This is a genomic window from Microbacterium sp. FG3 (assembly GCF_057809335.1).
The window spans coordinates 1-40,459 of record NZ_JBMDJT010000024.1 but is presented as its reverse complement, the minus strand read 5'-3'; the positions used below and the strand labels follow the sequence as shown (position 1 = coordinate 40,459).

Sequence of the window (40,459 nt, the reverse complement as noted above, 5' to 3'; positions counted from 1 at the left end):
GCTCGCGCCGCGTCCGGCGGTCGGTGGCGCGGCCCGGCGCGACGGCGACCTGCTCGCCCTCATCGTCGCCCGGCGGCTCGAGCAGGCGCCCGAGCGGCCGCGGCGCGCAGGCCTCGAACAGCCGCTCCTCGAGCGCCTCAGCGGCATCCCCCGCCGCGTCGGGATCGTCGAGCCACCCGCACGCCTCGTCCAGCAGCCTGCGCACGATGCGGTCCTGGACGCCCGCGGCCGCCTCCTCCACGATCCGCGCCGCCGCGGCGCCGCAGTCCTCGCCGTCCGCCGCGTCGCGCAGCGCCGGGACGAAAGCCGGCCGTCCCTCGGCTGTGAGCCACCACGCGCCGCGCGACCCTTCGCCGCCGCGGGCGCGCCGCACCTCCCCCGCGCCGCGCAGCACGCTGACGGCGAGGGTCACGGCCTCGCCGCCCGACAGCGGCGGGGCCGCGCGCAGGGCGGCGTCGAGCCGGAGCACGCACCGCGACAGCACGGCATCGTGGCCGCGCGTGCGCCGAACGACATCGGTCACGCCGCACACGTGCTGCGAGCGGCCATGCGCCCACCCCGCCCACCCGGCGAGCTCCCCGACATCGACGAGCACGACGGTGTCGTCCCCCACGGCCGCGAGCTCGCCGGGGATGGGCGCCTCACCGGGCGCGAGGCGCCGGATCGGGCGGTAGGCGCCGCCGACGAGCTCGCCGTGCTCCTCGCCGCCGTCGATGGTCCGCTCCCACGTCATGCCTCCAGCGTGCGGCGCAGGCCGCCGGTTCGGGGCGCGGCGGCGGCATCCGTGGACCGATCGGTCCTTCCGGCACGCTGTGAGCGAGCCGAGCGGCACGTGGACGGCGCGGGCACTCGGTAGGCTGGAGGGTATGGCAGCACGCGGTACCGAGGCGGAGAAGCGCCCGGGATTCTTCTCTCAGCTCAGGCAGCTCTTCACGTTCACGCGCGAGGTGTTCGCGTGGCTGCCCTGGGCGCTGGCGGGCATCGTCCTCGCGGGCATCGGCCTGGGCGTGCTGCTCGCGTTCCTCCTGCAGCCGAACGTGTGGGGCTTCATCCTGTGGCCGATCTTCGGCCTCATGCTGGGCGTGCTCGCGTCGATGATCCTCATGACGCGGCTGTCGACCGTCGTCATGTACCGCCGCATCGACGGCATGCCCGGCGCCGCGGGCCACGTGCTCTCGACCATGCTCGGCCGGCGCTGGCGTGCCGACGAGATGCCGGTGGGCGTGAACCCCAAGACGCAGGAGGCCGTGTACCGCGCCGTGGGTCGCGGCGGCATCGTGCTCGTCGGAGAGGGTTCGCGCGGCCGCCTCAAGAAGCTGTTCCGCGACGAGCGGATGAAGGCCACCCGTGCCGCGCACGGCGTGCCCGTGCACGAGTTCTACGTGGGCCACGGCGAGGGCGAGATCCCGATCAAGGATCTCGCCAAGACCGTCAAGGCGCTCCCCAAGGCCATCGACCGCGCCACGATGGGCGCCGTCGTGCAGCGCCTCGAGTCGCTCGGCGGCACGATGTCGTCGCTTCCGATCCCCAAGGGCATCGATCCGATGCGCGCCCGCGCCCCGCGCCCGCGCTGAGCCTCGCCGCACGCCGAAGGGCCGCCCCACCGCCGATCGCGGTTCGGGCGGCCCTTTCGTCGTGCCGCGCGGCGCGATCCGGGTCAGGCGCGGACGAGCGCCGTTCCCGCCACGCCGTCGTGCAGGCCACGACCGTCCTGCCAGATGACGGCGGGGATGACCAGGCCCAGCAGCACCGTGCGCACGAGCGGGCGCCACAGCCCCGCCCACCCGCCGGTGGCCCGCTGCACCCGCAGGCCGAAGATGCGGTGGCCGGGGCTGCCGCCGATCGTCGGGATGAAGACGATGTGGATCGCCATGAACGTGAGGTGGATCGCCAGCGCCTCCGAGGCGAAGAACGTCGCGGCGATCACGTAGGCGGCCGCCCAGTCGATCGCGAGCCCGCCGATCCGCCTGCCGAGCGATCCGAGGCTCCCCGGTCCCGTGCGCGGCAGTCCCAGATCCCTGCCCGGATAGTCGGTGTCGGCATGCGCGTCGGTCACCCCTCCAGCCTACGGCGGGCCATCTGAGCGACCGCCGGACCCGGCCTGCCGCCGCCGCGTAACACCCCGGAAACATTCGGGACACCCTCGAGCAATGCCGCGCGGATACGGTCGGGGGGTCACCCGTGGAGGGTGTCCGACCCGAAGATCCCCAACCTGGAGCCTCAATGTTCAAAGATTCCTCCGAGGTGCTCAAGTTCATCAAGGACGAGGACGTCAAGTTCCTCGACATCCGTTTCACGGACCTCCCCGGTGTCCAGCAGCACTTCAACATCCCGGCTTCGACCGTCGACGAAGAGTTCTTCACGGTCGGACAGCTCTTCGACGGCTCCTCGATCCGCGGCTTCGCGAACATCAACGAGTCGGACATGCAGCTCATCCCCGACGTCACCACCGGCTACGTCGACCCGTTCCGCGAGGCCAAGACGCTCGTGATGGTGTTCGACATCTACAACCCGCGCAACGGCGAGATCTACTCGAAGGACCCGCGCCAGGTCGCCAAGAAGGCGGAGAAGTACCTCGCCGCCACCGGCATCGCCGACACCGCGTTCTTCGCCCCCGAGGCCGAGTTCTTCATCTTCGACGACGTGCGCTACGAGGTCACCTCGGGCAAGAGCTTCTACTCGGTCGACTCCGAGGAGGCGGCATGGAACTCGGGCCGCGAGGAGGAGGGCGGCAACCTCGGCAACAAGACGCCCCACAAGGGCGGCTACTTCCCCGTCTCGCCCGTCGACAAGCAGGCCGACATCCGCGACGACATCGTGCTGAAGCTCATCGAGGTCGGGCTCGAGGTCGAGCGCTCGCACCACGAGGTGGGCACGGCCGGCCAGGCGGAGATCAACTACAAGTTCGACACGATGGTCCACGCCGCGGACGACATCCTGAAGTTCAAGTACATCGTGAAGAACACGGCCGAGGAGTGGGGCAAGACCGCCACCTTCATGCCGAAGCCGCTCTTCGGCGACAACGGATCGGGCATGCACACCCACCAGTCGCTGTGGGCCGACGGCAAGCCGCTGTTCTACGACGAGAAGGGCTACGCCCAGCTCTCGGACGTCGCGCGCTGGTACATCGGCGGTCTGCTCAAGCACGCCCACGCGGTGCTCGCGTTCACGAACCCCACGCTGAACAGCTACCACCGCCTGGTCAAGGGCTTCGAGGCGCCGGTCAACCTCGTCTACTCGGCGGGCAACCGCTCGGCGGCGATCCGCATCCCGATCACGGGCTCGAACCCCAAGGCCAAGCGCATCGAGTTCCGCGCGCCGGACTCGTCGGGCAACCCCTACCTCGCGTTCGCGGCGCAGCTGATGGCCGGCATCGACGGCATCAAGAACCGCATCGAGCCGCACGAGCCGATCGACAAGGACCTCTACGAGCTGCCGGCCGAGGAGGCCAAGGGCATCCCGCAGGTGCCGAACTCGCTGCTCGACTCGCTCGAGGCCCTCGACAAGGACCGCGAGTTCCTCACGGCCGGCGGCGTCTTCACCGACGAGCTGATCGACACGTGGATCGAGTACAAGTACGAGAACGAGATCCTGCCGATGCAGCAGCGTCCGCACCCGTTCGAGTTCGAGCTGTACTACGGCGTCTGACGCCGTTCCACGCCGAGAAGGCCCGGTCCCGCCGTCCGCGGGGCCGGGCCTTCTCGCACGCGACGGGCCTTCCCCCACACGATTGCGCCAGGATCGTGTGGGGAACGGCGAGATCTGTGCGCCGAGGCGCGGCGGGTCGGCGTCGTGTTCCGCGCGATCAGCCGTAGAAGAGGTTCTCGAAGGCGCGGCGGGCGCGGCGCGACGTGCGCAGCCAGTCCTCCTCCAGCGCCGTGGCCGAGCCGGCCGGGTACTCCAGGATGCGGGCGATGCCGTCGAGGTCGCGCCGGTCGCTCGGCAGGACGTCGCTCGTGCGGCCCGTGAGCAGCGTGTTGGCCGAGCGCAGCCGCGACGCGAGCCGCCACGCCTCCTCGAGGCGTCGCGCGGGCTCGGCCGGCACGAGCTCCGCGTCCACGGCCGCCGCGAGGGCGCCGAGCGTCGAGGTCGTGCGCAGCCCCGGCACCTCGTGCGCGTGCTGCAGCTGCAGCACCTGCACGAGCCATTCCACGTCGCTGAGCCCGCCGGGGCCGAGCTTGAGGTGACGGCGCGGATCGGCGCCCTGCGGCAGTCGCTCGTTCTCGACGCGCGCCTTGATGCGCCGGATCTCCCGCACCTCCTGCGGATCCAGCTCCCCCGGGTATCGCACCTCGTCCGCCATCTCGAGGAAGGCCTCGATCAGGCTCGCCGATCCCGCGATCCCCCGCGCCCGCAGCAGCGCCTGCGCCTCCCACGACAGCGACCACCGGCGGTAGTACTCCCGGTACGCGTCGAGGGAGCGGACGATGGGCCCGTTGCGCCCCTCGGGTCGCAGGCCGGCGTCGAGCTCGAGCGGCACGCGGTGATCCTCGGACTGCTGGCGCAGCTCGGCGACGATGCGCTCGGCGTAGCGCTGCGCGCGCTGCGGATCCACACCCTGCGGCCGGTACACGTACAGCACGTCGGCGTCCGATCCGAAGCCGATCTCGGCGCCGCCGAAGCGCCCCATGCCGATCACCGCGATGTCGAGCGCGTCGTCCTCGGGCGGCACGACCTCGCGGCGCACGGCCCGCAGTGCCGCCTGGATCGTGACCTCCGTGATCGTCGTCAGCGCCGCCGAGAGCTCGCTGATCGTCACGGCGCCCAGGATCGACGCCATCGCCGCGCGCAGCAGCTCGCGACGACGCAGCGCGCGCACCGCCCGCATCGCGTCCTGCATCGTGGCGTGCCGGGACTGGATCGCGCGCGCCTCCTCGGCGAGCTGGGAACCGGCGCGCGGCCGCAGCTGCGCGCCGCCGTCCAGCCACGCGACCGACTCCGGGATCCACTCCATGAGCTCTCCGACGTACTTCGACCCCGACAGCAGCTTGGCCAGCGCGTCGGCGGCTCCCGCCGAGTCGCGCAGCATGCGCAGGAACCACGGCGAGGCCCCCAGCCGCTCGCTGATCCGGCGGAAGGCGATGAGGCCGTAGTCGGGATCGACCCCCTCGGCGAAGCGGCGCAGCATGACGGGCATGAGATGCCGCGTGATGGTGGCCTTGCGGCTGATGCCGCTCGTGAGCGCCTCGATGTGCCGCAGGGCGCCGCCCGGATCGTGGAAGCCGATCGCGGCGAGGCGGTCGTGCGCCTGCTGCGGCGTGAGCTGGCCCTCGTCGCTCGGCAGCGCGGCGACGGCCGACAGCAGCGGGCGGTAGAAGATGCGCAGGTGGATGTCGCGCACCTCGCGCTTGATGCGCTCCCACGCCTCGCGCAGACCGGAGCCGGTGGTCGCGAGGCCCGTGGCGCGCGCGAGCACGCGCACGCCGTCGTCGTCGCGCGGCATGAGGTGCGTGCGGCTGAGGCCCTGCAGCTGCAGCCGGTGCTCCATGAGCCGCAGCCGGCGGTAGTGGTCGTCGAACGCCGCGGCGTCGGCGCGGCCGATGTACCCACCGTCGGCCAGCGCCTCGAGCGCCTCGAGCGTGCCGCGCTGGCGCACCGCCTCGTCGGTGCGGCCGTGCACGAGCTGCAGCAGCTGCACGGCGAACTCGATGTCGCGCAGCCCGCCGGGGCCGAGCTTGAGCTGGTACGGCACGTCGTCGGGCGGGATGTGCTCCGTCACGCGCTCGCGCATGCGCTGCACGCCGTCGACGAAGCTCTCGCGCGCCGCGCTCTGCCACACCGCCGGCCGCAGCGCCGCGACGTACGCCTCGCCGAGCGCGGCGTCGCCCGCGAGCGGGCGCGCCTTCAGCAGCGCCTGGAACTCCCAGCTCTGCGCCCATCGCTCGTAGTACGCCACGTGCGACTCGAGCGTGCGCACGAGCGCGCCCTGCTTGCCCTCGGGCCGCAGGTTCGCGTCGACCTCCCACAGCGGCGGCTCGGCCTCGAAGCCCGAGATGCCCCGCATCGTCTGCACGGCCAGGCGCGTGGCGATGTCGACCGCGCGGCTCTCGTCCAGGCCGGATCCCTCGCGCGGGCCGGCGACGAAGATCACGTCGACGTCGCTGACGTAGTTCAGCTCGCGCGCGCCGGCCTTGCCCATGCCGATCACGGCCAGGCACGTGTCGGCCACCTCCTCGCGCGGGAACAGGCCCGCCCCGCCCGTGCCGGTGGCCACGCGCGTGCGGGCGACGGCAAGCGAGGCCTCGAGCGCCGCGCCGGCGAGGTCCGCGAGCGCGGCGGACACGGCCGGGAGCACCTCGACGGGCGCGGGCGCACGCAGATCGAAGGCCGCGATCCGCGCCAGCTGGGCGCGATACGCCACCCGCAGAGCGACCCACGCCGATTCGTCGCACGTCTCGGCGAACCCCTCCGCCGAGCCGACGGCGTCCCGCAGCGCGCGCCCCATCTCGTCGGCCGTCGGCAGCCGCTCCCCCGCCGTCGCCAGCTCGGCGAGGTGCTCGGGCCGCCGCAGGTAGAACTCGCCGAAGCCCCGCGACGCGCCCAGCAGCCGCCACGCCGTGCGCCGCGCGCGCTCGGGGCGCAGCGCGCCGGCCACCGCCTCGGCGTGGCGCCGCGCGATGAGCACGAGGCACGCCAATGCCTCGTCCGGGTCGGCCGCCTCGCCCGCGCCGTCGAGCAGCACGGCGCGCTCCAGGCCGGTGGCCTCGGCGAGCTCGGCGATGCGGTCCTCGGCCTCGTCGACGCGCGCGAACCCGAGGCGCACGAGCCCGGTGCGCGCGGCGGCCCGGCTGCCCGAACTCATGCGCGCGACCCGGCGTTCCTCGGCATCGTGCCGATCAGACGATGTCGAGGTGGTGACGCAGCTCGAAGGGCGTGATCTGCGAGCGGTACTGCTCGAACTCGCGCCGCTTGTTCGCGAGCACGTAGCTGAAGACCTGCTCGCCGAGCGTCTCGGCGACGAGTTCGCTGTCCTCCATGGCGGCGACGGCCTCGTCGAGCGTCTGCGGCAGCGCGCGGTAGCCCAGCGCGCGGCGCTCGGCGTCGCTGAGGGCCCAGACGTTCTCCTCCGCCTCGGCGGGCAGCTCGTACTCGTCCTCGATGCCCTTCAGGCCGGCGGCGAGCATGAGCGCGTACGACAGGTAGGGGTTCGCGGCCGAGTCGATGCCGCGGTGCTCCACGCGCGCCGAACTGCTCTTGCCCGGCTTGTAGCGCGGCACGCGCACGAGCGCCGAGCGGTTGTTGTGACCCCACGTGACGTAGCTGGGCGCCTCGTCGCCGCCCCACAGGCGCTTGTACGAGTTCACGAACTGGTTGGTGACCGCCGAGATCTCGCGGGCGTGCGCCAGCAGCCCCGCGACGAAGTGCCGGCCCACCTTCGACAGCTGGTACTCGGCGCCCTCCTCGTAGAAGGCGTTCACATCGCCCTCGAAGAGCGACATGTGCGTGTGCATGCCCGATCCGGGATGCGCGGCGAACGGCTTCGGCATGAACGTGGCGTGCACGCCCTGCTCGATCGCGACCTCCTTCACGACCGTGCGGAAGGTCATGATGTTGTCGGCCATCGCGAGCGCGTCGGCGTAGCGCAGGTCGATCTCGTTCTGACCGGGCCCGCCCTCGTGGTGGCTGTACTCCACCGAGATGCCGAGGTCCTCGAGCATGCGCACCGAGCTGCGGCGGAAGTCGTGGGCCGTGCCGCCCGGCACGTTGTCGAAGTACCCGGCGTGGTCCACGGGCTCCGGCCCGTCGGTGCCGAACGTGCGCGACTTCAGCAGGTAGAACTCGATCTCCGGGTGCGTGTAGAAGCTGAACCCGGCCTCGGCGGCCTTCGCGAGCGTGCGCTTGAGCACGTTGCGCGGATCGGCGACGGCGGGCTGGCCGTCAGGCATCGTGAGGTCGCAGAACATGGCGGCCGTCGGATCGACGGTGCCGCGCCACGGCAGGATCTGGAATGTCGAGGCGTCGGGGTGGGCCAGCAGGTCGGACTCGTGCGAGCGCGTGAGGCCCTCGATCACCGAGCCGTCGAACCCGATGCCCTCGGTGAAGGCGCCCTCCACCTCGGCGGGCGCGATCGCGAGCGACTTGAGCGTGCCGATCACATCGGTGAACCACAGTCGCACGAACTTGACGCCGCGCTCCTCGATCGTGCGCAGGACGAAGTCCATCTGCTTGTCCATCGAATCCTCTCCGAAGGGATGACGCCGGAGATCCCAGCCTAGTGGTCGGCGGGCGGATTCACGGTGCGGCGGACCCCGCGCCCCAGTCGTCCTCGCGGGCCTCCTCCTCGGCCCATTCGCGCGAGCGCGCGGCGAGGATCTCGTAGGCCCTCGCGGCCTCGTCGGCCGTGGCGAACGGGCCGATGCGGTCGGGGGCCGGCGACACGAGCCCCTGCTCCACCTCGCCTGTCTTGGAGTTGTACCAGAACTGCGCGTCCTGATCCTGATCGGCCATCTCGGCTCCTCTCGCTCGGCGTCAGTCGCTCGGGACGACGACCCACAGCGCGATGTAGACCGGGATCGTCCATCCGAAGAAGAGCACCCCGATCACGGCGAGCACGCGCACGAGCGTCGACGACAGACCGAACCGGCGCGCGATCAGCCCGCACACGCCCGCGAGCACTCGATCGCCACGGGGCCGCACCACGCTCATCGACATGGGGCCAGCGTAGCCGCCCGCGCCCCGGGCGTCACGGGGTCTCGTCCCCGGCACCCGCGTCGGCGCGCCGCCGCCGGCGCAGGACGCCGAGCACGAGCAGTGCGAGGAACGACCCGGCGGTGAGCAGGCCCGTGACCCACGGGCCCAGCACCACGCCCGCCGTCAGCCCGTCGCGCAGCTCGACGTCGGCGACGATGACGCCGGCCACGTCGACGCCCACCTGCGCGAGCGTGGCGCCGTCGGGCGCGATGAGCTGGCTCGTGCCGACGGTCGAGAGGTTCACGACGCTGCGCCCCGTCTCGATCGCGCGCATGCGCGCAAAGGCGAGCTGCTGCAGGTTCTCGTCGGTGCCGCGGAAGTCGGCGTTGTTCGTCTGGAACAGGAAAACCTGGGCCCCGTCGCGGATCCCCTCGCGGATGAAGGAGTCGTCGATCACGTCGAAGCAGATGGCCAGGCCGGCCGCCGTCCCGGCGAGGTCGAACACGGGCGAATCCGTGCCGGGGGTGTACTCGCGCCCGATCATGCCGATGAGGGACGGGGCGATCGCCTCGTAGAACGCACGGTCGGGCACATATTCCCCGAACGGCACGGGGTTGCGCTTGGAGTGCGTCTGATCGAGCCCGTCGGCCGTCCACAGCATCGACATGTTGTACACGTCGTCGCCCTCGGCGCTGGCCGCGTTCATGAGCAGCGGCGCGCCGTGGTCGTCGGCGACGTCCTCGAGGATGCGCGCGACCGACCGCTCTGCGCGGGGATCGGCGTCGACGCCGCCCTCCGGCCAGAGGATGACGTCGAGGTCCTCGCCCTCGAGCTCGCGTGTGGCCGCGAGCTGCGCGCGCAGCACGTCGAGGTAGTCGCGCTCGTCCACGTACGCCGCGGGGCCGTTGCCCTGCACGGCGCCGACGCGGATCGTGCCGGCGGGGCTCGTTGGGAACTGCGGCACGAGCGCCAGGATCGCGAGCACGACCCCCGCCGGGGCGGCGGTTCCGGCGATGCGGGCGCGGGTCGCGCGATCCTGCGCGCCGCTCCTCGCCCGCGCAGACGCACGCACGACCTCGATGAGCATCGCCGCGAAGAGCACGACGAGGAAGGTCAGGCCCGTCACGCCGATCCACGACGCCACCTGCGCGAGCGGCGAGCTCGACATGCTCATGCCGATCCGGCCCCACGCGAAGCCGCCGTACGGCCACGAGCCCATCACGACCTCGCGCGCGGTCCACAGGCCGGCCACGAGGGCGGGTACGCCGATCAGCCGCGCCCAGCCGCCCCAGGCGTCGGTCCAGCGGTACGCGAGCGCGAGCAGGATCGCACCGAGCGCCATGAAGACGCTCTCGACGCCGGCCAGCGCGACCCACGGCACCCACGCGAGCTCGTTGTCGCCGAGGAATCCGGCCGCCCAGTCGACGTGCGGGTAGTAGAACGCGGTGGCGAAGGCGAGGCCGACGAGGAACGCCGCGCCGGCGCGGCGGCCGATGAGCGTGACGAGCGAGATGCCCACGGCGACGAAGGCGAGCGGCCAGATGCCGACGCTCGGGAAGCTCGCATCGAGCGCGAGCCCGCCGGCCGCCGCGACGGGGACGGCCGCCCACAGCGGCAGCGGCGGGCGGCGTTCGGGCATGAGGAGAAGCCTATTCCGCCCGAGCCGAGCGACGGCTGCGACCCTGGGCTTCGGCACGGGCGGCGGGTTGCTCTGGTCGCTTCATCTGCGCGGCTGCGCCGCTCCGTTCAGCAACCGACGGGTGTGACCACCATCGGTTGCTGAACGGAGGCGCGAAGCGCCGGAGATGAAGCGACCACCGCAAGCTACACGGCGGAGTAGGCGACGATGCCGCGGCGCACCTGATCCAGGGCCCGCCGGGCCGTGCGCGCGAGGTCGCCCGAGGCGGTGCCGGAGAGCTGGTCGAGCAGGTCGATCGTCTGCTTCGCCCAGCGCACGAAGTCGCCGGCCGCCATGTCGGCCTCGCCGAGCACGCGGTCGAGCATCTGGCCGCGCGCCCACATGTGCATCGCCTGCGCCAGGCCCGTCGCGACCTCCTGCGTGCCGGGCAGCCGGTGATCCTGCTCCAGGTCGTCGAGCCGCGCCCACAGCTCCTGCGTGCGGCTGAGCGCCTCGCGGAAGGGACCGCGCGGCAGCGGATGCCCGCCCAGCTCCTCGCGCCCGCGCGGCTCGTAGACGAGACAGCAGGCCAACGACGCGAGCGCCGGGGCGTCGAGCCCCTCCCAGATGCCGGCGCGCAGCGATTCGGCCACGAGCAGGTCGCGGTCGCCGTAGATCCGCTTCATGCGCGCACCGGCCTCGGTGAGCGTGGCCTCGTTGCCGTCGAGCACGACGTAGTCCAGCTCGACGAGCACGTCGATGATCCGGTCGAACCGCCGCGCGACCGTGCCGGTGCGCGAGGCGATCTGCTTGCGGATGCGATCCGTCTCGCGCTTGAGCTTCTGGTACCGCTCCCCCCAGCGCGCGTGTTGCTCGCGGTCGGGGCACTTGTGGCACGCGTGCCGCGTCATCCGCTTGCGCAGCGCGGTGATCTGGTGCGTGCGCTGCTCGCGCTGGGCGCGCGAGGCGCCCGTGTCGCGCCGCTGCGCCTTCTCGAGGTCGCCCAGCTCGCGGCGCATGCCCGAGTACTCGAGGAAGTCGCCGCGGTCGCACGCCATGGCGTCGGCGTAGCCCTCGAGCGAGCCCTCCGCGTCCTTCACCTGCTGCGCGAGGCCGACGACCGAGCGGTCGGCCTGGAACTGCGCGAACGACGACTCGAGGATCGCGCGGGCCCGGCGCCGCCCGAACTGGTCGATGAGGTTCACGGCCATGTTGTAGGTGGGCCGGAACGAGGAGTTGAGCGGGTACGTGCGGCGCGAGGCGAGGGACGCGACGGCCTCCGGATCGAGCTGGTCCGTCCACTGCACGACCGCGTGGCCCTCGACGTCGATGCCGCGGCGTCCGGCCCGGCCCGTCAGCTGCGTGTACTCCCCCGGCGTGATGGGCACGCGGGATTCGCCGTTGAACTTTTCGAGCTTCTCGAGCACCACCGTGCGGGCGGGCATGTTGATGCCGAGCGCGAGCGTCTCGGTGGCGAAGACGGCCTTCAGCAGCTTGCGCTGGAACAGCTCCTCCACGACCTCCTTGAACGCCGGCAGCAGTCCGGCGTGGTGCGCCGCGACGCCGCGCTCGAGGCTGTCGCGCCACTCCCACCAGCCCAGCACGCCGAGGTCCTCCTCGGCGAGCGTGCCCGTGCGCTCGTCCACGATCCGGCGGATCTCGGCCCGCTCGTCCGCGGTCGTCAGGCGCAGGCCGCTGCGGCGCACCTGCTGCACGGCCCCGTCGCACCCGGCGCGGCTGAAGATGAAGAAGATCGCGGGCAGCAGGTTGGACCGCTCCAGCAGCCGGATGACGTCGGGCCGGTCGATCCGCGGCATCCGCGGTCCCGGTCCCGCCCCGCCCCGCCCGCCGCGGCGGCCGCCGCGCCGGCGCCCGTCGAACGTGCGATCGTACGCGCCCGATCCGCCCCCGCCGATCCGCAGCAGCTGGCGGTTCACTCGGCCTGCGGCGGCATCGGCGCGTTCGTCGAACAGCGGCAGCAGGTCGCCGCGCACGAGCACGTGCTGCTCGAGGGGCACGGGGCGGGTCTCCGACACGATGATCTCGGTGTCGCCGCGCACCGTGCCGAGCCAGTCGCCGAACTCCTCGGCGTTCGAGACCGTGGCCGACAGCGACACGAGCCGCACGCTCTCGGGGAGGTGGATGATGACCTCCTCCCACACGGCGCCGCGGAACCGGTCGGCGAGGTAGTGCACCTCGTCCATCACGACGTACCGCAGGCCCGTGAGCGACGACGAGCCGGCGTAGATCATGTTCCGCAGCACCTCGGTCGTCATCACGACGACGCGCGCGTCGCCGTTGATGTTGACGTCGCCGGTGAGCAGGCCGACGTTCTCCTCGCCGTACACGTCCTGCAGCTCGCGGAACTTCTGGTTGGACAGCGCCTTGATCGGCGTCGTGTAGAACGCCTTGTCGCCCGGGGTCTGCATCGCCAGGTGCACGGCGAACTCGCCCACGATCGTCTTGCCGGCGCCCGTCGGCGCGGCCACGAGCACGCTGCGCCCCTCCTCGAGCGCCTCGCAGCCGGCGACCTGGAACGGATCCAGCTCGAAGCGCTGCTTCGCCGCGAACGCGGCCGTGACGGGATGCCTCATGCGGCTAGACCTCGACGTACAGGTCGGGGTTCTGCTTCCGCTTGCGGCGGTCGAACAGCAGCGAGATGATGCCGGCGGCCAGGTAGAGCACGAACAGGATCGCGGCGAGCACGAGCATCGTGACGATGTCGGCGGGCGGCGACGCCATCATCCCGAAGATGAGGGCGATGATGAGCGCGATGCGCCAGCCCTTCACGATGGTCTTGCCGCTCACGACGCCCGCGAGGTTCAGCGCCACGAGGAACACCGGCAGCACGAAGGAGACGCCGACGATCGTGATGAGCTTGAAGACGAAGTCGTAGTAGGCGGACGACTCGTAGAACTGTGACGCGAAGGCCTCGTTCGGCACGAACTCGCTCATCACGAGGATGATGTTCGGCAGCAGCATGATCGCGACGAAGCAGCCCCCGAAGAAGAGCGGGATGGCGGCGCCGAGGAAGCCGACGGTGTACCAGATCTCCTTCTTCTTGAGCCCGGGCATGATGAACGCCCAGATCTGCCACAGCCACACCGGCGCGGAGATGATGAGGCCGATCGCGAACGAGATTCGCAGCCGCATGTCGAACGCGCTCGTGATGCCCGTGTAGGCCAGGCGCGTGAAGTCGTCGCCGAGCTTCTCGCTCACGACGGAGATCGGGTACAGCAGCCCCTGGATGACGAGATCCGTCAGGAAGAACGCCGCGATCATGCCCGCGAGCAACGCGATCGCGGCGATCATCAGCCGCCGCCGCAGCTCGAGCAGGTGGCCCGCCAGGGTCATCCGCCGTTCGTGGGGCGGCTCGTCCTCCTCGATGGTCACGTCTGCGTCAGCCGTGGCCACCGCGCGCTACTGCTTGTGCTCTTCGCCGGGCAGCTTCTGCGCCGGCTCGCCGTTCACCGTGTAGCCGGGCTGCGGCTCGGCGGCCTTGGACTGCACGGTCGACGCGGACGGCTCGGCCGGCGTGCCGTCGTCCTTCATCTGCTTGATCTCTCCCCGGAAGACGCGGGCCGACTGGCCGAGGCTCTTCGCGAGCGCGGGGAGCCTCGCGGCACCGAAGATCAGCAGGATGACGGCCAGGATCAGCAGGATCTGCCAGGGGCCCATGTTGCCCATGTTCACTCCGAACGTCGGGGGATGCGTGTACGCAGGGCCAGTGTAACTCGCGCGCCTCCGGGGACGTCCTCGAATGACCCGTGCGTCGTCAGTCCTCGCCGTACAGCGCGAGGGCGGCTTCGGCCCACTCCGCCGCGGCCCGCCGGGCGGCGGCCGGCTCGAGGATCTCGACCGCGCCGCCGCGCCGCGCCGCCAGCCGCTTCAGGCTGCGCGCGTCGGCCACGCGCAGGCGCGCGGTCGTGACGCCGCCCCCGTCCTCGCGCTCCGCGCGGTCGAGGTACTCTCCCACGAGCGGGGCCAGCTCGGTGCGGAAGCGGATCACCGCGACCTCGTCGTCCGCGCCGGGCTCGAACAGCTCCGGTACGGGCTCGTGCGCGTGCTCGGCGGGGATGTCGGTCAGGCGCGGGGCGCTCACCCGCTCGAGGTGGAAGGTGCGCATGGCGCGGCGCAGGTGGCACCAGCCCTGCAGGTACCACTGGCCGTTGGAGATGAGCACCTTGACCGGATCGACCGTGCGCGTCGTCTCGGGCGCGTCGGGGGCGCGGTACGTGAACGACACCGCCACGCGGTCCCGCAGCGCGCGCGCCACGACATCCCTGACCTCGTCGACCCGCGGCGGCACGATCACGACGTCGGCCGGCGCCGCCGAGGCGCCGGCGGCGAGCTTGGCGATCAGCCCCGTGACGACGTCGGACCCCGCAACGCCCGGCATCGCGCTGGCGAGCCGGAGCCCGGCGAGCAGCGCGGCGGCCTCGCGCGAGGTCAGGCGCGGCGCGCGATCCAGCGCCGGGGCGTACGTGATGGCGATCCGATCCCGCTCGTCGAGCAGATCCCAGTCGATGTCGAACATTTCGCCCGGCATCTGCCAGTACTCGTCCGATCCGGGCAGGCCGATGACGGTGAGCTTCTCGACCATCGCCCGCATCTGCGCGGGCGTCACGCCGAACTCCCCCGCCGCCTCGGCCAGCGAGACCTCGCCCCGCTCGAGCAGGTACGGCACGAGCGTGAGCAGCAGCTGCACGCGGTCGCTCGAGACGAGCGCGGGACGCCGGCCGCTCATGCCGCCCCCTCCCCGCTCGCGGCGTGCAGATCGCGGGCGGCGCGGAGCCGCTCGATCACGGCCGCGCGCAGATCGGCGGGCTCGACCACCCGCACCTCCGGCCCGTACGAGGCGAGCTCGTCGGCCAGGATGTGCCGGTCGACATAGGGCACGCGGATGCCCTGCGCCTGCTGCTCGCCGCGCCGGCCCAGCCGCAGCGCCGCCTCGGTGCCCGGCGTGACCTCGAGCAGCGCCGACTGACGCGCCGCGACCTCCTCGAGCCCGCGCTGCGCGCGCTCGCCCGCGCCCTCGCGCAGGGCGGGATCGAAGCGCTCGCGCGTCGCGACGACGTCGCCCACGATGCGGCTCAGCAGGAACGTGCGGTCGCCGCCGGCGCCGAGGTCGTGGCAGTACACGTGCCAGCGCGCCTCCCAGTCCACGAGCGCGAGCGGACGCACCCGGCGCCGGCGCGGGTGCTCCTCCCCCGGCTTCAGGTAGTCGAACTCGACGACGACGCACTCGTCGATCGCCTCCTGCAGCGGGCCGAACGCCGCCTCGCGCGCCGTCATGCGCGGCGCGAAGCCGAGGATCGGCTCGTCCACGTCGATCCCGAGGGCGCGGATCTTGCGCAGCCCGCGCTGGGCGTCCTGCGAGAGCGATCCCTCGCTCCACACGCTGCCCGCCAGGCTCAGCACCGCCAGCTCGGCCGGGGTGAACGCGAGGTCCTCCGGCAGGTCGTACTCGGCCTTGGGGATGCGGTACCGGGCCTCGCGGAGGTCGTTCGGATCGCTCGCGTCGCCGATCGTCTCGACCGGCACGCCCACGCGTCGCAGCTCCTCCTTGTCGCGCTCGAACATCTTCTCGAGCGCCTCGGACGAGGCGGCGCCCTGACGCTGGCGGTATCCCGACACGTTGTCGAGGATCTGCTGCTTGGTCAGGCCGATCTCCGTCGCCATGAGCGCGACGACGAGGTTGAGCTGTCGCTCTTCAGGGGGGATCGCGGCGGCCACCCGCCCATCCTATGGGCGGAGCGCGCCACGCCGCCGCGTCGGCGCGAGCCCCGCACCGGAGCCGACTCGCGACGGATCAGGAAGCCGGCTCGACTCCGACGATGTCGATGACGAACACGAGCGTCGCGTTCGGCGGGATCGTGGCGCCGCTGCCCTGCTCGCCGTAGCCGAGCTCGGGCGGGATGACGGCGAGCACCTGCGAGCCGACCTTCTGCCCCTCGAGCGCCTGCCAGAAGCCGGGGATGATGCCGTCGGCCGACGCGCGCAGCAGCGCGCCGCTGTCCCACGACGAGTCGAACACGCTCTTGTCGTCCCACGTCACGCCCGTGTACTGCACGATCGCGGTGTCGTCCGCGCCGATCTCGGCGCCGTCGCCCTGCAGCAGCGTCTGGACGACGAGCTCCTGCGGCGCGGGCGCGTCGGGCACGGTGATGCCGGGACGCCCCTCGGGGGTGCGGACCACCGATGGTACACCCGCCTCGGCGTTGTAGACCGGGCTGCCCCATGCGGCGGTCGGGTACACGTCGCGTACGTCGACGACGGCGATGACGCCGCCCTGGGCCGGGAAGCCCTGCATGGCGTACTGGGCGCGCGTGGCGTCCTCGACGTCGTCCTCGCTGAGCGCGACCACCGTGCGCGTGCCGGCCGGCGCGCACGTGAGCGCGTCCTCGAGGCCGGGGAACTGCGTCAGCCACGTGCCCACGCGAGTGGGCGCGGCGTCGGCCTCGTACGAGGTGCCGATGATGGGGTCGCCGGTCTCGGCCGAGAACAGCGACATGTCGACGACGCCCGGCTGATCCAGGTCCTCGATCGCGGGGCCGTCGCCCTCGGTCACGTCGGCGAAGATCGATCGATCGGTGTCGAACGGCTGGTTCAGCGAGATCTCGGGGATGTCGCCCTCGCGGCCCGTCACCTCGATGGCGTGCGCGACCGCCTCGTTCTGGTCGGGGCGGGTGCAGTCGGCGTCCGCGTTCGGGCCGGCGGCCGGGGCGCAGGCCACCAGGCTCAGGCCCGCCAGGGCGGTCACGATGAGGGCAGCGGGAGTCTTACGCACGCATCGCAGTCTAAGCGCGCCGGGCCGATCGCCCGAATCCGTCGCGGGCGGGAACGCCGGGCGCGCGTTCAGTCCTCGGCGTCGTCGGCCGCGCGCGCCGCCGCGGCGATGCGGGCGCCGTCGCGCGCCTTCTCCGCCTCGCGGATGCGCTTGCGCAGGTTCTTGTCGGTGATCTCGCGATCCCCGACGCCGCCGGGCGTCCAGATCTCGAGATCCTCGTCCGAGTAGCTGCGCTTGGACGCGCGTCGCTTCACCTCGGGCGGCACGGCGCCGGGGGCGAGCCGCCGGGCGGAGATGAGGAACCCCGTGTGGGCGACCATCCGGTGGTCGGGGCGCACCGCGAGCCCGTCCACGTGCCAGCCGCGCACCATCGTCTCGTTCGCATCCGGCTCGGTGAACGCGCCGAGCCCGCGGAGGAACTCGGCGGTGCGCGAGAGCTGCGTGGCGGTGGCGACATAGCAGATCACCACGCCGCCCGGCGTGAGCGCATCGGCCACGGCCGGCAGCACCTCCCACGGCGCGAGCATGTCGAGCACGACGCGGTCGACGCTGCCCGGCTCGACGGCGCGCGGCAGCTCCTCGGCCAGGTCGCCCTCGCGCACCTCCCAGTGCGGCGGCAGCTCGCCGAAGAACGTCTCGACGTTCGCCGTGGCGACCTCGGCGAACTCGGCGCGCCGCTCGAAGGAGATCAGGCGCCCCTCGGGACCGATCGCGCGCAGCAGCGACAGCGACAGCGCGCCCGATCCGACGCCGGCCTCCACGACGACGGCGCCGGGGAACACGTCGGCCTGCACGACGATCTGCGCGGCGTCCTTCGGGTAGACGATGGCGGCGCCGCGCGGCATCGACATGACGAAGTCGCGCAGCAGCGGGCGCAGCGCGAGGTACTCGTGACCCGCGCTGTTCTCGACCACCGAGCCGTCGGGCTGGCCGACGAGCTGGGCGTGCTTCAGCACGCCGTGGTGGGTGTGCAGCTCGCCGCCCTCGCGCAGGGTGATGGTGTGCATGCGGGCCTTGGGGCCCGTCAGCTGCACGCGGTCGCCGTAGCGGAACGGGCCGCGGGGCTTGTCGATCATCGGGCGGACTCCTCGGAGGCGCGGTGGCGGGCGTGCAGGGCCGCGAGGTCGTCGACGCCGCGCCCGTCCAGCCCCTTCCAGACCTCGGCGGCGCCGAGCCCCTCGAGCGAGAGCAGGTTCTCGACGCCGAGGGCCGTGGCGCCGGAGGCGATGGCCGAGCGCAGCCCGTTGGGCGAGTCCTCGAGGGCGACGCAGTCGCGGATGTCGACGCCCAGGGCGCGCGCCGCCTGCAGATACGGATCGGGGAACGGCTTGGGGCGCTCCACGTCGTCGCCGGCGACGATGAGGTCGAACGCGGGGAAGTCGATGAGATCGACGACCGCGCGCGCCATGCGGTGCAGCGACATCGTGACGAGCGCGGTCTTGACGCCCGCGTCGCGCAGGCCGAGCAGCAGCTCGCGCGCGCCGGGGCGGAACGGCACGCCCGAGGTCTGCGTGCGGCGGATGACCTCGGCCGTGAGGTGATCGACGATCGCCTGCGGCTCCATGTCGACGCCGCGGCTGCGGATGATGCCGGCCGAGTCGAGCAGCCCGAGGCCCACCACCTGCAGGGCGTCCTCGTGGGTCCAGGTGCCCCCGTACGAGGCGATCAACTCCGTCTCGGCGGCGATCCAGTACGGCTCGGAGTCGACGAGGGTGCCGTCCATGTCCCACAGCACGGCCTGAGGCGTAGTCATCGACTCAGCCTATCCGGCGCATCCTGCGCGCTCCGCCCGCGCGGAGAGCCCGCGGGCGCGCATCCGGTCGTAGGGTGAAGAGAACGGCGGAAGGGAGACCGGTGACGGCACGCGAGCAGAACACGCTTGGCGGCAGGATCCTCGTGGCGGCGTTCGACGGATGGAACGACGCCGGCGAGGCCGCGACCAATGCGATCGAGCAGCTGCGACGCACCGGCGCCTACGAGCCGGTGTTCTCCGTCGATCCGGAGCTGTACTTCGACTACCAGTACACGCGCCCGATCATGCAGGCGGACGGCGAGGGCGGCCGCTCGCTGAAGTGGCCGGAAGCGACGCTGCACCGCCCGACGCGCCCGTCGCCGGTGGAGCTGTGGCTGCTCACGGGCGTCGAGCCCGCGCGCGCCTGGCGCGCCTTCACGAGCGAGCTGCTCGACGTGGCGCTGCGCGAGGACATCACGGGCCTGGTCACCCTCGGCTCGATGATGTCGGACGTGCCGCACACGCGCCCCATCGCCGTGACGGTCACGAGCGAGAACGAGCCGCTGCGCACGGCCCTCGAGCTGGAGCGCAGCGCGTACGAGGGCCCGACCGGCATCATCGGCGTGATCGCCGACGCGGCCGAGCGGGTGGGCATCCCCGCCGTGTCGCTGTGGGCGAGCGTGCCGCACTACGTGGCGAGCCACGCGCCCTCCCCCAAGGCCACGCTCGCGCTGCTCGAGCGCCTGGCAGAGCTGAGCGGGGCCGACGTGCCCCGCGGCACGCTCGAGACGGAGGCCGCCGCGTGGGAGGCGTCCATCGACGCCGGCGCCGCGGACGACGAGGAGATGAGCGAGTACATCCGCCACCTCGAGGAGAACCGCGACACGGTCGAGTCCCCCGAGGCGTCGGGCGACGCGATCGCCAAGGCCTTCGAGCGCTACCTGCGCCGCGACGGCGACGACCCCCGCGGCCGCCGCTGATCAGAAGAAGCCCGTCTCGATCCGTCTCCCTGACGATGCGCTCGAACTGATGGACTGGGCCAAGCAGGACGCGGCCAGCCGCGGTGGTGGCCAGCGGCCCCCGGTACAGCTCGGCCGCCGTGGTGGCGTTGTCGATCGCCGCTCTCACGGCCTGCTGCGTCAGGTCGAGTACGCGTAGGACCTGTCGGTCTTGCAGTCCTTGTACGCGATCGAGAGCGCGCCATCGCAGCGGGGCGGGTTTCGGTACCAGGCGTCCCGCAGCAGCTCGCGATCGAGCACCTCCACTTCCCGAGAACCGAGGGAGCCGATCGGGAAGTTGGCATCGGCGTCCGACATCAGGTGTCGAGGTCGGCCCGCGACGGCGTTGCCCGCGGTGTCGACAGATGACTCGGTGCGCACCTTGGGGCGGAGGAGCGAGGTCGTCTGTGGCTTGCCGGCCATCGCCACCAGCTTGGCGTACTGCGCGCGACGTTGATCGGGCTGCGACATGATCAGCGCCAGCAGGGGCGTTCGAAGAGATGGTCTGCCATCCGGGGCTCACGCCCCAGTGTTTGTTGATCCTGATGCGGCCGATGATTTCACCGGTCCGCGTCTGGTAGATACCGATGAAGTAGCTGGCGTAGATGAACGTCCTATCGACGAACCCGATGTTGGTGACCTGGCCGACCGAGACGTCGGTGAGGAGCACCCTCACTGGGCCGCCCGGGAACGTACGCTGGGTGAAGCGCACACCTGCTGCGCTGTGTGGCCGTAGCGCTCGGTGAGTGCCTGGGTGGCAGTCGTGCTGAAATCCAGAACCATGTGCACTTTCCTTCCGGCTGACCGACGGAGTGTCCGTTTGGTCTTGGCGGCACTCTATGCGCCGAACGAGACCGCCGTCGAGCGAGCCGAGCAAGTCGCCGGCGACGCGATGCAGTGCATCTGCGATCACGTGGCTCAGAGGGGCTAAGATTCTCCCGCGGCGAAAACAGGGTCGCAGTCTCCGAATCTGGGAGCGTTATGTCACGCAAAGCCAAGCTCTGCACAGCTCTCGCTGCGCTCGCTCTAACGACTGTCGCGCTTGCCGGGTGCAGCGCCACAGCACCAGCGGCAGCCCAGACGCCCAAGGCATCCGCTCCAACGCCTGTTGAGCCGGTCAGTGAGGCTACGCCGACGCCGGAATCGACCGAACCGGGAACCTGCTCCGACGCATCGGAGATCTACAGCGACGCGGGGGGTCTGTATTGGGAGCGGCAGGGGACTCTCCGGGATCTAGGCGCACGTGAGTTCGCGCGGGGCGAGGTGACAGTAGATGAGAACGGCACCCCCGTGACCTATACCGTTGAGCCCGGCGACGTCGAGGCCGTGGTCGCTGAACGGCTTTGCGCGTACCCAACCCTTGCCTCGATGAACCACAGGCGGGACATCCACCCCGGCCAGGTGCTCTGGCTCACTCCCAACCCAGAGACCCCCTGGGTGCCGTACTACAACCCAGATGACGTGGTTGCTGGTTTCCAGCAGATGCCGTACCAACAGGCAATCGAGTCTGCCGGCGCGGCGGTTGACGCCGGTGACGTGGACACCGTGCGGGCGATCTGGAACGACACACTCAAGGGCATGTTTGTGAATCAGGACACCATTGCCGCGGTCCAGAAGGTGGTCGACTCCGGCGACCTCGACGCGCTTCGCCAGCTCTTCTCATAGCAAGTAGAACGAGCTTTCCGCTCGGGCTCGTTCCAGGATGTCTGTCACGCCTTCCAAGCGGGAATAACCGTGCGTTCTAGCTCGACAGTGCTTCCAGGAAAGCGGCACCTTTTCCCAGCGAGTCTAGCTAGCGCCTCGTCCCGCGCCACGATCGTCTCGTCCCGCTTCGCGAGATCAGCCTCCAGCAGGGTGACCTGCTGTCCCAGCTCCGCGACACGCACCCCGCTCCGCAGAGTGAGGGCGGCCCTTGTGCGCGGGGCTCCAGCGTGCCCTCGGCGATCTTCGCCCGCTACTCCAGCACGTGAGAGTCGAACAGGCCCTCCCGGTGCACGATGTTGCACTTCTCGCCAATCGGGCCCGGTCGTACTCCGTCCGAATTCCCTTCAGCTCATCAGAGGAAACTGTGCACATGGCAGTGACGATAGAACCGCGCCCACCGGTGACGCACAACGGTTCATCGACCCCGCGGCGCTGGAGCACCCGACGAGTCGTCGTCGTGATCGCAGCCCTCATTGTCGCCTCTGTCATGCTCGTTGGCGCCACCTGGCCTCAGTCGTTCGGGCTGCACAGAGCCTTCGGCGTCGCTCAGCTCATTGCCTTTCGCCCGGTCCTCGTTATCGGCTTCGCTGTCGTCGCCGTGATCACGGGAGGAATCGCCCTCCTGGCGAATCGGCGATCTCGCCGGATCATCGCGGTCGTCGTCGCCGGCGTCCTCCTGATCGCTGCCCTCGCGCAGGCCGCCGTCCTCGGAGCACGGGGCTGGGGAAACGCCTTCGCGCCCCCTGACAGCACCTCCATGCTCGTCGACGGCGACCTCATCGTCCTGTCGTGGAACGCCCAGGGCGGTGCGACGTCGACTCAGAAGATCGCCGATCTCGCCCTGACGGTTCGACCTGATGTGATTGCCCTGCCTGAGACGGACGCCGTGGCTGCGGGCGAGATACGCACGATCCTCGCAGAACACGGGCTGACAATGTCGTCGTCGACGGTGGGAGAGCGGATTCCGACCTCCGTGCTGATCTCGACGGAGCTCGGAAGCTATCGGCTCGATGCTTCTCGTGGTTCCACACCGGGTCTGCCGAGCGGAGTCTGGCTCCCCGACGACGAGGCTTCTCCGCCGATCGTCGTTGCGCATCCGATGCCGCCGCTACCGGCGAACATGGACGACTGGCGGGATGGGCTGAAATGGGTCGCGGAGCAGTGCCGGACCTTGGGCGCTGGCGTCGTCGTCGCAGGCGATCTCAACGCGACCATCGACCATCTCGGCGCTCTGCCAGGCTGCAGCGATGCCGCCCAGGCCTCGTCCATGGCCGCATCGGGCACGTGGCCCTCGACCGCACCTCAGCCACTATCCTCGCCGATCGATCATGTTCTCGTCGGCGCACTCTGGGAGGTGCTCGATGTGCGAATCATCGATACTCCGAGCCCTGGCAGCGATCATCGGCCGATCGTCGCGGTACTCGGCTCCTGAGAGCGAATCAGTGCGCGGTGCGATACGACGCGGGTAGGTCTAGGCCGAGTTCCGTCACGACCTCATCGACTTGGGGAAAAGCTCCTAGGCGCAGGGCGAGCTCGCGCTGAACGACGAGAGGCAGACCGCCCGCTACGCGGTCGCACTCGGTGACAGCCCCATCGCGATCGGTGACCGCCTACGTCAACGTGCTGCAGTTGAACAAACGCGGTCTGGAATCGACCCCGGTGAGAGGCTGGCCCTGCGCCCAGCCCGACTGCCGAGGCGGTCGACGAGCCCTCATCAGCTCTCGGAGCGCAGCTGAGACCTCTAATAATCGTAGACGTGCTCGTCAGAGCGGCTGAACACTGGCCCTGTCAAAGAAGTACCGAGGCGGCGGTGACAATCACCACGAGGCCGACTGCCGGCATCGCGACCGCGAGTGTGAGAAGCGCACGTCGGTCACGGCCCTGCGCTCGACGGGCACCCATCATCGCGATGATCACCGAGGTGACCATCAACAGAGCGCAGGCCCCGTAGAAGAAGACCCCCACCGCCGTGCCAAAGCCTTCTCGGTGGGAGCCCGCCGACATCCCGAGCACCCAGATGGCGACGCCCGCGGAGAGGACCGCGCCGAGACCCGTGAGAACGGATCCGATGAAACGGGTGTCGGCAGGGTCGCCCATCGTCGAACTTGCTCCCGTCCTCACTGTCATTAGGCCATTCTCACAGGTGCCCACGCCGGGCGAAAGCTGTCTCCCGGCGCGGTCACCTGGATTGAATCGGGACTGCTGCACGAATAGGTGACATCTGATCTGGCTTGCCCTCGAGGGTGGCCTGGAAGGATGTTGCTGTGCCCAAGCCCTACCCGACCGAGTTCCGTGATGACGTCGTGCGCGTCGCGCGGAACCGTGAGCCCGGAGTGACGATCGAGCAGATCGCGAAAGACTTCGGCGTCCACCCGATGACGTTGCAGAAGTGGTTGCGTCGCGCCGACGTCGACGAGGGTGCCAAGCCCGGCCAATCCCGTGTCGAAGGGGCTGAGCTGCGGGAGGCGCGGAAACGGATCTGGCTGCTGGAGCAGGAGAACGAGGTGTTGCGTCGAGCGGCGGCGTATCTGTCGCAGGCGAACCTCCCGGGAAAAGGTTCTACCCGCTCGTGAGGGAGCTCGCCGCCGCAGGGATTCCTGTGACGGTGACGTGTCGGGTGCTCAAGCTCTCTCGCCAGCCCTATTACCGGTGGCTGGCGGATCCCATCACCTCCAGCAAGGTGGTGGAGGCGTATCGCGCGAACGCGCTCTTCGACGCGCACCGCGACGACCCCGAGTTCGGGCACCGGCTCCTCGCCGACGAGGCCCGTGATGCGGGCGAATCCATGTCGGATCGGACGGCGTGGCGGATCGCGTCCACGAATGGGTGGTGGAGCGCGTTCGGGAAGAAGCGCGGCAAGGGCCGGCGCCCCGGCCCACCCGTCCACGACGACCTCTGCGCCGTCATCGACGAGGACGGCAGAACGCGTCACGTGTTCGCCGCCGACGCGCCGAACGAGCTCTGGCTCGTGGACATCACGGAGCACAAAACGAGTGAAGGCAAGCTCTACCTCTGCGCGATCAAGGACGTGTATTCGGGCCGGATCGTCGGGTACTCGATCGACTCGAGAATGAAGTCCCGCTTGGCCGTCCAGGCGCTCGAGAACGCCGCCCAGATGCGCGGTGATGTCGCCGGCTGCATCGTCCACTCGGACCGAGGATCTCAATTTCGGAGCAGGAAGTTCCTGCGCGCCCTGGCCTGCCACCGCATGGTCGGATCGATGGGCAGAGTCGGCTCCAGCGGCGACAACGCCGCCATGGAATCGTTCTTCGCCCTGCTGCAGAAGAACGTCCTCGACCGCCGCTCGTGGACCACCCGGGAGCAGCTGCGGATTGCGATCGTCACCTGGATCGAGCGGACCTACCACCGCCGGAGGCGCCAACTCCGCCTGGGCCGTTTGACGCCCATCGAGTTCGAGACCATCATGAACACGACCGCCGCACTGGCGGCGTGACTACAACCTGTCACCTATTCGTGCAGCAGTCCCATCCGCCAAGTGATAGGCGCGATGCAGCCGTAGGTGACACTCGGTTGTAGGCCGCGAGGACTCGCGGTCGGGGGTCAGTCTGTCGTCGTATTCGATCGGCGTCAATCCACCGCAGCGATCCTGCTCGCGTTGCCGGTGATTCTTGCGTTCGATCGACACCGCGATCGCCAACCGGAGTTCTTGCGTGGTGGTCCGGCGGCGCATGTTGAGCGAACTGGTCTGCAGCAACGAAGCCGCGTACACCGGGCGCTCATGGCCGTGACAGGTCGAACCCGTCGACGACCCACCGCACGGCGGGCCGTGAGATCCCCATCGCACTCCAGAGCTCGGCGTACCGCGGCGAGCGCTGTGCCGAGATCGCGAGGGCGCTGATCTTGGCAGCGCGGTTCTTGGTCGCGGCGAACTCGTCGGGCGCGAGGGTCCATGTGGTCGGCTCGCGCTCGGTGTCGATGGCCTCGGGCTCAGTGCTCACCGTCGGGCTCCAGGATGACGTCGTCAGAGGCGCACCATCCGGCCATGTGCGGGCCGGCGCGAATCAATATGCCGCCAGGACGCCGGTGGCGAGCAGGATCATGAGCACGGCGCCGAGTGCCACGCGGTAGATCACGAACGGCAGGAAGCTGCCCGTCTTGAGGTAGCGCATCAGGTACGCGATGACGACCCAGCCGACCACGCCCGCCACGACGGTGGCGAGGATCGTGCCGCCCCAGCCGTAGGGACCCGGATCGCCCGTCTCCAGCCCCTCGCGCAGCTCCCACAGGCCCGACGCGAACACGGCCGGCACCGCGAGCAGGAAGGCGAACTCCGCCGCCGAGGTGCGGTCGTAGCCGAGGGCACGCGCGGCCGTCGTCGTCGCGCCGGAGCGCGAGACGCCCGGCACCAGCGCGAGCGCCTGCGCCACGCCGATCGTGAGGCCGTGCGGGTAGGTGACCTGATCCATCGTCCGGTCGCGCCGCGCATAGCGGTCGACGAGGCCCAGGATGATGCCGAAGCCGATGAGCACGGCCGCGACGAGCCACAGGTTGCGGAAGGTGTCGCGGATGTACTCCTGCAGCGTGAACCCGAGGATGCCGATCGGGATCGTGCCGATGATGACGAGCCAGCCCATCCGCACGTCCGGGTCGTCCTTCGCGATCTTGCCGGCCAGCGACAGCGCCCACTTGCGGATGATCGTGACGATCCTGCCCCAGAAGTACACGAGCACGGCCAGCTCGGTGCCGATCTGCGTGATCGCGGTGAAGGTCGCGCCGGGGTCCGCCGCGGAGGGCAGGAACTCGCCGACGACGCGGATGTGCGCGCTGGACGAGATCGGCAGGAACTCCGTCAGACCCTGCACGAGCCCCAGGATGAGCGCCTCGATGTAATGCACGAGAGTCGACTCTAGGTCACCGGCGCCGAACGTCTCGTCAGACTTCCGGAGGATCCGTCAGTACGAGCGGATGAGGTCCGCGAGCACGCGCTGGCCGAACGCGAGCGCGTCGACCGGCACGCGCTCGTCCACGCCGTGGAACATGCCCGTGAAGTCCAGGTCGGCCGGCAGGCGCAGCGGCGCGAAGCCGTAGCCGTCGATGCCGAGCTGCGAGAGGGCCTTGTTGTCGGTGCCGGCGCCCAGCAGGTACGGCAGCACCGGGACGCCCGGGTCGTGGCGGCCGAGGGCGCCGACCATCGCGTCGACGAGCGGGCCGGCGAACGGGATCTCCAGGCCGATGTCGCGCACGACCATCTCGATCTCGATGTCGTCGCCCACGATCCGCTGGATCTCGGCGAGCACCGTGTCCTCCGTGCCGGGCAGCACGCGCACGTCGACGGTCGCCTCCGCGCGATCCGGGATCACGTTGTGCTTGTAGCCGGCCATCAGCCCCGTGGGGTTCGACACGGTGCGGAACGTCGACTTGATGAACGCCTCGGCGGGCCCCGCGTGCGCGGCCAGCACGTCGGGATCGGTGCTCGTCTCGCCGCTGAGCTCGGCGATGCCCTCCAGCAGCTGGCTCGTGGTCGCGGTCATCTCCACGGGCCACGCCACGCGGCCGAGCGTCGCGAGCGCCTCGGACAGCCGCGTCACGGCGTTCTCGGGGTGGAATCGGCTGCCGTGCCCGGCGCGACCGCGGGCGATGAGCTTGATCCACATCAGCGCCTTCTCGCCCACCTGCAGCAGGTACGCGCTGCGGTCGCCGATCGGGATGGTGTACCCGCCGACCTCGCTGATGGCCTCGGTCGCGCCGGCGAACCAGTCCGGGCGGTCCTTCACGACGAGCGCGGACCCCTCGACGCCGCCGTTCTCCTCGTCCGCGAAGAACGCCAGGATGAGGTCGCGCTCGGGCCGCTCCCCCGCCCGCAGCAGGTCGGCCACCGCCGTGAGGATCATCGCGTCCATGTTCTTCATGTCCACGGCGCCGCGGCCCCACAGCATGCCGTCGCGGATCTCCCCCGCGAACGGATCGACCGACCAGTCCTCCGCCACGGCGGGCACGACGTCCAGGTGACCGTGCAGCACGAGCGCGGGCTTGTCGGGGTTGCGGCCCGTCACGCGCGCCATGACGTTCGTGCGGCGCGGGATCGGCTCGTAGTACTCCGGCTCGAGGCCGAGCGACTCCAGGTACGCGCCCACGTACTCGGCGGCCTCGCGCTCACCCTTGGCGTTGCCGCCGCCGTAGTTCGTCGTGTCGATCCGGATCAGGTCCGCGGCGATCCGCGCAACCTCCGGCACCTCGTTCTCGGGCGTGTTCTCGGGTCGGGCCATGCGCTCCAACCTACCGGGAGGGCGCTGAGCCTCCTCACGCAACGGAGATCCCCCGGAGAAGTGACTCCCCCACTCCCTCGGCATACGAAGAAGGACCCGGCCGCTCGGCCGGGTCCTTCCTCGTTCTGTGCGCGAGGGGGGACTTGAACCCCCACGCCCTAATACGGGCACTAGCACCTCAAGCTAGCGCGTCTACCTATTCCGCCACCCGCGCATTGGGTGTGATCCGCACTGCGGACCGAGGAACTACGTTACCACGATCCCCACCCGATCCCCGCACCGGGCCGACGCCCGGGCGCGTCACGCCACGCTCACCCCGAAGAGCAGGCCCAGCAGGTACGTCACGGCGGCGGCACCGAAGCCGATGCCGAGCTGGCGCAGCGCGCGCGGGATCGGCGACGCACCCGACAGCAGACCGACCGTGCCGCCCGTGAGCAGCAGGGCGATCCCCACGAGGACGAGCGCGATGACGACGGCCGGGATGCCGGAGAGGCCGAAGATCCACGGCAGCACGGGGATGATCGCGCCGGAGGCGAAGAACAGGAAGCTCGACCACGCGGCCCGGAAGGCCCCGCCGACCACCTCGTGCGCGTCGATCGCGTGCGGCCCGGTCGGCATCGTGCCGGCGTGCGCGGCCTCGATCACGCGCCGCGCGTGCTCCGCCGCCTCCTGCTCGCTCTGCCCGCGCGTGCGGTAGACGAGGGCGAGCTCGTTGGCGTCGATGTCGAGGTCGGGCAGGTAGCGGTCGCCGAAGTCGCTCGGCTCGGTCGCGTCGAGCATCTCGCGCTGCGAGCGCACCGAGACGAACTCCCCCGCGCCCATCGACAGCGCGCCGGCGAGGAGGCCGGCGATGCCGCTGAAGAGCACGAAGTGCGGCGCGGCACCGGTCGCGCCGATGCCCATGACGAGCGCGAGATTGCTCACGAGCCCGTCGTTGGCGCCGAAGACGGCGGCGCGGAACGTGCCCGACAGCCGCCGTCGGCTGCGGGCCGCAAGCCCCCGCACGACCTCGTGGTGGATCTTCTCGTCCGCGCGCATGGCGGGCGTGGCGAACGGATCCTTGTCGTACGGCGAGCGGCTCTCGGCCATCTGCGCGAGCGCGAGGGTGAAGACGGAGTCGAAGCGCGCGGCCATCCAGCCCGTGAAGCGGTCGGCGAGCCGGGCGCGCGGGAGCTTGGGCGGCATGCCGCCCAGCAGCCGCACCCAGTGCTCCTCGTGGCGCTGCTCGGCCCGCTCGAGCTCGAGCAGGATCTCGCGCTCCTCGCCCTCGCGCAGCCGCGCGAGACGGCGGTACACCGCGGCCTCCGCGCGCTCGTCCGCGATGTACTGGGCGAACCGGCGCCGGTCGGCGGCGGTCGGGGCGTTCGGGGTCTGGGATGGGGCGTCGCTCACCGCACAACGCTATCCGCGGGCCGCCGCGCTCCCCGGCCCGGGAGGCCGGATTGACAGCATTTCGGGGATCCGAACGGCGGATCGGCCGCTGACCGCGGGCGCTTCGAGAGGAGATCCCCACTCCCGAGGACCGAACCCCGCCGATCCGTCCTCTCGAACCGGGATCCCCTCCCGAACCGAGCCGCACCCCCGCGCCGGACGAGCGACTACGAGTGCACGCGGCGGCGGAGCACCTGGATGCGCTTCTGCAGCTGCGCCACCGTGGCCTGCGCGACCGCGGGGCCGCCGCACGTGCGGCGCAGCTCGGCGTGGATCGCGCCGTGCGGCTGGCCGGTCTGGCGCGCGTAGACGCCGACGAGGCTGTTGAGCAGCTGCCGCTGCTCCTTGAGCGTGCGGTGCAGCGGCTCGGGCAGCGTCGTGGTGACCTCGCCCTCCTGCTCGCGGGACTCGCGCGCCTGGCGGTGCTTGGACTGCCGCTGCACGCGCTGCATGAGCAGCTCGTGCACGTGCTCGGGCTCGAGCAGGCCGGGAAGGCCGATGAACTCCTGCTCCTCCTCGGTGCCGGGCACCGCGAGCTGGCCGAACTCCTTGCCCTCGAACACGACCCGGTCGAAGTGCGCGACCGATCCGAGCGCCTGGAACGACCCCTCCTCCATCAGCGCGTCGGAGGCCTTGTCCTCGCGCTCGGCGGCCTCGAGCAGCGAGTCGTCGAGGCCGTCCTCGTCCTTCTCGCCGCGGTCGAGCACGTGGTCGCGCTGGCGCTCCATCTCGCTCGCGTGCGCCATCAGCACCGGCACGTGGGGCAGGAACACACTCGCGGCCTCGCCGCGGCGGCGAGCGCGCACGAAGCGGCCGATGGCCTGCGCGAAGAACAGCGGGGTCGACGACGACGTGGCGTAGACGCCCACCGCGAGGCGGGGCACGTCCACGCCCTCCGACACCATGCGCACGGCGACCATCCAGCGGTCGTCGCTCTCGCTGAACCGCTCGATCCGCCGCGACGCCTCGACGTCGTCGGAGAGGACGACCGTCGCCCGCTTGCCCGTGATCGAGTGCAGCAGCTTGGCGTAGGCGCGCGCGGCGGTCTGGTCGGTCGCGAGCACGAGGCCGCCCGCGTCGGGCACATGGTGGCGGATCTCCGTGAGCCGCGCATCCGCCGACCGCAGCACCGCCGACATCCACTCGCCGTTCGGATCGAGCGCCGTGCGCCACGCCTGCGCCGTGACGTCCTTGATGTTGTCCTGGCCCAGGTGCGCCTCGAGCTCGTCGCCGGCGCGCGTGCGCCACTTCATGTGCCCCGAGTACACGTGGAACAGCACGGGCCGCACGACGCCGTCGGCGAGCGCGCGGCCGTAGCCGTACGCGTAGTCGGTGACCGAGGTGCGCCGGCCCTGCTCGTCGGGCGCGTACTCGACGAACGGGATCGGCGCGTCGTCGCTGCGGAACGGCGTGCCGCTCAGCAGCAGGCGCCGCGTGGCGGGCTCATACGCCTCGCGGATCGCATCGCCCCAGCTGAGCGCGTCGCCGCCGTGGTGCACCTCGTCGAGGATGACGAGGGTGCGGGCGCGCTCGGTGAGGGCGCGGTGCACGATCGCCTTGGCGGCGACCTGCGCGTAGGTGACGACGACGCCGTGGTACTGGCGGGACGGGGCGGTGTGGCTGTTGCGGAAGGCCGGATCGAGGCGGATGTTCACGCGAGCGGCCGCGTCGGCCCACTGCGTCTTGAGGTGCTCGGTGGGCGCGACGACGATGATCTGGTCGATGACGTCCTCGTGCCGCAGCTTGCGCGCGAGCGTGAGGGCGAACGTCGTCTTGCCGGCGCCGGGCGTGGCGGCCACGAGGAAGTCGCGCTTGCCGGCCGCCTCGTAGGCGTCGAGGGCCTCCTGCTGCCAGGCCCTGAGGCTTCCCGCGGTGCCCCAGGGCGCTCTCTGCGGAAAGGACGGTGACAGCACCCATCCACGATAAGCGAGGCCGCCGACACGGCGCTCCGCGTAGTCTTCCTGTCATGAGCGACACGACTTCCTCCCGGACTCCCGACGTCGCCAACGAGGGCCCGCATCCCTGGCGCCGCTTCGTCGCGGTGGGCGACTCGTTCACCGAGGGCATCGGCGACCCCGAGCCCGACTCGCCCGGCGGGCACCGCGGCTGGGCGGATCGCGTCGCCGACGTGCTCGCGAGCCAGGTCGACGACTTCGCCTACGCCAACCTCGCCGTGCGCGGCAAGCTCATCCGCCAGATCGCCGCCGAGCAGCTCGACGCCGCCGTCGCGCTGCAGCCCGACCTCGTCACGCTCTGCGCCGGCGGCAACGACGTGCTGCGGCCCGGCACCGACCCGGACGAGATCGCCGTGCTCTTCGACGAGGCCGTGGCGAAGCTCGCCGGCACGGGAGCCGCGGTCGTCATCTTCACGGGCTTCGACGTGGGCTGGAACCCCGTCTTCCGTGCGCTGCGCGGCCGGATCGCGATCTACAACGAGAACATGCGGGCGGTCGCCGAGCGCCACGACGCGATCGTCGCGGATCTGTGGGCGCTGAAGGAGATCCAGGACGCGCGGTTCTGGTCGCCCGACCGCCTGCACCTGAACCCGCTGGGGCACCACGAGGTCGCCCGCATGGTGCTGCGCACGCTGAACGTGCCGAACGACCTGCAGCCGATGCAGCCCGACCCCCTGCCCGAGCGCAAGTGGACCGAGGCGCGCCGCGACGACCTCGTGTGGGCGCGCACGCATCTCGTGCCGTGGGTGCTGCGGCGCCTGCGCCACCAGTCCTCGGGCGACCACATCCTGCCCAAGCGCCCCGAGGCGCTGCCGGTGCTCAGCCCCCCGTCGGCCGCGGCCGAGGACTGAACCGGATCAGCGCCGGGCGAAGCGCAGCGCCCACAGGGCGACGGCGGCGGCCGAGGCGACGTTGAGGGAGTCGACGCCGCCGGCCATGGGGATCGTCACGGTCGTGTCGGCCGCGGCGAGCGCCTGCCGCGACAGCCCGTGCCCCTCGGATCCCATCACGAGGGCGACGCGCTCGGGCGGATCGGCCACGAAGTCCTCGAGCGCGACCGCGTCGTCGGCGAGCACGAGCGCCGCCACGCGGAAGCCCGCCTCGTGGAGCAGATCGGTCGCGCCGGGCTCGTCGGCGCGCCCGCGCCACTCCGGCAGGCGCGTCCACGGCACCTGGAAGACGGTGCCCATGCTCACGCGCACGCTGCGGCGGTAGAGCGGATCGGCGCAGCGCGGCGTGACGAGCACCGCGTCGGCACCGAGGCCGGCGGCGGCGCGGAAGGCCGCGCCCACGTTGGTGTGGTCGACGATGTCCTCGAGCACGAGCGCCAGGCGCGCGCCGTGCAGCACGTCGGCGACGGGTCGGTCGGCGGGCCGGTGCATGGCGGCGAGCATGCCGCGGTGCACGGCGTAGCCCGTCACGGCCTCGGCGACGGCGTCGGGCACGACGTACACGGGCACCTCGGGGTGCCCCGCCAGCAGCGCCTCGACCTCGGGCAGCCACTTCTCGGCCGTCAGCACCGAGCGCGGCTCGTGGCCCGCGGCGAGCGCGCGGCCCAGCACCTTCGACGACTCGGCCATGTACAGCCCGCCCCGCGGCTCGAGCACGCGGCGCAGCGCGACGTCGGTGAGATCGCGGTAGTCGGCCAGCCGCTCGTCCGCGGCGTCGTCGATCCGCTCGATCCCCATCCGCTCCTCCGATCCCGGTACAACCCCCAAAGCCTAGACTTCCGATGTGACCGCCACCGCCCCGCTCGATGCCGCCGCGACCGCCCAGGCCGGCCGCGCGATCGACGCGCTCGCCGGGCGGCGCCTCGCGATCCTCACGGGCGCGGGCGTCTCCACCGACTCGGGCATCCCCGACTATCGCGGCGAGGGCGCGCCGCGGCGCACGCCCATGACGGCGCAGCAGTTCCTCGCCGACGAGGCCGCGCGGCGCCGGTACTGGGTCGGCTCGCACCTGGGCTGGCAGGCGTTCTCGACCGCGCGGCCGAACGAGGGCCACGAGGCGATCGCCGAGCTGGAGCGCGCGGACATCGCCACGGGCGTCATCACGCAGAACGTCGACGGCCTGCACCTGCGCGCCGGCAGCAGCCGCGTCGTCGAGCTGCACGGCACGATGCGCCGCGTGTTCTGCCTGCGCTGCGGCCAGGTCTTCGACCGGCGCGACATCGGCGCGCGAGTCGAGGCCGACAACCCGTGGATCACCGTGCCCGAGAACGTGCCGCTCGGTCCGGACGGCGACGTGCTGCCGGAGTCGACGGAGGGCTTCGTGATCCCCGCCTGCACGGTGTGCGGCGGCATGCTCAAGCCGGACGTCGTGTTCTTCGGCGAGTACATCCCCGCCGGCCGGTTCCGCGAGGCCGAGCAGCTGGTGGCCACCGCCGACGCGCTGCTCGTGGCCGGCTCGTCGCTCGTCGTGAACTCCGGCATCCGGCTCGTCGAGCGCGCCCGGCGCCGCAAGCTGCCCGTCGTCATCGTCAACCGCGGCGAGACGAAGGCGGATCGCCGGGCGACGGTGAAGATCGACGCGGGCACGAGCCCCGTGCTGGCACACCTCGCGCGGGCGCTGCCGGCCGTCCGGTGACCTCCCAGGGGTGAGGGCGCGGCCGGACGCTAGCCTCGACGGGTGACCCTCATCGCCCTCGTGCGCCACGGACAGACCGACTGGAACCTCGAAGGACGCCTGCAGGGCTCCTCGGACATCCCGCTCAACGACACCGGCCGCGCGCAGGCACGGGCGGCGGCGGAGCGGCTGCGCGACGGCGGCTACACGGCGATCGCCGCGAGCCCGCTCTCGCGCGCGGCCGAGACGGCGCGCATCATCGCCGCGGAGCTCGCCCTGCCCGCCCCCGAGACCGTCGACGCCCTGGGCGAGCGCGGCTACGGCGTGGCCGAAGGTCTGAGCGTGCTCGAGGCGCGCGAGCGCTACGGCGATGCGGTGCCGGGCGCCGAGACGCGGCCGGCGGTGGCCGAGCGCGCGGCGACGGCGCTGCACGACCTGGCCGCCCGCCACGGCGACGCCCGCGTGATCGCGGTGAGCCACGGCGGCGTGATCGGCACGCTGCTGCGCCTGGCGACCGACGGAGCGCTGCCCAACGCCGACTCCCCCGTCACGAACGCCTCGATCTGGGTCTTCGACGTCGCCGCCGACGGCGTGACGCTCGCCGCGGCCGACGCGATCGCCTGACCCACCCACGGGCGTGCGGTTTGTCAGATCGGCGGGCCGTAGCCGCGGAAGGTCTCCGCAGGGCGCGCATTCGATTCGATAACGACTGAGCATCCTGCTCAGGTCCGGCCGCTGGCACCTGCTAGGCTCCTGCGCTATGGCCTCGCTCGATCACGTCGACCTCGAACTCCTCGCCGCCCTCGCCGAGGACCCGCGCGCCACGGTGGTGGCGCTCGCGGAGCGCCTGCACCTGTCGCGCAACACCGTGCAGGCCCGGATGTCCCGGCTGGAGAAGTCCGGCGCGTTCCGGTCGTTCGAGCGCTCGATCTCCACGGCCGCCCTCGGATTCCCCCTCGAGGCGTTCATCGCCGTGGGGGTGCGTCAGCCGCACCTGCAGAAGATCACCGCCGAGCTCGCGCGCCTGCCCGAGGTGCTGCAGGTGCACGGCCTGAGCGGGCAGACCGACCTGATGGCCTTCGTCGCCTGCCGCGACGCGCGCCACCTCTTCGACATCGACGGACGCATCCTGGGCATCGAGGGCGTCGAGCGCACCGAGACCTCGCTCGTCATGAGCGAGGCGATCCCCTACCGTGTGAGCGGGCTCATGGAGCTCGCCAAGCGCGACGGCCGCTGACGCCTACTCCGCCAGGAATCGCCGGATCGCCTCGGCGGCCTCGGCCGGCTTCTCGTAGTGGATGAGGTGGCCGACGTCGGCCAGCTCGACCAGGCGCGCGTCGGGGAACAGGCCGCGCAGCGCCCGCTCGGCCTCGATGGGCGTGATGTCGTCGCGGTCGGCCGCCACGAGCAGGGTGGGCTGCGCGATGCGCGGCGCCGACTCGCGCACGTCATGCGACACGCTCGTCACGAACGCCTGGCGCAGCACGTCGCGGTCGGCGAACCCCGAGAAGAAGCGGTCGTGCTGGTCGTGGATCCAGCGGCGCAGCGCCGGCTCGCGCGTCTTGGCCATCGCGAGGCTCATGACCCGCACGATGACGCGCGTGCGCAGCAGCCACGTGCCGATCCGCTCGGGCAGGCGGGCGCCGGCCGCGTAGTAGAGCACCGCGAGGCGCGTGAAGACGCCCCGCGGGCCCTCGAGCGCGGGCGCACCGATCGGGTTGATGAGGATCAGGCGGGGCGTGGGAAGTCCCCTCGCCACGACGGCCGCGGCGACGATCGAGCCGAACGAGTGGCCGAGGACGACGGCGCCCGGAGCGGCGGCCTGCGCGAAGGCCGTGGCCCACTCCGCGTACGCATCGAGGTCGTGGGTGCGGCCCGGCAGGGGCGGCGAGGCGCCGAAGCCGGGAAGGTCGGGCATGACGACCCGCACCCCCGGCAGGTGCGCCACGACCGGCTCGAGCCCGTGGTGGTCGCCGCGGAAGCCGTGGTACGCCACGATCGTCGTCTCGGCGTCTTCGGGTCCGTACGCCCAGTACGCCGTCGTGCCGCCGAGCACCTCGACCTCGCGGCGCTCGACGGGGATGCGGGCGAGCCGATCGGCGTAGGGAGAGGCGACGGGCACCCGTCGAGTCTACGGAGCGAAAGGTGCGGCGACGCGCCGCCGCCGCGCCCCGGGAATGTCGGCGCCCCGCCCTACGGTGTGGATATGAGCGACCGCTGGCCCGATCCGCCGCCGCTGTTCGACCTCGATGATCTGGACGAGCCGAGCGGCGCACCCGAGGCCGTCGTGGCGCCCACGGCCGTCGTCGCAGAGACCGTCGTCGTCGCGGAGACCGTCGCCGTTCGCGAGCCCACCCCGGATCCGGTCGACGACTCGCCCATGGTGCTCGCGGAGCGCTCGACGCGGCTGCTCGATCGCGTGGCCGTGTTCGACCTCGAGACCACGGGCGTCGACGTGGAGAACGACCGGATCGTCACGGCCTACGTCGGCCTGCTCGATTCGTCGGGCGCCGTGCTGCACGCCGAGTCGTGGCTCGCCGACCCCGGCATCGAGATCCCCGAGGGCGCCACGGCGGTGCACGGCATCACGACCGCGCACGCGCGGGCGGAGGGGCGCCCGGCACACGAGGTCGTGGCCGAGATCGTCAACGCGCTGCGCACGATCCTCGCCGGCGGCATCCCGATCGTGGCCTACAACGCCGCCTTCGACCTGTCGATGCTCAAGCACGAGGCGCAGCGCCACGGCCTCGAGCCGATCGCCGATCCGCACCCCGTGATCGATCCGCTCGTGATCGACAAGACCGTCGACCGGTTCCGCAAGGGCAAGCGCACGCTCGATGTCGTCGCCGCCCACTACGCCGTCGCCCTGGAGGCCGCGCACGAGGCCTCGGCCGACGCGATCGCGGCCGGCCGCGTCGCGCTGGCGATCGCCGAGCGCTACGCCGACACGCTGCCCGACACGGTGGAGGAGCTGCACACCCGGCAGATCGGCTGGGCCCGTGCCCAGGCCGAGAGCCTCACCGAGTACTTCGTGAGGATCGGTCGCATCGACGCCGTCGTCGACGGCAGCTGGCCCATCCGCTGATCCCGCCGGAGCGAGCACCCGTACCATCGGGGCATGAGCCTCGACGAGCTGATCCGCATCGCGCTGCTCGCGCTGCCGTTCCTCGGCGCGCTCGCGGGCGCCATCAGCGTCATCGTGGTGATGAACTCGTCGCTGCCGATCGAGAAGAAGTACGGCCAGGCCTCGTCGGGCGCCGCCCTGTTCAACGAGGCCTTCCACCCCAGCGCGGCGGACGCGCTCAGATCCTGGGAGCAGGAGAAGCAGACCGTCGTACCCGCGCCCTCCCCCGACAAGGGCCCGGGCGTGGTCGACTTCGCCCGCGGCACGATCCGCCTCGACATCCCCGCCGCCCCGCCGCCGAACCCGCGCTCGATCGCCCAACCCGCGCCGGATCCGGGACGGGTTCGCGGATCGAGGGCGGGTTCGGCGAAACGCGGGAACGACGAAGGCCCCGCCGAAGCGGGGCCTTCGTGACGCGCGGGGCTTACTTGGAGCCGAAGCCCTTGAAGCGCTGGTTGAACTTCTCGACGCGACCGGCCGAGTCCATGATGCGCTGCTTGCCCGTGTAGAACGGGTGCGAGGCCGACGAGATCTCGACGTCGATCACCGGGTACTCGACGCCGTCGAGCTCGATCGTCTTGTCGCTGGTCGCGGTCGAGCGCGTGAGGAACGTCTCGCCCGAACCGAGGTCGCGGAACACGATCGGCTTGTACTCGGGGTGGGTGTCAGTCTTCATTCGGATGTCCTTGCGGGAGCGATGGATAAAGGGAAAGTCTGTGGGCGCGACGGCACCAGCGATCAAGTCTATCAGAGGTCGCGCGGGACCCGCTCAGATGCGCGCGCGGGCGGCGTAGCGCCCGTTCGCCGAGGCGAGGGCGATCTGCATGCCGAAGGTCTCGGAGAGATTCTGCGGCGTGAGCGTCTCGCCGATCGGGCCGGCCGCCACCACTCCCCCGTCGCGCATCAGCAGCACGTGGGTGAAGCCCACCGGGATCTCCTCGACGTGGTGCGTCACCATGACGATCGCGGGCGTGGACGGCGAGGCCGCGTACTCCGACAGGAGCGCCAGCAGCACCTCGCGCGATCCGAGATCGAGGCTCGCGGTCGGCTCGTCGAGCAGGAGCAGCTCGGGATCGGTCATGATTGCCCGCGCGATCTGCACGCGCTTGCGCTCGCCGTCGCTCAGCGTGCCGAAGAGCCGGTCGGCGAGGTGATCCAGCCGCCAGTCGCGCAGCACGCGCAGCGCGCGGCGCTCGTCGACGTTCTCGTACTCCTCGTTCCAGCGGCCCATCACCGAGTACGCCGCCGTCATGACGACGTTCAGCACGGTCTCCTCGGCGGGGATCTGCCGCGCCAGCGCCGTGGACGCGAAGCCGATGCGCGGGCGCAGCTCGAACACGTCGGTGCGGCCGAGCTGCTCGTCGAGGATCCGCACCGTGCCGGAGGTCGGGTGCATGAGCGTGTCGGCGAGCTGCAGCAGCGTCGTCTTGCCGGCGCCGTTCGGGCCGAGGATGACCCACCGCTCGTCGTCGTTCACCGTCCAGCTGACCCCGTCCACGATGTTGCGGGGGCCACGACGGACGACGACATCGGCGAACGAGAGCACGGGGTCTGCCATGCCGATCAGCCTACCGATCCCGAGCACCCGGTTCGGGCCGCGCGCGCCGATTCGCCCGCGCCGCGCACCGATATGCTCGACCCTCGTGACCGCGCGCTTCCTCGTCGTCCTCGATGCCGACTCCACGCTCATCCGCAACGAGGTGATCGAGCTGATCGCCGACGAGGCCGGCCGGGGCGCCGAGGTGGCCGCCGCGACCGAGGCGGCCATGCGCGGCGAGGTGGACTTCGCCGCCAGCCTGCGCTCGCGCGTGCGGGAGCTCGCGGGGGTGCCGACCGCGTCGTTCGCCCGAGTGCGGGCGCGCATCGAGCCGACGCCCGGTGTGCGCGAGCTGATCGACGGCGTGCACGCCCGCGGCGGCGTCGTCGGCGTCGTCTCGGGCGGCTTCCACGAGATCCTCGACGACCTCGCGCCGTCGCTCGGGGTGGACGTGTGGCGCGCCAACCGGCTCGTCGCGGATTCCGGCACGCTCACCGGCGAGGTGGACGGGCCGATCGTCGACGCGGCGGGCAAGGCCGCGCAGCTGCGCGCGTGGGCGGCGGAGCACGGCGTGCCGATGCGCCGCACCGTCGCGATCGGCGACGGGGCGAACGACCTGCTCATGATCGCCGCGGCCGGGCTCGGACTCGCGTTCAACGCGAAGCCGACGGTGCGCGCGCAGGCGCCGCTCGTGATCGGCCCCGTCGACCTCGCTCAGGTGCTGCCGCTGCTGCCCTGATCCGCATCCGTGAGCGCGGCCGCGTACGCGCGGACGGAGCGGCGGTAGCGCGGCAGGCCCGGCTCGATCGCCTCGATGGCCACGCGCAGCGCCTCGGCCGAACGCCCGGCGCTGTGCAGCGCGAGCGCGAGGAACACCGCGGGCGCCGCCCCGGTCTCGGGGTGCGGCCGCGCGGCGCGGAGCATCGCGATGGCCTCGTCGGTGCGACCCAGGTTGCGCAGGGTCGACGCGTGCTGCACGACGAGCTGCGCCGCACGCGCGGGGTCGATCGCGGCCAGGCCCGCGTCCGTCGCGGCGGCGTACCGCTCGTCGGCCGCGGCTTCGCGGCCGGCCGAGTCGAGCGCGCCCCCGAGCTCGAAGGCGCCGAGCGCGGGGTGCGGCGCATCCGCCGCGAGCACCCGCATCCGCTCGATCCGCTCCTCGTCGCCGAGGTCGTCCGCCCATAGCGCCGCGACGCGCTCCTCCCACTCGTCCCGATCCATCGCGCCAGCGTATCGTCGTGGCGGTTGACACTGCTCGAGGAGGACGGATGACGCAATCGCTGCCGCTGCGGGGACGCACGGCGCTGGTGACCGGCGCGAGCCGCGTGCGCGGGATCGGCGCGGCCGTGGCGCGGCGACTCGCGGCGATGGGCGCCGACGTCGCGATCCATCACCACCGCGCCCACGACGTCGAGCAGCCCTGGGGCGCGGACGAGCTCGCCGACGTGCGCGCGTCGATCGAGCCGCACCTCGCGCCGGGGGCGCGCCTGCTCGACCTGCCGGGCGATCTCGCGGATCCGGCCGCGCCGGCCGCACTGGTCGACGCGGCGATCGACGCGCTGGGCGCGCTCGACATCCTCGTGTGCAACCACGCGATCTCGGGCACGGACGGCACGCTGGCCGAGATCGACGCCGCGGCGCTCGACGCGCACTGGGCAGTGGATGCCCGCGCGGTGCTGCTGCTCACGAAGGCGTTCGCCGCGCGCCACGATCCGTCCAGACCGGGCGGCCGCGTGATCTGGATGACGTCGGGCCAGGGAAAGGGTCCAATGCGCGGCGAGATCGCCTACGCCACGGCGAAGGCGGCGCTCGCGGGCATGACCATGACGGTCGCCGACGAGCTCGCGCCGCAGGGCATCCTGCTCAACACCGTGAACCCGGGGCCGGTGAACACGGGCTTCCTCGATCCGGGCAACGGGATGGGCGACGCGACCCTCGAGTGGCTGCGCGACCGGTTCCCGAGCGGGCGCTTCGGCGAGCCCGACGATCCGGCGCGCCTCATCGCGTGGCTCGTCAGCGACGAGGGCGAGTGGATCGTCGGCCAGGTCATCGACAGCGAGGGCGGCTTCCGCCGCGCCTGACCCGCCGACGGCGGTTGCGGTGGTCGCTTCATCTCCGCGGCTTCGCCGCTCCGTTCAGCAACCGAT

The 40,459-nt window shown here is 71.6% G+C and carries 40 protein-coding genes, 1 tRNA gene and 1 pseudogene; 14 read left to right on the top strand and 28 right to left on the bottom strand.

The genetic code is table 11. The features are described 5' to 3' along the window. Positions 1-733: pseudogene (locus ACODR5_RS09270) on the bottom strand (hypothetical protein); the annotation flags it as partial. 133 nt (positions 734-866) lie between these two features. Here ACODR5_RS09270 and ACODR5_RS09265 point away from each other — a divergent pair. Beyond that, entirely contained in the window at positions 867-1,574 is a 708-nt protein-coding gene (locus tag ACODR5_RS09265; RefSeq protein WP_460817613.1) for a DUF4191 domain-containing protein, read from the top strand. A gap of 83 nt (positions 1,575-1,657) precedes the next feature. Here the strand turns inward: ACODR5_RS09265 and ACODR5_RS09260 are convergent, their stop codons facing one another. After that, on the bottom strand, positions 1,658-2,056 hold the full coding sequence (locus ACODR5_RS09260) for an RDD family protein (RefSeq protein ID WP_449855098.1): 399 nt from the start codon (positions 2,054-2,056) through the stop codon (positions 1,658-1,660). Positions 2,057-2,223: 167 nt separating this feature from the next. On the opposite strand from ACODR5_RS09260, the gene glnA reads away from it, so the two are divergent. Then, on the top strand, positions 2,224-3,648 hold the full coding sequence (gene glnA, locus ACODR5_RS09255; RefSeq protein WP_460817615.1) for a type I glutamate--ammonia ligase: 1,425 nt from the start codon (positions 2,224-2,226) through the stop codon (positions 3,646-3,648). A 157-nt stretch (positions 3,649-3,805) separates the two neighbouring features. On the opposite strand, the gene ACODR5_RS09250 is transcribed toward glnA, so the two are convergent. The 13 genes from ACODR5_RS09250 to ACODR5_RS09190 all read right to left on the bottom strand — a co-directional run bounded on the left by ACODR5_RS09250 (position 3,806) and on the right by ACODR5_RS09190 (position 18,792). Continuing rightward, on the bottom strand, positions 3,806-6,802 hold the full coding sequence (locus ACODR5_RS09250; protein ID WP_488983421.1) for a bifunctional [glutamine synthetase] adenylyltransferase/[glutamine synthetase]-adenylyl-L-tyrosine phosphorylase: 2,997 nt from the start codon (positions 6,800-6,802) through the stop codon (positions 3,806-3,808). Between the two features lie 34 nt (positions 6,803-6,836). Continuing rightward, the gene (locus ACODR5_RS09245; RefSeq protein WP_449855095.1) at positions 6,837-8,174 is read right to left on the bottom strand and encodes a glutamine synthetase family protein; all 1,338 of its coding nucleotides are present in this window, start codon (positions 8,172-8,174) and stop codon (positions 6,837-6,839) included. A 58-nt stretch (positions 8,175-8,232) separates the two neighbouring features. After that, positions 8,233-8,448, bottom strand: coding sequence for an SPOR domain-containing protein (locus tag ACODR5_RS09240; RefSeq protein WP_488983420.1), 216 nt, complete (start codon positions 8,446-8,448; stop codon positions 8,233-8,235). A 21-nt stretch (positions 8,449-8,469) separates the two neighbouring features. After that, entirely contained in the window at positions 8,470-8,652 is a 183-nt protein-coding gene (locus ACODR5_RS09235; protein ID WP_460817621.1) for a PspC domain-containing protein, read from the bottom strand. A gap of 31 nt (positions 8,653-8,683) precedes the next feature. After that, positions 8,684-10,270 (bottom strand): apolipoprotein N-acyltransferase, encoded by a 1,587-nt coding sequence (gene lnt, locus ACODR5_RS09230; protein ID WP_488983419.1) that lies wholly within the window; start codon positions 10,268-10,270, stop codon positions 8,684-8,686. Positions 10,271-10,455: 185 nt separating this feature from the next. Next, positions 10,456-12,843, bottom strand: a complete 2,388-nt coding sequence (locus tag ACODR5_RS09225; RefSeq protein WP_488983418.1) for a DEAD/DEAH box helicase — start codon at positions 12,841-12,843, stop codon at positions 10,456-10,458. A gap of 4 nt (positions 12,844-12,847) precedes the next feature. Further along, positions 12,848-13,663, bottom strand: a complete 816-nt coding sequence (gene tatC / locus ACODR5_RS09220; RefSeq protein ID WP_488983417.1) for a twin-arginine translocase subunit TatC — start codon at positions 13,661-13,663, stop codon at positions 12,848-12,850. A gap of 6 nt (positions 13,664-13,669) precedes the next feature. Further along, on the bottom strand, positions 13,670-13,936 hold the full coding sequence (gene tatA, locus ACODR5_RS09215) for a Sec-independent protein translocase subunit TatA (RefSeq protein WP_449855089.1): 267 nt from the start codon (positions 13,934-13,936) through the stop codon (positions 13,670-13,672). An 88-nt stretch (positions 13,937-14,024) separates the two neighbouring features. Further along, a complete protein-coding gene (locus tag ACODR5_RS09210) occupies positions 14,025-14,996 on the bottom strand; it encodes a WYL domain-containing protein (protein WP_449855088.1) in 972 nt (323 codons plus the stop codon). Further along, complete coding sequence (locus ACODR5_RS09205; RefSeq protein ID WP_449855087.1) at positions 14,993-15,985, bottom strand: helix-turn-helix transcriptional regulator; 993 nt, start codon at positions 15,983-15,985, stop codon at positions 14,993-14,995. Before ACODR5_RS09205 ends, ACODR5_RS09210 begins: the two co-directional genes overlap by 4 nt. Before the next feature lie 76 nt (positions 15,986-16,061). Beyond that, positions 16,062-17,039, bottom strand: a complete 978-nt coding sequence (locus ACODR5_RS09200; RefSeq protein WP_488983416.1) for an FKBP-type peptidyl-prolyl cis-trans isomerase — start codon at positions 17,037-17,039, stop codon at positions 16,062-16,064. 68 nt (positions 17,040-17,107) lie between these two features. Beyond that, positions 17,108-18,115, bottom strand: coding sequence for a tRNA (adenine-N1)-methyltransferase (locus tag ACODR5_RS09195; RefSeq protein ID WP_449855085.1), 1,008 nt, complete (start codon positions 18,113-18,115; stop codon positions 17,108-17,110). Continuing rightward, positions 18,112-18,792, bottom strand: a complete 681-nt coding sequence (locus ACODR5_RS09190; protein WP_449855084.1) for an HAD family hydrolase — start codon at positions 18,790-18,792, stop codon at positions 18,112-18,114. Before ACODR5_RS09190 ends, ACODR5_RS09195 begins: the two co-directional genes overlap by 4 nt. Before the next feature lie 101 nt (positions 18,793-18,893). On the opposite strand from ACODR5_RS09190, the gene ACODR5_RS09185 reads away from it, so the two are divergent. Continuing rightward, the gene (locus ACODR5_RS09185; protein WP_488983415.1) at positions 18,894-19,751 is read left to right on the top strand and encodes a PAC2 family protein; all 858 of its coding nucleotides are present in this window, start codon (positions 18,894-18,896) and stop codon (positions 19,749-19,751) included. A gap of 159 nt (positions 19,752-19,910) precedes the next feature. Here the strand turns inward: ACODR5_RS09185 and ACODR5_RS09180 are convergent, their stop codons facing one another. Further along, a complete protein-coding gene (locus ACODR5_RS09180) occupies positions 19,911-20,240 on the bottom strand; it encodes a hypothetical protein (protein WP_449855082.1) in 330 nt (109 codons plus the stop codon). Positions 20,241-21,059: 819 nt separating this feature from the next. On the opposite strand from ACODR5_RS09180, the gene ACODR5_RS09175 reads away from it, so the two are divergent. Next, positions 21,060-21,434 carry a hypothetical protein gene (locus tag ACODR5_RS09175; protein ID WP_460817634.1) on the top strand — a complete coding sequence of 125 codons (375 nt, stop codon included), beginning with the start codon at positions 21,060-21,062 and terminating at the stop codon, positions 21,432-21,434. A gap of 409 nt (positions 21,435-21,843) precedes the next feature. After that, positions 21,844-22,905: an endonuclease/exonuclease/phosphatase family protein gene (locus ACODR5_RS09170; protein ID WP_460817635.1), complete on the top strand. Its 1,062-nt coding sequence runs from the start codon at positions 21,844-21,846 to the stop codon at positions 22,903-22,905. A gap of 356 nt (positions 22,906-23,261) precedes the next feature. Here ACODR5_RS09170 and ACODR5_RS09165 read toward each other — a convergent pair whose 3' ends face one another. Then, positions 23,262-23,570, bottom strand: coding sequence for a hypothetical protein (locus tag ACODR5_RS09165; RefSeq protein ID WP_449855307.1), 309 nt, complete (start codon positions 23,568-23,570; stop codon positions 23,262-23,264). A gap of 167 nt (positions 23,571-23,737) precedes the next feature. On the opposite strand from ACODR5_RS09165, the gene ACODR5_RS09160 reads away from it, so the two are divergent. After that, positions 23,738-24,927 (top strand): IS3 family transposase gene (locus ACODR5_RS09160; RefSeq protein WP_488983414.1). Its coding sequence is split into 2 segments (ribosomal slippage): positions 23,738-24,022 and positions 24,025-24,927, totalling 1,188 coding nucleotides; the frame shifts between segments, so codons are not numbered across the junction. Positions 24,928-25,210: 283 nt separating this feature from the next. Here ACODR5_RS09160 and ACODR5_RS09155 read toward each other — a convergent pair. The 6 genes from ACODR5_RS09155 to ACODR5_RS09130 form a co-directional block, all read right to left on the bottom strand. After that, positions 25,211-25,432: a hypothetical protein gene (locus ACODR5_RS09155; protein ID WP_488983413.1), complete on the bottom strand. Its 222-nt coding sequence runs from the start codon at positions 25,430-25,432 to the stop codon at positions 25,211-25,213. Positions 25,433-25,495: 63 nt separating this feature from the next. Continuing rightward, on the bottom strand, positions 25,496-26,329 hold the full coding sequence (locus ACODR5_RS09150; RefSeq protein ID WP_488983412.1) for an undecaprenyl-diphosphate phosphatase: 834 nt from the start codon (positions 26,327-26,329) through the stop codon (positions 25,496-25,498). A 57-nt stretch (positions 26,330-26,386) separates the two neighbouring features. After that, positions 26,387-27,700: a M20/M25/M40 family metallo-hydrolase gene (locus tag ACODR5_RS09145; RefSeq protein WP_488983411.1), complete on the bottom strand. Its 1,314-nt coding sequence runs from the start codon at positions 27,698-27,700 to the stop codon at positions 26,387-26,389. 128 nt (positions 27,701-27,828) lie between these two features. Continuing rightward, positions 27,829-27,914, bottom strand: a tRNA-Leu gene (locus ACODR5_RS09140). 86 nt (positions 27,915-28,000) lie between these two features. After that, a complete protein-coding gene (locus ACODR5_RS09135; RefSeq protein ID WP_488983410.1) occupies positions 28,001-29,092 on the bottom strand; it encodes a VIT1/CCC1 transporter family protein in 1,092 nt (363 codons plus the stop codon). A gap of 206 nt (positions 29,093-29,298) precedes the next feature. Further along, complete coding sequence (locus ACODR5_RS09130; protein ID WP_488983409.1) at positions 29,299-31,044, bottom strand: DEAD/DEAH box helicase; 1,746 nt, start codon at positions 31,042-31,044, stop codon at positions 29,299-29,301. 53 nt (positions 31,045-31,097) lie between these two features. On the opposite strand from ACODR5_RS09130, the gene ACODR5_RS09125 reads away from it, so the two are divergent. Beyond that, on the top strand, positions 31,098-31,937 hold the full coding sequence (locus ACODR5_RS09125) for an SGNH/GDSL hydrolase family protein (protein ID WP_449853116.1): 840 nt from the start codon (positions 31,098-31,100) through the stop codon (positions 31,935-31,937). A gap of 6 nt (positions 31,938-31,943) precedes the next feature. On the opposite strand, the gene ACODR5_RS09120 is transcribed toward ACODR5_RS09125, so the two are convergent. Continuing rightward, positions 31,944-32,774: a TrmH family RNA methyltransferase gene (locus ACODR5_RS09120; protein WP_488983408.1), complete on the bottom strand. Its 831-nt coding sequence runs from the start codon at positions 32,772-32,774 to the stop codon at positions 31,944-31,946. Between the two features lie 46 nt (positions 32,775-32,820). Here ACODR5_RS09120 and ACODR5_RS09115 point away from each other — a divergent pair, with 46 nt between their 5' ends. From ACODR5_RS09115 to ACODR5_RS09105, 3 genes are all read left to right on the top strand, one after another. Then, positions 32,821-33,672: a Sir2 family NAD-dependent protein deacetylase gene (locus ACODR5_RS09115; RefSeq protein WP_488983407.1), complete on the top strand. Its 852-nt coding sequence runs from the start codon at positions 32,821-32,823 to the stop codon at positions 33,670-33,672. A 42-nt stretch (positions 33,673-33,714) separates the two neighbouring features. After that, the gene (locus ACODR5_RS09110) at positions 33,715-34,275 is read left to right on the top strand and encodes a histidine phosphatase family protein (RefSeq protein WP_449855279.1); all 561 of its coding nucleotides are present in this window, start codon (positions 33,715-33,717) and stop codon (positions 34,273-34,275) included. Positions 34,276-34,411: 136 nt separating this feature from the next. Further along, complete coding sequence (locus ACODR5_RS09105; RefSeq protein WP_488983406.1) at positions 34,412-34,888, top strand: Lrp/AsnC family transcriptional regulator; 477 nt, start codon at positions 34,412-34,414, stop codon at positions 34,886-34,888. Positions 34,889-34,891: 3 nt separating this feature from the next. Here ACODR5_RS09105 and ACODR5_RS09100 read toward each other — a convergent pair whose 3' ends face one another. After that, positions 34,892-35,773 (bottom strand): alpha/beta fold hydrolase, encoded by an 882-nt coding sequence (locus ACODR5_RS09100; protein WP_488983405.1) that lies wholly within the window; start codon positions 35,771-35,773, stop codon positions 34,892-34,894. A gap of 258 nt (positions 35,774-36,031) precedes the next feature. On the opposite strand from ACODR5_RS09100, the gene ACODR5_RS09095 reads away from it, so the two are divergent. Further along, positions 36,032-36,736: a 3'-5' exonuclease gene (locus ACODR5_RS09095; RefSeq protein WP_488983422.1), complete on the top strand. Its 705-nt coding sequence runs from the start codon at positions 36,032-36,034 to the stop codon at positions 36,734-36,736. A gap of 33 nt (positions 36,737-36,769) precedes the next feature. After that, positions 36,770-37,189 (top strand): hypothetical protein, encoded by a 420-nt coding sequence (locus ACODR5_RS09090; protein WP_488983404.1) that lies wholly within the window; start codon positions 36,770-36,772, stop codon positions 37,187-37,189. Between the two features lie 10 nt (positions 37,190-37,199). Here ACODR5_RS09090 and ACODR5_RS09085 read toward each other — a convergent pair whose 3' ends face one another. Both ACODR5_RS09085 and ACODR5_RS09080 read right to left on the bottom strand, forming a co-directional pair. Beyond that, on the bottom strand, positions 37,200-37,451 hold the full coding sequence (locus tag ACODR5_RS09085; protein WP_449855282.1) for a type B 50S ribosomal protein L31: 252 nt from the start codon (positions 37,449-37,451) through the stop codon (positions 37,200-37,202). 93 nt (positions 37,452-37,544) lie between these two features. Further along, positions 37,545-38,333, bottom strand: a complete 789-nt coding sequence (locus ACODR5_RS09080; RefSeq protein ID WP_449855283.1) for an ABC transporter ATP-binding protein — start codon at positions 38,331-38,333, stop codon at positions 37,545-37,547. 85 nt (positions 38,334-38,418) lie between these two features. On the opposite strand from ACODR5_RS09080, the gene serB reads away from it, so the two are divergent. After that, entirely contained in the window at positions 38,419-39,051 is a 633-nt protein-coding gene (serB, locus tag ACODR5_RS09075; protein ID WP_449855284.1) for a phosphoserine phosphatase SerB, read from the top strand. On the opposite strand, the gene ACODR5_RS09070 is transcribed toward serB, so the two are convergent. After that, a complete protein-coding gene (locus tag ACODR5_RS09070; RefSeq protein ID WP_488983403.1) occupies positions 39,027-39,533 on the bottom strand; it encodes a tetratricopeptide repeat protein in 507 nt (168 codons plus the stop codon). The genes serB and ACODR5_RS09070 overlap by 25 nt on opposite strands. A 47-nt stretch (positions 39,534-39,580) precedes the next feature. Here ACODR5_RS09070 and ACODR5_RS09065 point away from each other — a divergent pair, with 47 nt between their 5' ends. After that, on the top strand, positions 39,581-40,393 hold the full coding sequence (locus ACODR5_RS09065; protein WP_488983402.1) for an SDR family oxidoreductase: 813 nt from the start codon (positions 39,581-39,583) through the stop codon (positions 40,391-40,393). Positions 40,394-40,459 lie beyond the last annotated feature (66 nt).

Coding starts and splice junctions, on each gene's coding strand:
- lnt (WP_488983419.1), bottom strand. CDS start 10,270: ATGCCCGAACGCCGCCCGCCGCTGCCGCTGTGGGCGGCCGTCCCCGTC.
- ACODR5_RS09125 (WP_449853116.1), top strand. CDS start 31,098: ATGAGCGACACGACTTCCTCCCGGACTCCCGACGTCGCCAACGAGGGC.
- ACODR5_RS09165 (WP_449855307.1), bottom strand. CDS start 23,570: ATGGGCGACCCTGCCGACACCCGTTTCATCGGATCCGTTCTCACGGGT.
- ACODR5_RS09240 (WP_488983420.1), bottom strand. CDS start 8,448: ATGGCCGATCAGGATCAGGACGCGCAGTTCTGGTACAACTCCAAGACA.
- ACODR5_RS09265 (WP_460817613.1), top strand. CDS start 867: ATGGCAGCACGCGGTACCGAGGCGGAGAAGCGCCCGGGATTCTTCTCT.
- ACODR5_RS09120 (WP_488983408.1), bottom strand. CDS start 32,774: ATGGGGATCGAGCGGATCGACGACGCCGCGGACGAGCGGCTGGCCGAC.
- ACODR5_RS09085 (WP_449855282.1), bottom strand. CDS start 37,451: ATGAAGACTGACACCCACCCCGAGTACAAGCCGATCGTGTTCCGCGAC.
- ACODR5_RS09195 (WP_449855085.1), bottom strand. CDS start 18,115: ATGATCGACAAGCCCCGCGGCCCGTTCCGCTACGGCGACCGCGTGCAG.
- ACODR5_RS09170 (WP_460817635.1), top strand. CDS start 21,844: ATGGCAGTGACGATAGAACCGCGCCCACCGGTGACGCACAACGGTTCA.
- ACODR5_RS09145 (WP_488983411.1), bottom strand. CDS start 27,700: ATGGCCCGACCCGAGAACACGCCCGAGAACGAGGTGCCGGAGGTTGCG.
- ACODR5_RS09080 (WP_449855283.1), bottom strand. CDS start 38,333: ATGGCAGACCCCGTGCTCTCGTTCGCCGATGTCGTCGTCCGTCGTGGC.
- ACODR5_RS09065 (WP_488983402.1), top strand. CDS start 39,581: ATGACGCAATCGCTGCCGCTGCGGGGACGCACGGCGCTGGTGACCGGC.
- ACODR5_RS09225 (WP_488983418.1), bottom strand. CDS start 12,843: ATGAGGCATCCCGTCACGGCCGCGTTCGCGGCGAAGCAGCGCTTCGAG.
- ACODR5_RS09210 (WP_449855088.1), bottom strand. CDS start 14,996: ATGAGCGGCCGGCGTCCCGCGCTCGTCTCGAGCGACCGCGTGCAGCTG.
- ACODR5_RS09235 (WP_460817621.1), bottom strand. CDS start 8,652: ATGTCGATGAGCGTGGTGCGGCCCCGTGGCGATCGAGTGCTCGCGGGC.
- ACODR5_RS09090 (WP_488983404.1), top strand. CDS start 36,770: ATGAGCCTCGACGAGCTGATCCGCATCGCGCTGCTCGCGCTGCCGTTC.
- ACODR5_RS09250 (WP_488983421.1), bottom strand. CDS start 6,802: ATGAGTTCGGGCAGCCGGGCCGCCGCGCGCACCGGGCTCGTGCGCCTC.
- tatA (WP_449855089.1), bottom strand. CDS start 13,936: ATGGGCAACATGGGCCCCTGGCAGATCCTGCTGATCCTGGCCGTCATC.
- glnA (WP_460817615.1), top strand. CDS start 2,224: ATGTTCAAAGATTCCTCCGAGGTGCTCAAGTTCATCAAGGACGAGGAC.
- ACODR5_RS09180 (WP_449855082.1), bottom strand. CDS start 20,240: ATGTCGCAGCCCGATCAACGTCGCGCGCAGTACGCCAAGCTGGTGGCG.
- ACODR5_RS09105 (WP_488983406.1), top strand. CDS start 34,412: ATGGCCTCGCTCGATCACGTCGACCTCGAACTCCTCGCCGCCCTCGCC.
- ACODR5_RS09070 (WP_488983403.1), bottom strand. CDS start 39,533: ATGGATCGGGACGAGTGGGAGGAGCGCGTCGCGGCGCTATGGGCGGAC.
- ACODR5_RS09095 (WP_488983422.1), top strand. CDS start 36,032: ATGGTGCTCGCGGAGCGCTCGACGCGGCTGCTCGATCGCGTGGCCGTG.
- ACODR5_RS09190 (WP_449855084.1), bottom strand. CDS start 18,792: ATGACTACGCCTCAGGCCGTGCTGTGGGACATGGACGGCACCCTCGTC.
- ACODR5_RS09245 (WP_449855095.1), bottom strand. CDS start 8,174: ATGGACAAGCAGATGGACTTCGTCCTGCGCACGATCGAGGAGCGCGGC.